We start from the raw sequence: 55,667 nt of genomic DNA on the forward strand, positions 1-55,667 counted from the left end.
CCGTGGCCCGCTGCCCGCGCTGCGCCAACCCGCTGCCCGGCATGGCCGCCGGCCAGCTGTGCGGCGCCTGCCGCGCCGAGCCGCCGGCTTTCGATGTCACGCTGGTCGCCGCCGACTACGCCATGCCGCTGGACCAGCTGGTATTGCAGCTGAAATTCGGCCACCGTCTCGCGCTGGCAACACTGTTTGCCCGCCTGTTGCGCGACGCCGTACTGCAGCAGCCCGGCTTCACGCTGCCCGCCCTGCTCTGTCCGGTGCCGCTCGGTCGCCGCCGGCTGGCCGAACGCGGCTACAATCAAGCCATGGAGATCGCGCGGCCACTGGCGCGCAGCCTGGGCGTGGCGCTGCATCCGCGCCTGGTGTGCCGCGTGCACGAGACCGCGGCCCAGAGCAGCGTCGCGCCGGACCAGCGGCGACAGAACATCGCCGGCGCCTTCGCCATCCCGGACCCCGCGCTGGTGCAGGGCCGCCACATCGGCGTCGTCGACGACGTCATGACCAGCGGCCGCACGCTGGACGAACTGGCGGCAACGCTGAAGCGCCATGGCGCCGCGCGCGTGAGCAACCTGGTGTTTGCCCGCACGCCGCCGCATTGAATTTGATAGAGGAGAACCACTTTGTTTCACGTCGTACTAGTCCAACCCGAAATTCCCCCGAACACCGGCAACGTGATCCGGCTGTGCGCCAACACCGGCGCGCAACTGCATCTGATCGAGCCGCTGGGCTTCCCGCTGGAAGATTCCAAGCTCAAGCGCGCCGGCCTGGACTATCACGAATACGCGCAGATGAAAGTGCACAAGGACTGGCAAGCCTTCCTGGCCGAGGTGCAGCCGGACCCGGCCCGCATGTATGCGATGACCACGCACGGCTCATCGCCGTTCGCCGACGCCGCCTTCAAGCCGGGCGATGTGTTCGTGTTCGGCTCGGAAACGCGCGGCCTCGATCCGGCCTTCCGCGAAACCTTCCCGCCGGCCCAGCGCATCCGCCTGCCGATGCGCCCAGACAACCGCAGCCTGAACCTGTCGAACACGGTCGCCGTGGTGGTGTTCGAAGCCTGGCGCCAGAACGGCTACGCCGGCGGGGCATAAGACCATGACCCCGCTTTCCGCCCTGCTGTGCCTGATGCTCTTGCTGGGCAACGCACAGGCGGCGGAACCGGTGAAGCTGTACACGGAAGACTATCCGCCGTTCAGCTGGGTGGATAAAGGCAGCGGCAAGGTGGTCGGACTGTCGGCGGAAATCGTCGCCGACCTGATGCAGCGCGCCGGCGTGCCGACCACGCAACCCATCGTCGCGCCGTGGGCGCGGGCGATGGTGCTGACCATGACCACGCCCAATTCCTGCCTGTACACCACGGCCCGCGTGCCGGAGCGCGAGGACAGTTACCAATGGATAGGCCCGATAGGCCACAACGAATGGGTGCTGTTCGCGCTGCGCGAAGACCACATCCGGCTCGACAGTCTGGACGAAGCCGTCAACTACCAGATCGGCACCTTCATCGGCGACGCCTCCATCACCTTCCTGCGCGAGCACAAGCTGCGCGTGGAGACCGTGCCCAACGACCGCCTGAATCCGCCCAAGCTGCAAAAGCGCCGCATCAAGCTGTGGTCGGTGGGACGGCTGCCGGGCATGTTCCTGCAACGGGAGCTGGGCATAGACGACTTCGAACCGGTGCTGGCCTTCGCCCGCGCCGACATGTACCTGGCCTGTCACAAGAACATGGCCAAGGCCGAGGTGGCGCGGCTGAACGACATCCTGCAAGCCATGTACCGCGACGGCACCATCCGCCGCATCTACACGCAGTACGGCTACGAGAAGGAAGTGCCGCGCTGACGCAGTGTGACAATGCGTGTATTTTTCATTAACACAAGCTGCTATTCTGGCCGGTCCTCAACGATGCCATTGAATACACATGAAAATTTCGCGTCTGCTGCTTAGTCTGGTATTTGTCGTCGCCTTCAGTGGCTGCTCCACCCTCAACGTCACCTCCAAGCAATTCATCCCGAAAGATACCGGCAAGCTGGCGCTGCTGAAGACCTCCGCGCCGGCCTATCAGGTCGACAATATCGAATTCAAGCATCCAGATGGCGCCATCAGCCGCGGCGTGTACATCCACAAGCCGGATGCGCAGTTTACCGTGCTGTACTTCATGGGTTCCGGCATCCGGCTCGATGTGGCAGGTGGCTACTTCGCCCAGCCATTTACCGAGCTGAACGCCAACATCATCAGCTATGACTACCACGACTTCGGCCGCAGCGACGCGCCCGCAACGGCGTTCGGCCTGGCGGATATGGAGAAGGAGGCGCTGGCCTTGTACGATCATGCGCGCGCGACCACCAAGGGGCGGCTGGTGGTCCACGGCCATTCGTTCGGCAGTTTCATTGCCGCCAGACTGGCCAGCAAACGGCCACTGGACGCCTTGGTACTGGAAGGCACCGGCACGAGTGCGCGGGCCTACGTCGAGAATCAGGTGCCCTGGTTCGCCAAGCCCTTCGTGCAGATCAATATCGACCAGGAGCTGTCCGCCACCGACAACCGCGCCGCGCTGCGAGCGTTTCAGGGACCGCTGTTAATCATGAACGGCGCCAACGACGTGCAGACGCCGCTGGCGAACTCGCGTGAGCTGTACGACAGCCTGGACATCCCGCACAAACGATTTGAAGCGATCCGCGAAGCCGGGCATATGAATTCGATGACCAAGCCGGAAGCACTGGCCGCCTACCGTTCATTTACAGGGAGCCTGAATTGAGCACATATCGCTCGTTCATATTGGCGCTGCTGGCGGCAATGCTGCCACTCTCCGCATTCGCAGCAGAATGCGACAAAGCGGTGCTGACCGAAACCTACGCAAAAATGCACCGGGACGATCAGGCTTTGCGGGGCAGGTATATCGAGATACTGGAAAAGGAAAATAGAAACGAGCCCGTCGATCCGAAAGAAAAGGATCAGCTCGAAGTGACGATTTCAAATACCGACGAAAGCAACCAGCACACACTGGATCACTTGATCGCGCAATGCGGCTGGCCCGGAAGCCTCGACAAGAACCGTGCAGCCTTGTCAGCATTCCTGATTATTCAGCACGGGGAGCTGGACTATCAGCTCAAGCATCTGGACATGGTCAAGGCCGCCAACAAGCGGGGAGAAATCCCCAGCCGCACATTGGCGATGCTGATCGACCGCATCCTGGTCAGGCAAAACAAGCCGCAACTATACGGAACGGAATTCGAGTACGGCAGCAACAAGGTGGCCCCCATCGCCGATCCGAAAAATCTGAATCAGCGCCGGAAGAAAATGGGCTTGCCGCCCTTCCGCGCGCCATGATGTACGTTCACAATCAATATATTTTTCGCCAGGTCAGGAGTGCTCAGCAGTGCAGTTGAAATTGAAGATAACGCGTGGAGGTGAAGTCAAGTGGGCTGGCGGTCCATCGCAAGATGACCCGGTCTATTACGGCGGGCCGCCGCCGGAAACCGGCGTTTGGAAGCTGAGTACGGAAAAAATCGAAGACTATTTCGAAGCGGCCCTGCAAGACTTGCACTTCGGCGACTCGATTGATATTTTTGTCCTGGGGTTTGAAATCGCCGATCTGGAAGGATGGGGGAATTTATTCACATCGATGAGCCAGTACACGAGTTACCGCCCAAAGATGAAGATGGTCATTTCGGTAGGCCAGCTGAACTGGCCCGATGTGAAGGATCTCTCAGCGACCGAGCAGTTTCAACGGTTCTCGGTCATCCTGCTGGAGGCCATTGCGCGCGTCGCCACGATGAAGCGGAAACCCAAGAACTTCGACACGGCAGCGTTTTTAGCGGAGGTGACACGGCTGCTGGCGCTATGCCCGGCCTCCGAGATGGAGGAATCAGAAGACGCCTGACTGGATGGTGCGCCGAGCGGGCCGCCGTTCCGCGTGCAGCCACACCGACCACGCCACGCCGCCGATCAGCAGTACGATGGCCAGCACTTCCAGCGGGCGCGGCGCCCGATGCTGGTAGAGGTAGCCGTACAGCAGGCCGAACAGGATTTCAAACAGCAGCAGCTGGCCGGACAGCGTTACCGGCACGCGGCGGCAGGCCATGTTCCACAGCTGGTTGCCGATCACCGAGGCGCCGGCCGCCACCAGCGTAATCAGCAGCCAGAACCGCAACCAGTCGCGCGGCGGTGCGGCGGCCTGCTCCATGCCGCCAATGCTGCCGATGCCGAATACCACCAGCCCCATCACCAGCGCCACCAGGCCGCTGGCGATGCCGAACAAGCCCGACCAGTCGCCGCTGCTGAAGCGCGGATTGCGTTTGAGGAAGCGCGTGTTGTCGACGGCATACCAGGTCCAGCTGAGCAGCGCGCCCACGGCGCATAGCATGCCGGCCGCCACGCTGGTCCACGCGCCCTGCCCGGCTGCGCCACTGAATACCTCGACATTGATGCACACCATGCCCACCGCCACCAGCGCCAGCGGCCAGGCCAGCACGCGCAGCGACACCGAGCCGTGATCGCGCCGGCCCAGCAGCGAGATCGTCAGCGGCAGCATGCCGATAATCAGCGAGGCGGCCGACACGCCCGCCATCTGCACGCCGCACGACAGCAGCAGGTAGTAGACGACATTGCCGGCCAGCGCGTAGCGCAACAGCAGCAGATAGTCGGCGCGCGTCAGCTGGCGCAGCAGGCCGCCGAGGCGCGGCGCCAACAGCACCAGCGAAATCAGCGCATACGCCACATAGCGCCCGAACATCAGCTCAAACGGGGAGAATTCCGCCAGCCACTTCGGCATGACAAACACCATGCCCCACATCGATCCGGCCGCCAGACCGCACAACACGCCATACCACATACCGCCTCCTGTCCTTGAGGCATTGATTGTCGGCGCGGGCCGGGTCCAGGGATTGTGCGTGGCTGTCAGATTTTTGTCTGATTCTGCCGTTCGCGCTTGCGGTAGGCCAGCGGCGTGACATCCATGGCGCGGCGCATCGCGTGCGTCAGCGCGCTCTGGTCGGCGTATCCGGCCAGCGTGGCCAAGCGGGCGATGGGCAAATCGGTTTCCGCCAACTGGCGGCAGGCCCAGCGCAGGCGCATGCCGGTCAGCCAGGCCAGCGGCGTGGTCTGCATCTCGTCGCGGAACACGCGGTGCAGGCTGCTCACGCTCATGTACGCGGCCTTGGCCATGGTGTCGGTACTCCACGGCTGGCCGGGGCTGGCTTCGATGCGGCCCAGCGCGGCGGACAGGCGCGAAGCGGGACGGATTTCCTGCTGCGCCAGCGTTTCCAGCAGCAGCGGCAGCCAGTGGTCCAGCGTCTGCTGGCTGGCGCCGGACTGGGCGCGCAGCAGGCCGATGAATTCGATCAGCTTGGCGGCCGGTGCGCTGATCGGCGCATACGGCCGCTCGGCCAGCCGCGCTGCGGTGGCGTCCGGCACGGCGGCGAGGTCGAAGTCCAGTATCAGCGACTGGTTCGGCTCGGTGGCGGAAGCCTCATGCACCAGCCCCGGCTCGACAAACGCGGCGCGTTGCGGATGGACGATGGCGCCGGAACCCTTGATGTCCATGATGACCCGGCCCTTGAGCGGCAACACCAGCTGGGCGAAGCTGTGCACGCCGGCCAGAGGTTCGGCGACGTAGCTGCGGAGGTCGAGTTCGGTCGGCATGATGCCGCCAGTGTAGCAGCCTGCGCCGTCATCGGAAATACAGCATGCGGGTGAAGAAGGTGTAGCCCGATTCCAGCCACATCAGCCAGGCCAGCACCAGCAGGCACAGCGGCGGCGCCAGCACCACGTACATCAGCGCGGCCCGCTCCCAGCGCAGGTGCATGAAGATGGCGACGATCAGGCCCGCCTTGGCCATCATCAGCAGCAGGATCAGCGTCCAGCGCAGATAGCTCTCGACATGGAAGAAATCGACCAGGTAGGAAAACGTGCTGAGCACGAACAGCAGCAGCCACACCTTCAGGTACAGGCCGATGGGATGGGCGGCGGTTTCCATGGCCCCTCCTACCAAAGATAAAACAGCGCGAAGATGAATACCCACACCAGGTCGACAAAGTGCCAGTACAGGCCGGCGATCTCGACGATGTCGTAGTTGCCGCGCTGCTCGTAGTAGCCGTTCCGCACGCGGCGCGCGACGATGCTGAGGTAGATCACGCCGGCCGTCACGTGCAGGCCGTGGAAGCCGGTAATCATGAAGAAGCAGGCGCCGAACTGCGCCGCGCCGTCGGGGTTGATCCATGGCCGCACGCCCTCTGCGATCAGCTTGCTCCATTCGAAGGCTTGCATGCTGACGAAGGTGGCGCCCAGCGCGGCGGTCAGCAGCATCAGCGCGGCGCAGCGGGCACGTTCGCGCCGGTAGCCGTAGTTGACCGCTATCGCCATCGTGCCGCTGCTGGTGATGAGAATGAAGGTCATGATGGCGATCAGTATCAGCGGCAGCCTGGCGCCGCCTATGGTCAGCGCGAACACTTCGCTGGGATTGGGCCAGGCCGCCGTGGTCGAGATACGCACCGACATGTAGCCGGTCAGGAAGCTGCCGAAGATGAAGGTGTCGCTGAGCAGGAAGATCCACATCATCGCCTTGCCCCACGGGACGCGGAAGGCGGCGCGGTCGCCCGACCAGTCCGCCACCATGCCCTGCCAGCCGGCTGCTTCCGTTTGCTTGTTCATGGCCCGCCTCCGCAAATCTGGTTCACCAGTTCCGGCGTCACGCCGAACAGCAGCGCGAACATGGCCAGCCACAAGCCCAGCAGGAAATGCCAGTAGCGCGCACAGAGCTGCATCGTCACGCCGTCGCGGCTTGGCCGAGGATGCGCCCAGGCCGCCACCACCAGCCCGCCGATCACGTGCAGGCCATGCACGCTGGTAATCAGGTAAAAGAAGCTGTTGGCCGGGCCGGCGTCCAGCGTCAGGCCGGCGGTCTCCATCGCCCGCCAAGCCCATAGCTGCGAGGCCAGGAAGGCCATCGAGCAGAGGCATGCCACGCCGTACGCCAGCCTCAACGCAGCCGCCGCGCGCTCGTGAGCAGCGCGCCAGGCCAGATGCCAAGCCACGCTTGCGCCGGCCAACAATGCGGTGCTCAGCCACAGCTGCACAGGCACGAAAGGCAGCGGCCGCCAGTCGGGCATGGCCATCCGCATCACGTAGGCGCTGCTGAACAGGAAAAACAGCATGCCGACCACGCCCATGAACACCCACAGGCCGGTGCGCCGTCGCGGCACGTCGGCAGCACTGCCGACCAGGTAGAGGCTGGGATTCATGGCGCCTCCTGCACCGGCGCGCGCTGGCCGGCCGTTGCAACGTCCGGCGGCTGATCCTGCGCCGCATAGTCGCTGTCGCCGTCCTGCTGGCCGTACTCGTAGGCGCCACGACACACCACCGGCGTTTGCTCGCCCCAGTTGCCGTGCACGGGCGGCGTCTGTGGCGTATGCCACTCCAGGCTGGCGGCCCGCCACGGATTGCCGCCAGCCTCCCGACCCCGCACGGCGCTCCAGCACAGGTTCAGCAAAAACAGCAATTGCGATATGCCGACGAACAGCGCGACGATGGTGATGAACGCATTCAGCGCCTGCGCCGATTCGGGAATGAAGGCGTAGTGCTCGTAGGCATAGTAACGCCGTGGCATGCCCAGCAAGCCCAGGTAGTGCATGGGGAAGAAGATCAGGTAGGTGCCGACAAAGGTGATCCAGAAATGCACCCGTCCCAGCATCACGTCGTACATGCGCCCGCTGACCTTGGGGAACCAGTGATACAAGCCGCCAAACACCGCCAGCACCGGCGACACGCCCATCACCATATGAAAGTGCGCGACCACAAAGTAGGTGTTCGACAGCGGAATATCGACGCTCACATTCCCCAGGAACAACCCGGTCAGCCCGCCGATGACGAAGGTGCTGATGAAGCCGACGGCGAACAGCATCGGCACGGTCAGGTGTATATCGCCGCGCCACAGCGTCAATGTCCAGTTGTAAACCTTGAGCGCGGTCGGCACCGCGATAATCAGCGTGGTAGTCGCGAAGAAGAAGCCGAAATACGGATGCATGCCGCTCACATACATGTGGTGCGCCCACACGACGAAACTCAGCCCGCCGATCACCACGATGGCCCACACCATCATCTTGTAGCCAAAGATCTGCTTGCGCGCATGCACGCTGATCAGGTCGGAGATGATGCCGAACGCCGGCAAGGCGACGATGTACACCTCCGGGTGGCCGAAGAACCAGAACAGGTGCTGGAACAGCAGCGGACTGCCGCCCTGGTGCGGCAGGTGCTGCCCCATCGACACCACCGCCGGCACGAAGAAGCTGGTGCCCAGCGCTTTATCGAACAACATCATCACGCCGCTGACGAACAGCGCCGGAAACGCCAGCAACGCCAGGATGGTGGCGGTGAAGATGCCCCACACCGTCAGCGGCATCCGCATCAGCGTCATGCCGTTGGTGCGCGCCTGCAGCACCGTGGTCACGTAGTTCAGCCCGCCCATGGTGGCGGCGGCGATGAACACCAGCAGCGACACCAGCATCACGATAATGCCCCACTCCGTGCCCGGGGTGCCCGGCAGGATAGCCTGCGGCGGATACAGCGTCCAGCCGGCGCCGGTCGGCCCGCCCGGCACGAAGAAGCTGCCCGCCAGTATCAGCACCGCCAGCAGGTAGAACCAGTAGCTGAGCATATTCAGGAAGGGAAACACCATGTCGCGGGCGCCCACCATCAGCGGAATCAGGTAATTGCCGAAGCCGCCCAGGAACAGCGCCGTCAGCAGATACACCACCATAATCATGCCGTGCATGGTCATGAACTGGTAATAGCGGCTGGCATCGATGAACGCGAACTTGCCGGGAAAGCCTAGCTGCAAGCGCATCAGGTCCGACAGCACCAGCCCCACCAGCCCGATCGCCAGCGCCGTGATGGTGTACTGGATCGCGATGACCTTGTGATCCTGGCTCCACACGTAACGCGTCCAGAAACTCTGCGGATGCCCAGCGCCATAGCCCATGCCAGCCTCCTATCTGATGGTCTTGATGTAATCGACCAGCTGCGCCACCTCCGTCGGGCTCAACTGCTGCGCCGGCATGATGGGCTGGTAGCCCTTGACGATGCGCGCGGCGGGATTGGTGATCGACTCGCGCAGATAGGCTTCATCCACGCGCACGGTGGCGCCATCGCTCATGGTCTCGCTGCGGCCGAACAGCCCCTTCCAGCTCGGCCCCGCGCCCGGATTGCCGTCGACGCTGTGGCAGGCCGAACAACCGCGCGACTGCGCCAGCAGACGGCCCTGCTGGCCGGGCTGCTCGCCGCCCGCCGCAGCCGCGACCTGGGAGGCAAAGCTCGGCTGCGCCGCCAGCCATGTCCGGTACGCCGGCTCGTCATCGACCACCACATAGCTGCGCATATTGAAGTGGCCGATGCCGCACAACTGCGCGCACATCACCTCGAATCTGCCGGCACGCGTGGGCGTGAACCAGAACGAGGTCACCATGCCGGGAACCATGTTCATCCGCGTGCGGAACTCCGGCACGTAAAAATCATGCAGCACATCCTGTGCGCGCAGCAGCACCCGCACCGGTTTGCCTGCGGGGATATGCATCTCCTGCCCTGCGACCAGCAGGTCGTCCTGACCGTTGGGATCGGCAGGATTGATGCCGTACGGATTGGCATTGCTGATGAAACGCACATCGGTACTGCCCAGCTTACCGTCCTTGCCCGGCAGGCGGTAATGCCATTGCCACTGCTGGCCCAGCACTTCGAACACCATCGCTTCCGGCGGTGGATCGATCAGCCTGGCGTACACGGACAAGCCAGGCGCCAGCAGCGCGATGATGCCCACCGTGGTCGCGCCGACCAGCCACCACTCCAGCCTGGCGCTGCCATGCGTGGCCGCCGCCCGCACACCGTCCTGGTGCTTGAACGTCACCAGGGCATAGGCCATGAACAGGTTGATGACGACGAAGGCCACGCCGGTGATGGCGAAGGTCAGCAACAGCGCATCGTCCATCTGCTGCCAGTTGGACGCGATGGGCGTGATCCACCATGGACTCATGTAATGAAATTCCAGGGCGCCAACCACGATCAGTATCAATACGAGTGCTAACGCCATGGAGCCATCCAAAAGCTAACGCGGCCTGCCCGGCCTTTCCAGCTTGAGATAAATGAGGGCTGCGGTCATGCCGAAGATGACATGGGCGATTGCCGTCGGCCAGCCTCGCAGCGCTACGAACCATGTATAGACTCCGGCCATGCCGTAAAAGTTCAGTACATAGAGCAGCAGGCCAAACGCCGCGCCGGTGGTCAGCGCCATGGCGAGGCTGGAGTCGAGCCGGAACGGCGCCATGATGGCGGCCAGCATGATGCCGAAGGCCACGCCCAGCGCGTAATGCACCAGCAGCGCGGCGACGGTCACGCCCAGGCTGTAGCCGCTGGTTTGCAGCACGTCCCAGCTCATCACCAGTGCGGCGATCATGCGGGTGGTCAGCCAGGGATCGGTAGCGCTGGTCAGCGACGACCAGCTGAGTTCCAGCAGCATCAACACGCCGCCTGCGCCAAAGCCGGCGACCGCAGCAGCGGCCCAGTCCGGCAGCCGCGCTTGCCATCGATGCGATTGCAGATGCAGTTCCATGATGTCCTCCAACGGATGCCTGTGCGGCATTCAGTCTAGGAGGATTTTCAGGCCCTGTCAGCCCGCGCGCGATTGGAACGCATGGAAAACGACAGCAGCAAAGCCAGCGCGCCGGCCCCGGCCGCACTCACGCAGACTGTGCAGGCAACCACCAGCCCGGCCGGATTGCGCAGGCCGAGCAGGTCGGCGAGGAAGGCCAGCGACACCGTCGCGATCAGCTGAGCCGGATAGAGGAAACGCAGCTGGAGAAAGGCGCGCGCGTCGCCGCGCCGCCAGTAGCGCAGCGCCACCGCGAACGCGGGACCCCACAGCACGCCGAGGAAAACCAGCGCCGCGAACGCGGCAATCAGGAGGCGCATATCAAGGACGCTGTGCGCGCACCTTGGTCAGCAGCTTGGTGGTCGAGCGGTCGTGCTCGAAATCGATGGCGATGGCCTGGCCGCCGTAGGCCAGCACGGCCTTGCCTTCGGGGATGGCATCCATCTGGTAGTCGCCGCCCTTGGCGTAGATTTCCGGCCGCGCCTGCTGCACCACTTCCAGCGCCGTATCCTCGTCGAACTCCACCACCAGGCTGACCGATTCCAGCGCGGCCAGCACCGCCATGCGGTCGGCGCAGTTGTTGAGCGGACGGTCGTCGCCCTTGCCCAGGCGCTTGACGGAAGCGTCGGTATTGGCCGCCACCACCAGCGAAGCGCCCAGCGCGCGCGCCTGCGCCAGATAGGTCACATGGCCGCGGTGCAGGATGTCGAATACGCCGTTGGTCAGCACCACCGGCTTGGGCAGCGCGGCCACGCGGGCGGCCAGTTGTTCACGGGTGCAGAGCTTGGTTTCAAATTGAGGCATGAGCGTTTTCTGGTTACTGGTTATTTGGGTTCTTCGTCTTCCGGCTCTTCGTCGATCTGCATGCTGAGCGAATCGGCCGTGGACGGGCTGTTGTCGCCGGGTTCCTTGCGGTCGCCGCGCAGTTTGATCTGCAAGCGCAGGCCATTGGCCGAATCGGCGTTGCGGATCGCTTCTTCGTAGGCGATATAGCCCTTATTATAAAGTTCGTACAGCGCCTGGTCGAAAGTGCACATGCCGAGCTCGCGCGATTTGTGCATAATTTCCTTGATCGCCTGGAAGTTCCCCTTGAAGATCATCTCGGCGATGGTCGGCGTGTTGAGCAGGATTTCGATGGCCGCCTTGCGGCCCTTGCCGTCCTCGGTACGCACCAGCCGCTGCGAGACGATGGCGCGCAGGTTGGACGACAAATCCATCAGCAGCTGGTTGCGCCGCTCTTCCGGGAAGAAGTTGATGATGCGGTCCATGGTCTGGTTGGAGTTGTTCGCGTGCAGCGTGCCCAGGCACAGGTGGCCGGTCTCGGCAAACGCGATCGCGTGCTCCATCGTTTCGGTGTCGCGGATCTCGCCGATCAGGATCACGTCCGGCGCCTGGCGCAGCGTGTTCTTCAGCGCGTTGTGCCACGACAGCGTGTCGACGCCCACCTCGCGGTGCGTGATCAGGCAGCCCTTGTTCTTGTGCACATACTCGACCGGGTCTTCCACCGTGATGATGTGGCCGGCCGAATTGGCGTTGCGATAATCGATCATCGCCGCCAGCGTGGTCGACTTGCCGGAACCGGTGCCACCCACCACCAGCACCAATCCGCGCTTGGTCATGATGACTTCCTTCAGCACCTCGGGCAGGTCCAGCTTTTCGAAGTTCGGGATTTCCGAAGCGATGGTGCGTATCACCATCGCCACATTCTGTTGCTGCACGAAGACGTTGACGCGGAAGCGGCACACCTCCGGCAGCGAGATCGCAAAGTTGCATTCCAGCTCAGCCTCGAACTCGCGCTTCTGCTTGTCGTTCATGATCGACAGCGCCAGCGCGCGGGTCACGCTGCCGGTCAGCTTCTGCTGGCTCAACGGCTTCATCGCGCCCTGCGATTTCATACTCGGCGGGAAATCTGCAGAAATGAACAAATCCGAACCGCCCGTGTGGTGCATCACTTTGAGCAGTTTGTGCAGGTAGGCTTGCGCTTCTTCGGGACCGAATGTGGAGGACATGCTTGCCTTTCGATGGTTAGTACCAACATACGCTGCATTATATCGACACCATTCGCTACAATACGGGTTAATTATTGCATCCCAGCATTGCCTGTGTTCAAATACATTCATGACACTGACCGAACTGAAATATATCGTCGCCGTTGCAAGAGCGAAACACTTCGGACATGCGGCCGAAGCCTGTTACGTCGCGCAGCCTACGCTGTCGGTCGCCATCAAGAAACTCGAAGATGAACTGGGCGTGGTGCTGTTCGAACGGGGCGGCGCCGAAATCTCCGTCACCCCGCTGGGCGCGCAAATCGTCGCCCAGGCCGAGCGCGTGCTGGAACAGACCGCCGCCATCAAGGAACTCGCCAAGCAGAACAAGGACCCGCTGGCCGGCCCGCTGCGCCTGGGCGTGATCTACACCATCGGCCCTTACCTGCTGCCGCCGCTGGTCAAGGGCATGATAGACAAAGTCCCGCAGATGCCGCTGATCCTGCAGGAAAACTTCACCGTGCGCCTGATCGAAATGCTGCGCCAGGGCGAGCTCGACGCCGCCATCATGGCGCTGCCGCTGCCCGAGCACGGCATGGCCATGCAGGCGCTGTACGACGAGCCGTTCGTGGTGGCGATGCCGGCCCAGCATCCATGGGCCAAGCGCCGCAGCATCCCCGCCGACGATCTGAAAACCGAGAACATGCTGTTGCTTGGCAACGGCCACTGCTTCCGCGACCAGGTACTGGAAGTATGTCCCGAGATGGCCCGTTTCTCTGCGCCGGGCAATGGCATGCAGCGCACCTTCGAAGGGTCGTCGCTTGAAACCATCCGTCACATGGTGGCCAGCGGCATCGGCCTGACCGTGCTGCCGCGCGCCTCGGTGCCGGACATGGACACCAAGGAAGGCATGTTGCAATTCCGCCGCTTCGACGCGCCGGAGCCGTCGCGCCGCGTGGTCATCGTGTGGCGTAAAAGCTTCACCCGCAAGGCCGCCATCGACGCCGTGTGCGAAGTGGTCGCCGCCTGCAACCTGCCGGGCATCACCACCCTCTGCGCCACCGATTAAGCCGGCCGGCGCGCCAGTTGCCCCCGCCGCGCCCGGATTTGCGATAATCGCTATCTTTCCATTCAAGCGGCACTATCCATGAACAAGCTGGAGCTTTACTTTCGCCTGGTCAGGCTGGACAAACCTATCGGCACGCTGCTGCTGCTGTGGCCGACGCTGTGCGCGCTGTGGCTGGCATCCAACGGCAAGCCGGACCTGACGCTGGTAGTCATCTTCTCGCTCGGCACGCTGCTGATGCGCTCGGCCGGTTGCGCGATGAACGACTATGCCGACCAGGATATCGACAAGTTCGTCAAACGCACGGCCCAGCGTCCCATTACCAGCGGCCGCATCAGCGGCAAGGAAGCGCTGGCGATTGCCGGCGCGCTGGCGGTGCTGTCGTTCTGCCTGATCCTGCCGCTGAACGCGCTGACCAAGCAGCTGTCGGTGGCGGCCGTCATCATCGCCGGCACCTACCCTTACTTCAAGCGTTTCTTCGCGATACCGCAGGCTTACCTGGGCATCGCCTTCGGCTTCGGCATACCGATGGCGTTCGCGGCGATCCAGAACACGGTGCCGCTGGTGGCATGGGTGCTGTTGCTCGGTAACGTGTTCTGGGCCGTGGCCTACGACACCGAATACGCGATGGTCGACCGCGACGACGACCTGAAGATCGGCATCAAGACCTCGGCCATCACCTTCGGCCGCTACGACGTGGCGGCGGTGATGCTGTGCTACGCCGTGCACCTGGGCTTGCTGCTGGCCTGCGGCTGGCAGCTGGGCATGGGCCTGTGGTTTGCCGGCGGCGTGGCGGTGGCGGCGGGTATCGCCTGCTATCACTACACGCTGATACGCGGCCGCGAACGCGATCCCTGCTTCTACGCCTTCCGCCACAACAACTGGCTGGGTGCGGCCGTGTTCGCGGGCGTGGCGCTGGACTACGCGCTGCGCTGATCCGGCGCGATTGAGGCAGCGCAAGGCCGCAGCGCCGGCGCTGCCTACAATGGCTATCCCCCTTCCACTCCGATACGCAACGAGGTCATCATGGATCAGATTCAACAGAACGGAAAAGGCGTCGCCGACAGCCAAGCCGCCAGCGCCGTCGCGCGCGACAAGCTGATGGATGAATTGAAGCACGCCATCGGCGAAGCCGAGGACTGGCTGAAGGATGCCTCCCAAGCTCCCGCCCCCAGCTCCGACACCCGCGCCCGTTTCGACGACACGCTGCGCACCGCCAGGACCGACCTGCGCAAACTGGAAGACAGCATCATCGCCCGCAGCCGCAGCGCCGCCGAATCGGCCAACGTCTATGTGCATGACAATCCGTGGAGGTCGGTGGGCCTGGGCGCGGCGATCGGCGTGATCGTCGGCCTGCTGGTGACGCGGAAGTAGTCGGACTAAAATGAATCAGGGCTCTGAGGAGATGTCATGCGACCAGACATTGCTATCAGCAAAACGTTAATGCGACAGGCGCTACAGGCATCAGGACTAAAAAGTGAGCAACAAGCTATAGAGCTTGCCCTGCGCACCTTGATTCGCCTGCATGCACAAGAGCAAATCCGTCGCTGCCGCGGAAAAATGATTTGGGACGGTGATCTGAACGCGATGAGAACCGATCATGATCCTGGTTGATTCCAGTGTATGGATAAGTCACTTTCGCCCTGGTCCACGAACCCACAAAATTGCGCTATTGAACGATAGCTTGCAACGCGAACTCGTACTCATAGGCGATCTCGTCATGATCGAGGTGTTGCAAGGGTTTCGCTACGATAAAGATTTCGAACACGCAAAAAAACTACTTTCCTCTTTAAAGATGGCTCGTCTCGGTGGAAAGAAAATAGCTATTCAAGCCTCTAAAAATTACCGGGCTCTGCGACAGTTAGGGATCACTCCGCGTAAAACCATAGACACCATCATAGCAACATGGTGCATAGAAAACGGCAGTCACTTACTGCACGACGATCGAGACTTCACGCCATTTTCCCAACACCTTGGCTTACAGGTCTTAGACGCATGATGTGACTTATCTCAGACTTAGTTTGGCGGCCAATACATCAGGCTCCCGCGCTGTCATCCCGACGCCATGCAACTTGAGCAGCGACTTCGGCGCCGCCAGCAGCCAGGCTTGCGCCAGCCGTAGCGTCGCGCCTTCGCGGTGCGCTTGCGGCAGGCGCATCAGTACCCACGGATGGTCGCGGTAGTGGTCGGTGATGTAGTAGGTCTCCGGCTCCACCATCAGCAGACGCTCGCGCTCCTCCCAGGTGGTGCGTATCGCCACCGACTCGCCATCCTCCTTCAGCCGCGCCATCAGCTTGCCTTTGACCTTCAACGCCGGCGTGCCGTACGAGGTCGACTCTTCCACTTCGGGTAGCGCCAGGCCCAGCGCTTTGAAAGCTGCGTAATCCATGTCAGCCGAACGAGCTACACCAGCCGCCGGCCGCCACCAGCTTGCCGGGGAAGATGGCACAGCCGCCCATGTCGTTAGCGCCGTCCTCATAGATCTGGCACTTGCTGCAGCGGTCGCCGGCCTTGAAGTCGGGGAATTTGTGCGCGTCCACCTTGGCGGCGTCAATCACATAGTTGAACTCCTTGGCCAGCGCCTCGTCTTCCTTCAGCGCCACGCGGTCCTCGGCCCAGGCCATGCAGCCCAGCGTAGCAGCGGCCAGGCCGGCGCAGCCGTTCAAAATAAAAATGCGGCGATTCGTCATTTTCTTCCTTTCCGTCGCGGCCGCGCCACATGGCGACGGCCCGATCATGATACGCCGTTGCGGCCGAAAACATACTGCTATACTCAATGTTGCCAAGCACTCTACATTTAATAAAATTAATGAGGGGACGTCATGTACAAGGCCATATCCGCAGTTGTTCTTTGCTGTACGATCGCCGCCTGCGGCAAGTCCGAGGCGCCCGTCTCGGCCGAGCAGGCCAGCGCCGGCGCGGCGTTCCAGAAAAAACTGCAGGAGCAGCTGCTCGACGCCAAACCCGGCAGCGTGGTCGAGATCCCGGCCGGTACCTATCATCTCACTAGCGGCCTGACCCTGCGCGGCAACGGCGTCACGATACGCGGCGCCGGCATGGACAAGACCATCCTCTCGTTCAAAAACCAGGTCACTGGACCGGAAGGCATGCTGGTCTACGCCAGCAACTTCACCATCGAAGGCTTGACCATCGAAGACTCCAAGGGCGATGGCCTGAAGATCAACGACGGCGACAACATCACCATCCGCAAGGTCAAGGTGCAATGGACCGGCGGTTCCAAAGTCACCAACGGCGCCTACGGCATCTACCCGGTCAAGACGAAAAACGTGCTGATCGAGGACTGCGTGGCCATCGCCGCCTCCGACGCCGGCATCTATGTCGGCCAGTCCAACGGCGTGGTGGTGCGCCGCTCGCGCGCCGAGCAGAACGTGGCCGGCATCGAAATCGAGAACACCATCAACGCCGACGTCTACGACAACGTCGCCACCAATAACACCGGCGGCATCCTGGTGTTCAACATGCCCAACCTGTCGCAGCCCGGCCATAGCACGCGCGTGTACAAGAACAAGGTCGAGAAGAACAACCTGGGCAACTTCGCCGCGCGCGGCACGGCGGTGGCCAGCGTGCCGGCCGGTTCCGGCATCGTCATCAACTCCAACTCCAAGGTCGAGATCTTCGACAACGACGTCACCGACAACCAGACCGCCAACGTCATCATCTCCAGCTACCACTCGACCGGCTACTACACCGAGAAAGGCGTGGCCGCCGGCTACGACCCGTATCCAAAGGCGATCTACGTCTACGGCAACCGCTTCAAGGGCGGCGGCGATTCGCCCGACGGCCTCGATCTGAAGGCGCTGAAGATCGCCATGTACGGCATCGGCGGCCACCTGCCCGACGTGCTGTGGGACGGCTACGTCGACAACAAGCTGCTGGTCAAGGGCGTGATGCCGGCCGAGCAGCGCATCTGCATCCAGGACGGCGTCGAAGTGCTGAACGCCGACGGTCCGAACAAGTACAAGAACCCCAGCAAGGACTCGGCGCCGTTCCGTTGCGAGCTGGCCAAGCTGCCGCCGGTGACGATCGCCCAACTCTCCGCGCAGTCATGATGGTGAGATTGTCCGCAATCGCGTGCGCGCTGATGCTGGCCGCGTGCACGCATCAGCAGGAGCCGGTCAGCTTCATCACGGAAGGCAACCCGGCCAAGTTGAGCGACTGGCATTTGATGGCCGTCTCCGGCGGCCGCCTGAACCTGAACACCGGCGTGGTCCCCTACGATCTGAACACGCCGCTGTTCACCGACTACGCGCACAAGCTGCGCACCGTCTGGATGCCGAAGGGCCAGAGCGCCGTCTACAACGCCGACACCACCTTCGAGTTCCCGGTCGGGACCATCATCAGCAAGACCTTTTACTACCCCAAGGCCGACGGCCCCGCCAAGGCGGTGCTGGCGACCTACGACACCAGCAAGACCGGCAGCGACAAGCTCGATCTGGCCAATGTTCGCCTGATCGAAACCCGCCTGCTGGTGCGCCGCGCCGACGGCTGGATCGCCCTGCCCTATGTGTGGAATGCCGAGCAGACCGAAGCCGTGCTGTCGCGTACAGGCGACCAGGTGCCGCTGGAAGTCGTGCATGAAGACCGCAGCCGCAAGCCGCTGACCTATGTAGTGCCGAACGTGAACCAGTGCGCGTCCTGCCACGTGGCCGATGTGAAGTCGCGCCAGTTCCAGCCGATAGGTCCGAAGGCGCGGCATATGAACCGCAGCTACAGCTACGATGGCGTGACCAGCAACCAGCTCGACTACCTGGCCCGCATCGGCTACCTGAGCGGCGTGCCGGCCAATGCCGCGACAGCCGCGCCGCACAACGCCAACTGGCTGGACAAGGGTCAGACGCTGAACGCACGCGCACGCGCCTACCTCGACATCAACTGCGCCCACTGCCACAACGACAAGGGCGCGGCCAACACCACGGCGCTGCATCTGAACATGGGGGCGCCGGCCGATCTGCATCTGGGGCTGTGCAAGCCGCCGGTGGCGGCGGGTGCGGGCACGGGCGGCCATAACTACGGCATCGCGCCGGGCCAGCCGGAGGACTCGATCATGGTCTACCGCTTAAGTTCCGACCAGACCGGCATCATGATGCCGGAACTGGGACGGGGCTCGGTGCACAAGGAAGGCGTGGAGCTGATACGCGCATGGATCGCCTCGATGAAGCAAGGCTGCGGCGGCGGCTAGTCGTTCCCGCGAAAGCGGGAACCCATGCTGCGCCTGACAGGATGCGATGCATGGAGGGAATTCAGGCAATGCCTGGATTCCCGCGTGCGCGGGAATGACGTTGGCGTCAGGGTGCGCACTTGTCCTTGAAGAAGGCCCAGGTTTCATCGGCAAATTCCACATCGCCGTTCTGCTTGCCCAGCACCGCCTGCACCAGCCATGACAGGTTGTGCGCGATGCTCGGCTGTACGTGGCCGGCGTTCTCCATCTTCAGGAACTCGACCTGCGTGCCGTTCGGATCGCTGCCCCACACGTAGCGCACCAGCGCCGTCTTGTCGTCGGCATCGCGATGCGGAACTTTCGTGATCGTCGGCGTGGACGGCAGCTGCGCCAGCTCGCGCCAGTACTTCACTGAATCCTCCGCACTCAGGCCCGAGCCACGCCCCGTCAGCAGGAAGTGGCCGACTTCGCCGCCCGCATACGGAGCGATCTTGTCCTCCGTTCCATGCGCCACCAGCACTGGCAAGGCGCGCTTGGGCGCCGCGCACAGATTCTTGGTCGGCATCAGCATGCTCGACACGGCCACCGCCGCCAGGCGCGGCCCCATTTCAATCGCCGCGCGATACACCATGCCGCCGCCATTGGAAGCGCCGGACAGATACACACGAGAAGGATCGGCATTGTGCTGCGCGACCGCCTGGTCGATCATCGCTGCGATGAAGCCGACATCGTCGGTCTTGGGATTGGTGGGTGCATCGGCGCGGCAGTCGTTCCAGCCCTGCTTGTCGTCGCTACCTTTCGCGCCATCGGGCGCGATCACCAGCAAGCCTTCGCGGTCGGCCACGGCCAGCCAGGCGGCGGCCGGATCGTCGATCTTGCCCTTGCCGAAAGTGAGATTGGCCGACGCCGCGTGGCCGTGCAACAGGATCACCAGCGGCAGCTTGCCAGCCACCGGCGTCGCCGGCTGCGCCAGCAGATAGTGGCGCGCGCCTTCCGGGCGCTGCACCGTCTCGTCAACGATGGTTGCGGCGCCCGCCTGTAACGCGGTCATAGCTGCAATCAGTGGGAGGTAGCGTGTTACCGTCATCATGCAGCCCTTCGTTTTAGTTTGCGGAACCCAGCTCGTCGCCCATTTCCTTGCCGCGGTGCGCGGCAGCTTTCATTGCAGTGATGATAGCTGACTTGACACCGCTCTGCTCCATGCTGGTCAGCGCCGCGTAGGTGGTGCCGCCCTTGGACGTCACACGTTCGCGCAGCAGCGATACCGGCTCGCTCGACTGCACCGCCAGCTGCGACGCACCGGCAAACGTCGCCAGCGCCAGCTGCCTGCCCTGCTCCGCGTTCAGGCCCATGTCCAGCGCGGCCTGTTGCATCGCCTCGATGAAGTAGAACACATACGCCGGGCCGCTGCCCGACACTGCCGTCACCGCATCGATTTGCGACTCGTCGTCCAGCCACACGGTCGGGCCGACGGCGCGCAGGATATCGTCCGCAGCCTTCTTCTGCGCGGCGGACACGCCGGCCGTCGCCGCCATGCCGGTGATGCCCATGCCGATCAGCGCCGGCGTGTTCGGCATGCAGCGCACGATGGCGCCGTAGCCGCCCAGCCAGCGCGACAAATCCGCGCCACGGATGCCGGCCGCGATCGACACGATCAGCGGCTGCTTCGCGGGATCGATCAACGGCAGCAGCTGGGCCGCCACTTCGCGCATGCTTTGCGGTTTGACCGCCAGCACGATCACGTCCGCCGACGACACGGCGGCATCGGCGCCGTTGGCCGTGGTCACGCCGAACTGCTGGTGCAATCGCGTCAGCGCATCCGCGTTGGGATCGGCCACGTGGATATTGGCGCCGGCGGTGAGTTTGTTGGCCAGTCCCGCGATCAGGGCGGAGGCCATATTACCGCCGCCGATAAATGCTATCTTCATGTTCAAGCCTTGTTGTAGTTTCGTGAACCAAAAATGGCGCTGCCGACGCGCACGATGGTCGCGCCTTCGACAATGGCGGCGCGCATATCGGCCGACATGCCCATCGACAGCGTGTCCAGCGCCAGACCGTCGGCGCGCAGCTGTTCGTACAGCACACGCAGCTGGGCGAACGCCGCGCGCTGCTGTGCAAAGTCTTCGGCCGGCTCGGGGATCGCCATCAGGCCGCGTAAGGTCAGATTCGGCAGCGCCGCGACCTTGTGGGCCAGCGCTGCCAACTCATCCGGGGCCACGCCGCTCTTGCTGGCTTCCCCGCTGATATTCACCTGCAGGCAGATCTGCAACGGCGCCATGCCTTCAGGGCGCTGCTCGGACAGGCGCTGCGCGATCTTCTCGCGCTCTACCGTGTGCACCCAGTCGAAGTGCTCGGCGATAGGCCGGGTCTTGTTGCTCTGGATCGGGCCGATGAAATGCCACTCCAGCGCCGGCGCCCCGGCCGCCTGCAGTGCCTTGATCTTGTCCACGCCCTCTTGCAGATAGTTTTCGCCGAAGGCACGCTGGCCGGCCTGCACCGCTTCCAGCACCGCCTCCGGCCCGAAGGTCTTGGACACGGCCAGCAACTGCACCGATTGCGGCGCACGGCCAACATCTTGGGCTGTGGCAACAATAGTCGAGGTGATTGCTTGCAAGTTCTGGGGGATCAGGGACATAATCATCGAGTAAAAATCGTTAGAAACAACGGTTAGCGCCACAGCGGCACTTCACCAACGTCAGGCACAGGGATTATAAATGGACATCTCCGAACTTCTCGCATTCTCCGTCAAGAACAAGGCTTCGGACCTGCACCTGTCGGCCGGGCTGCCGCCGATGATACGGGTGCACGGCGACGTGCGCCGCATCAACCTGCCGCCGCTGGAGCACAAGGACGTGCACGGCATGATCTATGACATCATGAACGACGGCCAGCGCAAGGCCTACGAAGAGATGCTGGAATGCGACTTCTCGTTCGCGATCCCGGGCTTGGCGCGTTTCCGCGTCAACGCCTTCAACCAGGACCGCGGCGCCTCGGCTGTGTTGCGGACGATCCCATCGAAGATCCTCAGCCTGGAGGATTTAAACGCGCCCAAGATCTTCGCCGACTTCGCGCTCAAGCCGCGCGGGCTGGTGCTGGTGACGGGACCGACCGGCTCCGGCAAGTCGACCACGCTGGCGGCGATGGTCAACCACCTCAACGAAAACGAATACGGCCACATCCTGACGATCGAAGACCCGATCGAGTTCGTGCACGAATCGAAGAAGTGTCTGATCAACCAGCGCGAGGTGGGACCGCACACGCTGTCGTTCAACAACGCGCTGCGCTCGGCGCTGCGGGAAGATCCGGACTGCATCCTGGTCGGCGAGCTGCGCGACCTGGAAACCATCCGCCTGGCCTTGTCGGCGGCGGAGACGGGCCACCTGGTGTTCGGCACCTTGCACACCTCGTCGGCGGCCAAGACCATCGACCGTATCGTCGACGTGTTCCCGGCCGATGAGAAGGAGATGGTGCGGGCGATGCTGTCCGAATCGCTGCAGGCGGTGATTTCGCAGACGCTGTTGAAGACCAAGGATGGCAACGGCCGCGTGGCCGCGCACGAGATCATGGTGGCGACGCCGGCGATCCGCAACCTGATCCGCGAAGCCAAGATCGCGCAGATGTACTCGGCGATCCAGACCGGCAGCAACGTCGGCATGCAGACGCTGGACCAGAACCTGACGGACCTGGTGCGCCGCAACGTCATCAGCGCCGCCGCCGCCCGCAACGCCGCCAAGACGCCCGACAACTTCCCCGGCTAAACCCCGGGGGTCAAGTCTGACATTTGGACACGGCCTCTGCCGTATGCGCAGCTACGGCAGAGGCCGTGTCCAAATGTCAGACTTGACCCCCAACGAAAAGGACATACCATGGAACGCGATCAGGCCTCCAAATTCATGTTCGACCTGCTGCGTCTGATGACCAGCAAGAAGGGCTCGGATCTGTTCATCACCGCCGGCTTCCCGCCCGCCATCAAGATCGACGGCAAGATGACGCCGGTGTCGTCGCAGGTGCTCACCGCCGCCCACACCATGGACCTGGCGCGCTCCATCATGAACGACAAGCAGACCGCCTCCTTCGAACTGACCAAGGAAGCCAACTTCGCCATCAGCCCCGGCGACCTGGGCCGCTTCCGCGTGTCGGCGTTCGTGCAGATGAGCTCGGTCGGCATGGTGCTGCGGACCATCACCAGCGAAATCCCCAAACTCGAAGACCTCGGCCTGCCCGAAGTGCTCAAGGATGTCGTCATGTCCAAGCGCGGCCTGGTCATCATGGTCGGCGCCACCGGTTCCGGCAAGTCGACCACGCTGGCGGCCATGGTCGGCTACCGCAACGAAAACAGCTACGGCCACATCATCACCATCGAAGACCCGGTCGAATACGTCCACCCGCACAAGAACTGCATCATGACCCAGCGCGAAGTGGGCGTGGACACCGAGGACTGGGCCGTGGCGCTGAAGAACACGCTGCGCCAGGCGCCGGACGTGATCCAGATCGGCGAGATCCGCGACCGCGAAACCATGGACCATGCGATCGCCTTCGCCGAAACCGGCCACCTGTGCCTGGCCACCCTGCACGCCAACAGCGCCAACCAGGCGCTGGACCGCATCATCAACTTCTTCCCCGAGGAACGCCGCCAGCAATTGCTGATGGACCTGTCGCTGAACCTGAAGGGCATGATTTCTCAGCGCCTGATTCCACGCAAGGAATCCAAGGGCCGCGCCGTGGCGATCGAGATCATGCTCAATTCTCCGCTGATCTCGGACCTGATCTTCAAGGGCGAAGTCCACGAGATCAAGGAGCTGATGAAGAAGTCGCGCGAACTGGGCATGCAGACTTTCGACCAGTCGCTGTTCGACCTGCACGAAGCGGATATCATCAGCTACGAAGACGCGCTGCGCAACGCCGACTCCGTCAACGACCTGCGGCTCGCCATCAAGCTTGAAGGCAAGGCCGCCAAAAACCGGGATCTCTCCGCCGGAACCGAACATCTGGGACTCGTCTAACACCATGACCGCAATCTACGATATCAACGCCGACAGCCTGACCGGCGCCCCCGTCAACCTGGGCCAGTACAAGGGCCAGGTTCTGCTGATCGTCAACACCGCCAGCAAGTGCGGCTTCACGCCGCAGTACAAGGGTCTGGAGGCCGTGTACCAGCAGTTCAAGGAGAAGGGCGTGGTGGTGCTGGGCTTCCCCTGCAACCAGTTCGGCGCGCAGGAGCCGGGCCAGGCCGACGAGATCGGCGCCTTCTGCGAAAAAAACTACGGCGTCACCTTCCCGCTGTTCGCCAAGATCGACGTTAACGGCGATAACGCCCACCCGTTGTTTACTAAACTGAAAAAAGACGCGCCCGGCATACTCGGCACCGAAGGCATCAAATGGAACTTCACCAAGTTCCTGATCCGCAAGGACGGCACCGTCTACAACCGCTACGCCCCGGCCACCAAGCCGGAAGACCTGATCGCCGACATCGAGAAACTGCTGGCGGAATAAGCCCCGCCGGGCGCGTGTCCACGACAATCCGAAAAAAGAGTGAAAACGTTTTCCAAAAAACGTGCTTTAGGTTAACTTTTCGGTAATAATGATCTCTGGTCATTTCCAATTATCGAATCAGTCGCCTATGTCGTTGTTTGGAAAACTGTTATCGCACTGGATGCGGATGGGGATGTACTCCCGCTTGTTCGTGCCCATCTTCGCCGTCATCGCCATCGTCGTGGGCGTGCGATACACCCTATTGTTCGATTCGGAAACCGAATACGCCAACGCCCGCTACCAGAAGGACGCGGGCGAATTGGGCGTCTATCTGCACAAGGCCCTGACGCCAGCGCTGAGCACGCCCGACCGCGCCGCGCTCGACAACACGCTGGCCAGCGCCCTGCTGCTGGAGGCCGACCTGGTCTCGGCGCGGCTGGACTATGCCGGCGGCCACCTGGAGGCTTTGCGCAGCGCGCAGCCGGCGCCGGACTATCCGGACTGGTTCCGCCAGCTGAACGGCCTGCAACCGATCAACCGCACCATCTACATCGGCAGCGCCGTGCTGGTGCTGGGCTTTGAACCGACGCTGCCGCTGGCCCAGGTGTGGCGCACGCTGCGCCAGCAGGCGGTGATCTCCATCATCAACATCGCCATCATCTACACGCTGCTGGGCATCATCATCTACGCCAACAAGCGCATGCTGCGGCGCGTGGCCGACACCACCACCCGCTTCCAGAACGGCGATCATGGCGTACGCCTGCCAGTCGCCGGTACGCTGGAAGCGCGCATGCTGGCCGTCACCTTCAACAACATGGCGCAGCGCGTGCAGGCGCTGGTGCACAAGCTGCAGCAAAGCCAGGCAAGGCTCAGCGAACAGCTGGAACATACACTGCAGGCGCAGTCGCTGCTACAGGTGGAAAAGGAACGCATCGAAGTCACGCTGGCCTCGATCGGCGACGCCGTCATCACCACTGACCTGAGCGGAAAAATCGCCACCATCAACGACGTCGCCCAGCAGCTCACCGGCTGGACCGAAGCGCGCGCACTCGGCATGGAGCTGCACCAGGTGTTCGTGTTGGCGAATAACTTCGGCCAGCATGCGCTGCTCAAGTCGATGGCGGCGGTCTATGCCGGCGGTGAGGTGGTCAAGGTCGGCAACCAGAGCCTGCGCAACCGCATCGGCCAGATCGTCACCGTCGAATACACGGCCAACGCGATCCGCTCGGCGCAGCACGAGGTGCAAGGCTCGGTGCTGGTGTTCCGCGACGTGACCGAGCGCCGCCAGCTGATGCAGCAGATCTCCTGGCAGAGCAACCACGATGTGCTGACCGGACTGCCCAACCGCGCCGCGCTGGCCGCCCGCTTCGAACAGGAAGTCGTCCGCGCGCGCGAGGAGGATTACCTGCTGGCCGTCTGCCTGTTCGACCTCGATCACTTCCAGCACGTGAACCAGACGCTGGGCCAGGACATCGGCGACGAGGTCCTCAAGCAGGCCGCCAGCCGCCTGCACGATTTCGCCGGCCAGCGCCATTACGTGGCTCGCCTGGGCGGCGACGAGTTCGTGCTGCTGCTGCCGGAGATGAACGGCCGCGCTGGCGTCGAGCAGGCGCTGGACCGCCTGATGGCGGCGCTGTCGCGCGATTACGTGTGCGACGGCGAGGCGGTGAGCATGTCGGCCAGCGTCGGGGTGGCGGTCTACACCGGCAGCGAGATCAGCGCCGACAGCCTGCTGCGCCACGCCGACCAGGCGCTGTACCAGGCCAAGATCACGGGCCGCAACCGCTATCACTTCTTCGACGCCGACCTGGACGAACAGGTGCGCACCCACCACAACCGCCGCACCGAAGTGCGCGCCGCCGTGCGCGCCGGCGAACTGCGGCTGTACTACCAGCCCAAGCTGGACATGCGCAAAGGCCGCATCGTCGGCATGGAGGCGCTGCTGCGCTGGCAGCATCCGCTGCGCGGCGTGGTCGGACCGACCGAGTTCCTGCCCATCGTCGAACACAGCGACGTGATCGTCGATATCGGCGAATGGGTGCTGCGCGAAGCGCTGCGGCAGTTGCAGGTGTGGCGCGCGTTCGACGCCCGCTGGGTCATCAGCGTCAACATCGCCGCCCGCCATTTCCAGCGCGCCGACTTCGTCGCCCGCCTGACCGCCATCCTGGCCGAATTCCCGGACGTGCCGCCGCATATGCTGGAGCTGGAGATACTGGAATCGTCGGCGCTGAGCGACATCGCCCATGTGCGCAGCATCATGCTCGATTGCCAGGCGCTGGGCATCAGCTTCGCGCTGGACGATTTCGGTACGGGGTATTCGTCGATGTCCTACCTGAAGCGGCTGCCGGCGGACATGCTGAAGATCGACCAGAGCTTCGTGCGCAATATGCTGGTGGACCGCGACGACCTGCACCTGGTCAGCGCCGTCATCGGCCTGGCCAAGTCCTTCGGTTTGGGCGTGATCGCCGAGGGCGTGGAAACCATCGAACACGGCGCCATGCTGATGCGGCTGGGCTGCGACCTGGTGCAAGGCTACGGCATCGCCCGGCCGATGCCGGCCGACGACGTGCTGGCCTGGGTCGCCAGTTTCGACACCGCGCCGGTGTGGCAGGCCGCCGCGCAGCTGCCGCCCATCCTCAGCCTGCACGCAGAACCGGCCGGCGGCACGGCGCAGATGCCCTTATTTGTTCAGGGCTGAGTCGATCAATTCGATCCAGTGCATCACCGGCGTCTCCGTGCCCGATTGCAGGTGCGCGGTGCAACCGACGTTGGCCGAGACGATGGTGGTGGCGCCGGTGTCGGCCAGGTTGGCCAGCTTACGGTCGCGCAGTTGCAGCGACAATTCCGCTTGCAGCAGCGAGTAGGTGCCCGCCGAGCCGCAGCACAAATGGCTGTCCGCGCACAGCACCACGTCCACGCCGACAGCGCGCAGCACGCCCTCCACCTTGCCGCGTATCTGCTGGCCGTGCTGCAGCGTGCATGGCGGATGGTAGGCCACGCGCTCCCGGTTGACGGCGCGGCGCCGCAGCGCTTCCTCGAATTCCGGCATCACCTCGCTCAAGTCGCGTGTCAGCGCCGAGATGCGCTGTGCCTTGTCGGCGTAGGCTGCATCGTGCGCCAGCAAATGCCCATACTCCTTGACCGTGACGCCGCAGCCCGACGCCGTCATCACGATGGCCTCCACCGCGCCGTCCTGCACGTAGGGCCACCAGGCGTCGACGTTGCGGCGCATGTCGTCCAGCGCCGCTTCCTGGTCGTTCAGGTGGTGGCGCAGAGCGCCGCAGCAGCCGGCCTTGGGCGCGACCAGCAACTGCACGTCCAGCGCATCCAGCACGCGGGCCGTGGCGGCGTTGATGTTGGGCGCCATCGCCGGCTGCGCGCAGCCTTCCAGCACCAGCATCTTGCGGGCGTGTTCGCGGGCCGGCCATGCGCCCGCGCCGCGCATCGCCGGAATCTTGTCCTGCATGGCGGGCGACAGCAGCGGACGGAATATCTGCCCGGCGCGCAAGGCCGTCGTGAACAACGCCTTGCGCGGCAAGGCTTCCTTCAACACCAGCCGTTTCATGCGCTCGATGAACGGGCGCTGCACGCGCTCTTCCACCACCTTGCGGCCGATGTCGATCAGGCGGCCGTAGCGCACGCCGGACGGACAGGTGGTTTCGCAATTGCGGCAGGTCAGGCAGCGGTCCAGGTGGGTCTGTGTCTTGACCGTCACCGGCGCGCCTTCCAGCACCTGCTTGATGAGGTAGATGCGGCCGCGCGGGCCATCGAGTTCGTCGCCCAGCAGCTGGTAGGTGGGACAGGTGGCGGTGCAGAAGCCGCAGTGGACGCAGGCGCGCAGGATGGCGTCGGCCTCCGCGCCTTCGGGAGTGTTCTTGATGAAGTCGGCGAGATTGGTTTGCATACGCGCTATCCGTACATGCGGCCGGGATTGAAGATCCCCGCCGGGTCGAAGGCCTGCTTCAGCCTCTGGTTGATCCGGGCCACGGCAGGCGCCAGCGGATGAAACACGCCGACATCCTTGTCCGCGCCACGGAACAGCGTCGCGTGGCCGTCGGCCGCCGCCACAGTGCGGCGTATGGCGGCTGCCTGTTCGGCATCAACGGTATCCGCCTTGAGCCAGCGTTGCGCCCCGCCCCATTCGATCAGCTGCTCGCCGCGCAGGATGATGGCGCTGGCCGCCGGCGGCACCGACAGCCGCCACAAGCTGCCGCCGTCGAAATAGCCGTGCGTCTGGTCGCGCAGCGAGGCCCAGAACGCCGCAGCATCGGCCAGCGGCGCGCCGCCCAGCTTGCGCTGCGCCGCGACCACCGCCGCCTCCGCGCCGGACAGCCGCAGCGACAGCACGCCCTGATGCCAGCAGCTGGCCGATATCGGCAGCGGCTGGCCGGCCCATTCGTTCAGGCGGCGCAGCGCATCGATCTCGCTCATCTCGAAGCGCAGGCTGGCCTCGCACACCGGCACCGGCAGCACCTTGAGCGACACTTCCAGCATCAGCCCCAGCGTGCCCAGCGAACCGGCCAGCAGGCGCGAGACGTCGTAGCCGGCCACGTTCTTCATCACCTGGCCGCCGAAGCGCAACGCCTCGCCGTGGCCGTCCATCAGCACCGCGCCGAGCACGAAATCACGCACCGCGCCCGCACTGGCGCGGCGCGGGCCGGACAAGGCGCTGGCGACCACGCCGCCGATGGTGGATGCGGCGCCGTGGCGCGGCGGCTCGAAGGCCAGCATCTGATGGTGCTGCGCCAGCAGCGCCTCGATCTCGGCCAGCGGCGTGCCGCAGCGCGCGGTGACTACCAGCTCGGTCGGCTCGTAGGCGACGATGCCGGCGTAGGCGCTCGTATCGAATACTTCGCCGTTCAAGGCCTGGCCGTACCAGTCCTTGGTGCCGCCGCCGCGCAGGCGCAACGGCGTGCCTGCGGCGGTGGCGGCGCGGATGCGGGCGCCGAACTGCGCGGCGATGTCGGAATGGGAACCGGTGCTCATGTCACTCCGTTAAAAACGCGGCAAATGGGAAAACGGCAGCATGCCGCCGCTGACGCGCATCTTGCCGAATTCGGCGCAGCGGTTCAGCGTTGGTATGGCCTTGTCGGGATTGAGCAAGCCCGCCGGGTCGAAGGCGCGCTTGACCGAGAAGAATGCCTCCAGCTCGGCCGGCGCGAACTGCACGCACATCGAATTGATCTTCTCGATGCCCACCCCATGCTCGCCGGTGATGGTGCCGCCCACTTCTACGCACAAGGCCAGGATCTCGGCGCCGAAGGCTTCGGCGCGTTCGAATTCATCGGGGATGTTGGCGTTGAACAGGATCAGCGGGTGCAGGTTGCCGTCCCCCGCATGGAACACGTTGGCGCAGCGCAGGCCGTACCTGGTTTCCATCTGCGCTATCCCTTCCAGCACCTGTCCCAGGCGCTTGCGCGGGATGGTGCCGTCCATGCAGTAGTAGTCCGGCGAGATGCGGCCCGCCGCCGGGAAGGCGTTCTTGCGGCCGGACCAGAACTTGAGCCGTTCCGCCTCCGTCTGCGACACCGCGATGGCGCTGGCGCCGGCCGTGTTCAGCACCGCCGTCATGCGGGCGATTTCCTCTTCCACCTCTTCGATGGTGCCGTCGGCCTCGCACAGCAGGATGGCGGCGGCTTCGGTGTCGTAGCCGGCCTGCACGAACGGTTCGACCATGCGCGACGAGGTCCGGTCCATCATCTCCAGCCCGGCCGGGATGATGCCGGCCGCGATCAGCGCCGCCACCGCGTGGCAGCCCGCCACCACCTCGTCGAACGAGGCCATGATGACGCGCGCGGTGGCCGGCTTGGGCACCAGCTTGACCGTGACCTCGGTGACGATGCCCAGCATGCCCTCGGAGCCGATGAACACCGACAGCAGGTCCAGCCCCGGCGCGTCGAGCGCTTCGCCGCCTAGTTCCACCACGTCGCCGTCTATCGTCACCATGCGCACGCGCAGCACGTTGTGCACGGTCAGGCCGTATTTGAGACAGTGCACGCCGCCGGAATTCTCCGCCACGTTGCCGCCGATGGTACAGGCGATCTGCGACGATGGATCCGGCGCGTAGTACAAGCCATGCTGCGCCGCCGCTTCCGAGATGGCCAGGTTACGCACGCCCGGCTGCACCACGGCGCTGCGCGAATAGGCGTCCATGCGTACGATGCGGTTCAGGCGCGCGGTCGACAGCACCACGCCGTCTGCGATGGGCATGGCGCCGCCGGACAGGCCGGTGCCGGCGCCGCGCGGCACGATGGGCACATTGAGTTCGCGGCAGACCTGCAGCACGGCGACGATCTGCGCCTCGCTGTCCGGCAGCACGACGATCATCGGCAGCTGGCGGTAGGCGGCCAGGCCGTCGCATTCGTAGGGGCGGGTGTCTTCCGGCGCGGACAGGATGGCGCGCTCCGGCAGCACCTGCTGCAACGCCGCGGCAACCTGCGCGCGGCGGGCGGCGATATCGGCCAGTACGGCCCGTTCGGGAGTGGCAGTGTTCATGGAGCGGGCACCTGGAAGCACTTGGTCAGGCATCGATTGTAAGCACAAACGCCCCGCAGGACGAAATACCCGACTAAACTGTTGTATTCTTCCGAGCGCGACTCATCTACTTTAGGAATCAATATGGGCAACCGACTCTCCAAAATCGCCACCCGCACCGGCGACGGCGGCACCACCGGCCTCGGTGACGGCAGCCGCACCGACAAGGACAGCGTGCGTATCGACTCGATCGGCGAAGTCGATGAACTGAACTCGCACATCGGCCTGCTGCTGTGCGAAGACATGCCGGCCGATCTGCGCGAGGAACTGGTCACCATCCAGCACGATCTGTTCGACCTGGGCGGCGAATTGTGCATCCCCGGCTACCAGATGATCACCGAGACGCACGTCGAGCGCCTGGACGCGCTGCTGGCCAAGTACAACGCCACGCTGCCGGCGCTGACGGAATTCATCCTGCCGGCGGGCTCGCGGGCGGCCTCACAGGCGCACGTGTGCCGCACCGTGTGCCGCCGCGCCGAGCGCGCCATCGTCACGCTGGGCAAGGCCGAGACCATCCACGAGCATCCACGCCAGTACGTGAACCGTTTGTCGGACTTGATGTTTGTGCTGTCGCGCGTGTTGAACCGCTATGCAGGCGGCAGCGACGTGCTGTGGCAGCACGAGCGCAAACGCGGCTAAGGCTGCGCTAACGGTCTGACTGGAACAGCAGCGCCATCCCCTTGGCCATGCTGAGGCGCGAGGCGCTGGCCGGATAGGCGCCGGCCACCAGCGCCAGCTGGTCGCCGTCGGACAGCTTGCGGTAGAAGCTGACCATGTCGGCGGCCGGCCAGCCGGCGCGGTGCGCCAGCACCATGCCCAATTGGTCGGCCTCGGATTCCTGCAGGCTCGATAGCTTGGACAGCCTTATCTGCACCGACACGTCGCTCTCCAGCCGCTCCAGCACCACCTCCACCGGCACCGCCGGATAGCGGTTCAGAAATAGCGCTTCCGACAAGGTTTCGCGATGATGCTCGGCCACCGCGTGGGCGACTTCGTGCGCCAGCAGCGTCGCCAGCTCGCCATCGTTCAACGCCAGCTGGCGCACGAAGGCGCTGCCCACCAGGATCTTCCCGCCCGCCATGCAGATGGCGTCGACTTCGGTATCGCTGGTGGTGTGGAACTCCCATTGCCAGGCTGCCGCTTCCGGCTTCAGCGCCACGGCGGCGCGTATCAGGCCGGCGCCTATGGCTTGCAGGCGCGCCAGCAAGGCGCGGTCGTCGTCCAGGCGTCCGGCGGCGGCCAGTTCGACCATGCGGTCGATATAGCGGTCTTCCACGGTGCTGGCCACTTCCTCGGCGCTGAAGCCCATCTCCTGCGCCCTGCCCGACTCGGGCACCTGCGCGCCCGCCGTTCCGCAGGCGAACAGCAAACCGGCAAACAGGGAGGCGGCGGCGTTCATGGCGATATAAACCGAATAAACTGTTTATACCAATATAGGACGCGCCTTTGCGATAGGCAAGAAAAAAGCCGCCCGGAGGCGGCTTTGGGCGTAACAGCAACGGTATTTAGCCGTTGTTGACCACCAGGCGCGGCTCGGCGGCTGCGTGGCGCGCCTTGATCGAGGCGGTGATGCCGGCGGCGTCCAGGCCCACGCCGGCCAGCAGCTTGGCCGGGTCGCCGTGGTCGATGAACTTGTCCGGCAGGCCGAGCATCTGCAAGGGCTTGACGATGCCTTCGGCGGCCAGCGCTTCAGCCACGGCGGCGCCTGCGCCACCCATGATGCAGCCCTCTTCCACGGTCACCAGGTAGTCGTGTTCGGCCGCCAACTGCTTGACCAGTTCCACGTCCAGCGGCTTGACGAAGCGCATATTGGCCACGGTGGCGTCCAGCGTCTCGCCTGCGGCGACGGCCGGCGCAACCATCGAGCCGAAGGCCAAAATGGCAATCTTCTGGCCCTTGCGCTTGATTTCGCCCTTGCCGATTTCAATGGTCGTCAGCTCCGGCTGGATCGCCGCGCCGGCGCCCGCACCGCGTGGGTAGCGGATCGCCGCCGGTCCCTTGTAGTGGTAGCCGGTGCTCAGCATCTGGCGGCACTCGTTTTCGTCCGAAGCAGCCATCACCACCATGTTCGGGATGCAGCGCAGGTAGGCCAGGTCGTAGTTGCCGGCGTGGGTGGCGCCGTCCGCGCCCACCAGGCCTGCGCGGTCCAGCGCGAAGGTCACGTCCAGGTTTTGCAACGCCACGTCGTGAATCAGCTGATCGTAGCCGCGTTGCAGGAAGGTGGAGTAGATCGCCACCACCGGCTTCAGGCCTTCGCAAGCCAGGCCGGCGCCGAAGGTGACGGCGTGCTGCTCGGCGATGCCGACGTCGAAGTAGCGGTCAGGGTATTCCTGCTCGAAGCGCACCATGCCCGAACCTTCGCGCATGGCCGGCGTGATGCCGACCAGCTTCTTGTCGGCGGCCGCCATATCGCACAGCCAGTTGCCGAAGACGTCGGTGTAGCTCATCTTGCCCGGCGCGGCGGCCGGCTTGATGCCTTCGGCCGGATTGAATTTCGGCGTGCCGTGGTACAGCACCGGTTCCGCCTCGGCCAGCTTGTAGCCCTGGCCCTTCTTGGTGACGACGTGCAGGAACTGCGGGCCTTTGAGCTGCTTGATGTTCTGCAGCGTAGGCACCAGCGATTCGAGGTCGTGGCCGTCGATCGGGCCGATGTAGTTGAAGCCGAATTCCTCGAACATCGTGGCGGGCACCACCATGCCCTTGGCGTGTTCTTCCAGGCGCTTGGCCAGTTCCAGCACTGGGCCGGGCAGCACCGACTTGCCGACGTTCTTGGCGGCGGCGTAGAACTGCCCCGACATCAAACGCGCCAGGTAGCGGTTCAGCGCGCCCACCGGCGGCGAGATCGACATGTCGTTGTCGTTCAGGATCACCAGCAGGTTCAGGTCTTCCTGGACGCCGGCGTTGTTCAGCGCTTCGAAGGCCATGCCGGCCGTCATCGAGCCGTCGCCGATCACGGCGATCGCGTGGCGGTGCTCGCCCTTGATCTTGGCCGCCTGCGCCATGCCCAGCGCCGCCGAGATCGAGGTCGACGAGTGCGCGGTGCCGAAGGTGTCGTATTCACTTTCGTCGCGTTTCGGGAAGCCGGAGATGCCGTTGAGCTGGCGCAGCGTGTGCATGCGCTCGCGGCGGCCGGTCAGAATCTTGTGCGAGTAGGTCTGGTGGCCCACGTCCCACACGATGCGGTCGTGCGGCGTGTTGAACACGTAGTGCAGCGCCACGGTCAGCTCGACCGTGCCCAGGTTGGACGACAGGTGGCCGCCGGTCTTCGAAACCGAATCCAGCAGGTAGCTGCGCAATTCATGCGCGAGCGGGGTCAGCTGGGTGCGCGCCAGTTTGCGCACATCCGCTGGTGAGTCTATGTTTTCGAGCAATTTCATTTATGCCTTCCGCTGCACGATCAAATCCGCGAGTTCGCGTAACCGCAGAGCTTTTTCTCCAAACGGCGCGAGCGCTGCGTGCGCGTCGAGCCGCAATTTTTGCGCCAGCGCGCGCGACGGTTCCAGACCCAGGATCGAGACATAGGTCGGCTTGTTGTCGGCGGCGTCCTTGCCGGCGGTCTTGCCCAGCGTGGCCGAATCGGCCGTGGCGTCGAGCACGTCGTCCACCACCTGGAAAGCCAGGCCGATGGCGCGTGCATAGTCGTTCAGCGCCTGCAGTTCGGCCGGTTCCAGATCCTTGCCGGCCAGCGCGCCCAGTACCACTGCGGCGCGCAGCAGCGCGCCGGTTTTCAGCTGGTGCATCTGCTCCAGCTGTTCCAGCGTCAGGCTCAGGCCGACGCTGTCGAGATCGATTGCCTGACCGCCGCACATGCCGGCCGAGCCGGAGGCGTGGGCCAGCAGGCGCAGCATCGCCACCTGGCGCGCGGCGGGGATGCTATCCGCCTCGGACAACACCAGGAAGGCCTGCGATTGCAGCGCGTCGCCGACCAGCAGCGCGGTCGCTTCGTCGTAGGCCACGTGCACCGTCGGCTTGCCTCGGCGCAGTTCATCGTCGTCCATGCACGGCATGTCGTCGTGCACCAGCGAATAGGCGTGGATCATTTCCACTGCGGCGGCGGCGCGGCTCAGGATGGCCGCGTCGGCGCCGAACAGCGCGCCGGCCGCGTACACCAGCAGCGGACGCACGCGCTTGCCGCCGCCCAGCAGCGCGTAACGCATCGCTTCGTGCAGCTTGGCCGGGACCACGGTGGGGGCAGGCAGGAAACCGGATAAATCGTTTTCCGATGCCGCCTGCACGGTTTTCATCCAGTCGTCGAAGGCGCCGTTCATTGTTCGGCCTCGGCGGCTTCCGCGAAGGGCTTGAGCATGTCGCCCTCCAGCACCTTGACCTGGGATTCCACTTTTTCCAGCTGGGCGGCGCAGAATTTCACCAGCTCCGAGCCGCGCGCATAGGCGGCCACCGAAGCTTCCAGCGGCAGTTGGCCTGCCTCCATTTGGGCAACCAGCTGCGCCAGTTCCGCCATCGCCTCTTCAAACGAGACGGGGGCGGCGGCGGTCGCGTCGGCAGTTAATTTCTTAGACATAGTCGGTCAAATTTTTCCAAGCAATACAGGCGTGCGAAATGCCAAAAACACAATACGACATGCGAGGACGCAGTGTAACCCTATATTTTAGAGCAAACCACCTGATCCGGTGAGACTAAAGAGAATACGGCGGGGGCTAAAACGGATGAGTGGCATATTTCTAACGTTGCGGATGTTACAATTATTTCTTTTGCAATTAGGAAAACCCATGCCTGCCTTGCTCCGATTTTCAATATTTCCCACACTGTTGTTCGGCTTGTCGCAACTGGCGCACGCGGCGACCTTCCCTACGGAGGTGATTTTCGAAGCGGAACCCGGCACCGCGCCAACGCTATGGGTGAGCACTAACAATCCGGCGCTCGAACCATCCACGCAATACCTGGTGGTCACTGGCAAACCAGATCAAAAAGAGGCCAGTGCCAGCTCCGCCGACGAGCTGACCTACACCATCGACGTGAAGAGCGCCGGAACCCATAAAATCTGGTTGCGCGTATTGGCCGCCGCAGACTGGAGCAATTCCTTTCATCTGGCGATCGATGACGGCAGCAACTACACGCGATACTGGGTCAATACATTCTCACCGGACTGGCAATGGTTTTCCATTGCCGCAAAAGACCTGACAGCCGGGCAGCATAAGCTGAAGATCAAGTATGCGAAATCAGGAATGGGCCTGGACCGGCTGCTGGTGACCAAGCGCATGGATTTCGTGCCCCGGGGCCTGGGTGAAAATCCCACGGTGTACAACTCCATTCCCGCCAATCCTTACCCGGCACCCACGATACTGCCGCCGGCCGAACATCCGCGCCTGTTTGTACGCAGCACCGACCTGCCCCTGCTGCGCGAGCTCGAAACGGAATCGAACACCGCACCGGGAGTGGAGTACACACAACTGAAGGCAGCCTGGCGCCGTCTGCGGGACAATGCCGCGGCAAATCCCAACGGCGTGCTGCCGACGCAACCGACGCCGCCCACCGATCCAAACAAAGTCCAGAAAGCACTGGACAGTTATTGCGTCGGCACGGCCCGCCCCGCCATTCAGGCCAAGGCATTGAGCTATCTGGTCGACAGCAACACGACCAGCGGCCAGCAGGCGATCAATATGATGAATGCTTACTGGGAGGTCTGCAAATCACCGGATAGCCGCACCATCGGCGAGGGCATTACGCTCATGGCCATGGTCTACGACTGGGCCTATCCGCTGCTCAGCACGGAACAAAAGACCGCATTCATCGAACGCTTCATGGCGCTGGCCCCGCAAATGGAATTCGGCTTCGCGGACGCAAGCAAGCAGGGAGCAGTGGTCGGTCACGGCAGCGAAGCCCAGCTGATGCGCGATCAACTGAGCGCCGGCGTGGCGTTCTACGACGAAGCCCCGCAAATCTATCAGATTACCGCCGGCCGCTTCTTCCAGGACTTTGTCGCGCCGCGCAATTTCACGTACGCAGCAGGCGCGCATCATCAAGGCGACTCGTACGGCGCTTACCGCTACTCATGGGACATGTTTGCATCGTGGATCTTCCGCCGCATGGGCGCTGGCGATGTCTTCGACGCCAGCCAGCAATCGGTCCCGTATCAATGGCTGTACATCCGCCGCCCTGACGGACAGCTGATGCGCGACGGCGACAGCTATCAATCCGTTTATACGAAATTCCTCACGTATTGGACCGAGCCCAACGCCTACATGCTGCCTGGATCCTATTACAACGATCCATATATCAAGCATGAATTTGCGCAGCAGCTGTCCGCCCTGGGTTCGGCGGACAGCCTGAAATCCAACGATATCTGGCAAGTCCTGTTCAGCAATCCCCGGCAAAACGCCACGCCGCCAAAAGCCCTGCCGTTGAGCAGATATTTTGCCGATCCTGCAGGGTTGATGGTCGCCAGAACCGGATGGACCGACAGCGTTGTCGCCCAGCAGAACTCCCCGGTGGCAATCGCCACCATGAAAGTGGGCAGCGTCCGCTTCGCCAACCACCAGCACCTCGACTCCGGCCACTTCCAGCTGTACTACAAAGGGCCGCTGGCCATCGATTCCGGCCTCTATGAGGGAAAAACCAGCGATGGGAAAACGGATTTGAATTACGGCAGCCCCCACGACTGGAACTACCACAAACGCACCATCGCGCATAACGCCATGCTGGTTTTCGATCGCGCGGAAACCTTCGCCACCGCCGATTCGAATGACGGCGGCCAGCGCTTCGTCGTACCGGAGCCGGCGACGCTGACGGCCTTGCTCGCCCCTCAAAATGGCTACATCAACGGAAGCAGCCAGGACAGCCACATCGGTCCCGACAGCGACACGCCGGACTATAGCTATTTGAAGGGCGACATCGCCAAGGCCTATACGTCCAAGGTCGTCAATTACACGCGCTCGTTCGTGTTCCTCAACCTGAAAGACAAGCAGCATCCGGCGGCATTGATCGTGCTCGACAAGATCAAGTCCTACAGCTCCGGTATGAAGAAGACATGGCTGCTGCACAGCGAGCAGGAGCCTACTATCGTCGGCGACACCGTGACCATTCTGCGCAATACCAAAGGCTATAACGGCAAGCTGATTAACCGCACCATCTTGCCTGTCGGCGCGTCGATCAGCAAAGTCGGCGGCAAGGGCAATGAATTCAGTGCATACAGCCGCAGCACGGGGACCAACATCAACTACCCCATCTCCGTGTCCGATGCGACAGCCAGCAACGAGCCAGGCGCATGGCGCGTGGAGGTATCGCCAGCCACCGATGCCGAAGCGGACGTCTTCCTCAACACGATGCAAGTAATGGACGCGGACAGCGCGCAGCCTGCGCTGGCCACGGCTGCCATCGCCTCGGATGAGCTGAACGGTGTGCAGATCGGCAACCGGGCGGTACTGTTCGCCAAGACGCAGGACTACATCGCCAGCAAGGCAGGCTTTATCCTGCCGACCTCCCAGAGCGCGGTGCGGGTGCTGGTGAGCGACCTGGCGGCCGGATACTGGTCTATCAACAAGGACAATGTTCCGGGCGGCGTCCAATATGAGGTGAAAAGCGGCCAAGGGGTGCTGTACTTCGATGCCGGCACCGGAGGAAAGTACACGCTGAGCCGGGCGGACACCCGGACCTTGCCGGCGCCTCCGCCGTTACAGAGTTTGCCGCTGCCAAACTAACCGGCCGCGCGCCGGGAATCCGCAGTTCGGGCGGCCCAAGGGCCGCCTTTTCATTTAAACAATCAAACTTACGCTTCCCGGCGAGGTCAGCAGAGGTCAAAACGCGGTATAATCTCCGGTTCTGTCCGAAATACCATTTTCAACGAATTGAATTCAGGTCTTTACGGATTCTGTCTCTCTTTGGTTTGATGTACATATTAAGGGGGGTTGGGATGTCCGATCTGGGTACCCACGCCAAGCTGGCGCGTTCAAACGCGCAACTTCCGGTTGACGTCTATTTTGACGAAACGCTACTGCAGCGAGAAATGCAGCAATTATTCCATGCCGGCCCGCGCTACATCGGGCACGAGCTGATGGTGCCGAATAGCGGCGATTTCGCGACCCTCGTCTCCGAAGATGAAGGGCGTATGCTGGTGCGCAACGCAAACGGGCTGGAAGTGCTGTCCAACGTCTGCCGCCACCGCCAGGCGCTGATGTTCAACGGCCGCGGCAACGCCAACAACATCGTCTGCCCGCTGCACCGCTGGACCTACGACCTCAAGGGCGAGCTGATCGGTGCGCCGCACTTCCCGGAAACGCCCTGCCTGAACCTGCCCAAGACCAAGCTGCAAAGCTGGAACGGCCTGCTGTTCGAGCAGAACGGCTACGACGTCATGGACAAGCTCAAAGACCTGTCGGTGACCAAGGACCTGGATTTCTCCGGCTATATGTTCGACCACGTCGAAGTCCACGAGTGCAACTACAACTGGAAGACCTTCATCGAGGTCTACCTGGAAGACTATCACGTCGAGCCTTTCCATCCGGGCCTGGGCGGCTTTGTCAGCTGCGACGACCTGCGCTGGGAATTCGGCCGCGACTACAGCGTGCAGACCGTGGGCGTCAACAAGGGCTTGCAGAAGTCCGGCTCCGAGATCTACAAGCGCTGGCAGGAGCAGGTGCTCAAGTTCCGCGGCGGCGAACCGCCTCCGTACGGCGCGATCTGGCTGACGCTGTATCCGAACATCATGGTCGAATGGTATCCGCACGTGCTGATCGTCTCGACCCTGTGGCCGGACGGCCCGCAGCGCACCAAGAACGTGGTGGAGTTCTACTACCCCGAAGAGATCGTGCTGTTCGAGCGCGAGTTCATCGAGGCGGAACGCGCGGCCTACATGGAAACCTGCGTCGAGGATGACGAGATCGCCCAGCGCATGGACGCCGGCCGCAAGGCGCTGATGAAGCGCGGCACCAGCGACGCCGGCCCCTACCAGTCGCCGATGGAAGACGGCATGCAGCACTTCCACGAGTGGTACCGGGCCAATATCAAGCTTTAGGAAACCGATGCAGTCACTTTGGATGTTGTTTGCCAGTTTCATGTTCGCCGCCATGGGGGTGTGCGTGAAGCTGGCCTCGGAGGAATTCTCCACATCCGAAATCGTGATGTACCGTGGCGTGGTCGGCGTGGCCGTGCTGTTTTCCATCATCAAACTTCAAGGCGGCAAATTCACCACCACCATGCCGGGCGCCCATCTGTGGCGCGGGCTGGTCGGCGTGGTGTCGCTGTGGCTGTGGTTCTACGCCATCGCCAAGCTGCCGCTGGCCACTGCCATGACCCTCAACTACATGGCGCCGATATGGATCGCCGTCTGGCTGTTCGCGATGGGCTGGTGGCATGCCAAGAATCAGGTCAAGTGGCCGCTGCTGGCGGCGGTCGGCATGAGCTTTGTCGGCGTCACGCTGCTGCTGCAGCCGGCCTTCCATGCGAATCAACTGACGCCGGCGCTGATCGCGCTCAGCTCCAGCGTGCTGTCGGCCATGGCCTATATGCAGGTGCGCAAGCTGGGCCTGGCGGGCGAGCCGGAGAACCGCGTGGTGTTCTACTTCTCCGTGATGAACCTGGTGGCCGGGATCGCCGGCAATTTCGTGTTTGCCGGCGACCAGGGCGCGGTATGGCATCCTATCCACACCATGCATGGCGGCCTGCTGTTGCTGGGCATAGGCATCTGCGCCACCAGCGCGCAGATCGCCATGACGCGCGCCTACCGCCTGGGCCAGACGCTGGTGGTGGCCAACCTCCAATACACCGGCATCGTGTTTTCCAGCGTGTGGGGCGTGCTGGTGTTCGGCGACGCGTTCGGCTGGCTCAGTTGGGTGGGCATCGGTCTGATACTGGTGTCCGGCGTGGCCGCAACGTTTTACAATACGCGTAACACCGAGCGCGGTAAGGCGATAGCCAGTACCGATCCGATAGCCAGCGAAGTCTAAGGAACCCCGGAATATGCACACCACTCTGATCGGCGCAGCCGAACTGTCCCAGCACCTGACCGACGACAATTGGGTGATACTCGATTGCCGCCATGACCTGATGAATCCGAACGCGGGCCGCGACGGCTTTGCCATCGGCCATATCCAGAACGCGCAGTTTGCCAATGTCGACAACGACCTGTCGGGCGCCAAGCTGGGTGCGGACGGCAAGTTCCGTGGCCGCCATCCGCTGCCGGAGCGCGCGGCGCTGATCGACACGCTGCGCGGCTGGGGCATCAACGACGATACGCAAGTGGTGGCCTATGACGCGCACGGCGGCATGTTCGCGGCGCGCTTGTGGTGGTTGTTGCGCTGGGTGGGTCATCCAGCGGTGGCGGTGCTGGACGGCGGCCTGGCCGCGTGGCAGTCGCAAGGCTTGCCGATGGTGACGGCCGAGGCGCCACGCGCACGCGGCGCCGTCAGCGAGCGGGCTTCGCTGACGACGACGGTGTCGGCGGAGGATGTGGTGGCCAACCTGGCCACGCAGGCCCGCACCGTGGTCGATGCGCGCGCGGCCGACCGTTATCGCGGCGAGAACGAGACCATCGATCCGGTGGGCGGCCATATTCCCGGCGCCAAGAACCGCTTCTTCAAGGACAACCTGAGCGCCGACGGCCGCTTCAAGGCAGCCGCGCAATTGAAGGAAGAATTCGCGCCGCTGTTCGCCAGCGCGCCGCAAGCGATCATGCAATGCGGCTCGGGCGTGACGGCCTGCCACAACCTGCTGGCACTGGAAGTAGCCGGCCTGACCGGCGCCGCGCTGTATCCCGGCTCCTGGAGCGAATGGTGTGCAGACCCGGCCCGGCCGGTGGCGACAGGCGCTTAACCTTTGCGCCTCTGGCGCGCCCAACGCGTAACCATGATTTCACCTTGATGGACACGATAGTCAATCGTATGGCCAGTCTTCGGGATAGGGAATCGGCGCGTGTCGCGCCTATCGGTGGGCGTGCCAATTCCCGGCTGAGCTGCGATCACATCCAAGGCATTTTGCAATCGCTGTAAGACAAGCTCGCTTGCTAGAGCATCTTGCGCGTGAATGTGAGCAATGGTCTGATCGAGCGATCTGCGTGCCGTCGATGACCAGCGTATTGCCAGCTTAGCCGGTTTTACGCTTGGGTTTGACATGGGCTTCCAGGATACGTCGCGCCTGCGCCATTACCTCTTCGTTCGAGATGGTCCGGCCCGCCGCGATATCCGCATCCGCATCCAGATCAGCCTGTACGCTCTCCTCTACATCGTCGAATCCATACTGCCAAACTTCTGGCCAGAGATGCTCTGGCGTCACCTCAGCCAAGGCAGCCAGGCGCTCCAGGCGAGCGCGGTCGGCGGCGGAGAGGGCCGCTAATGCTTCAGCTTGCTTTTTTTGTCTGGAGTTCATCCCGCCATGATACTCCCGGCGCCGCCTGGCGCAAGCGCGCGGGATTGAGCGGTCACAAGGCTCAGTGGCCGCGCGTGAGGAACAGCACGATGATGACGCCGAGGGCGATCAGCAGCACTTGCGGGATGGTTTCGCGCAGCGTGGCGCGGCGCTGCATCTGCGGCATCAGGTCGCTGACGGCGATGTAGATGAAGCCCGACGACGCAAACACCAGCACATACGGTATCAGGCTGCTGGCGCGGTCCAGCGTGTAGTAGCCCAGCAAACCGCCGGCGATCGCCAGCAGGCTGCACAGCAAATTGTAGATGTAGGCCCGCGTACGCGAGAAACCAGCGTTGAGCAGCACGATAAAGTCGCCGATCTCCTGCGGTATCTCGTGCGCGATGATGGCCAGCCCCGTCACCAGCCCCAGCTCGGGGTTGGCCAGGAAGGCCGCCGCGATCAGGATGCCGTCGGTGAAGTTGTGCATGCCGTCGCCGACCAGGATCATCCAGCCGGCCTTGCCTGCCTCGCGCTTGTCGTGGCCGTGATGGTGGTGGTGGCCGTCGCCCTCGTGGTGGTGCGAGTGGCGCAGGATGGCGGTCTTCTCCAGCAGGAAGAAGGCCAGCAGGCCGGCCAGCAGGGTCGCGAACAGGCTGCGCGCGCTGGCGCCCGATTCGAACGCTTCCGGCAAGGCGTGCAGCAATGAGGTCGACAGCATGATGCCCACCGACAGGCTGACCATGCGCTCCACCACCTTGGACAGCAGCGTAAACGAGAACACCGCGGCAGCGGTGATGCTGACGACGCCGGCAACCGTGGTGGCCAGTAGGATGGAGATGAGTACGGGATCGATGTTATAGCCTCTTGTAGCAGGGACCGTGCCGCTGCGCGCAGGCCGGGGGCGTTATTTTACCGCCCGGCCCGGTTTTATGCTCATCTTTGGCTAAAAGGCCGGAAAAACAGCCCTTAGATGACGCCGTTCTGCTTGAACCAGGCCAGCAGACGGCCCCAGCCATCCTTGGCGTCGGCTTCGACGTAGCTGGCGCGGTAGTCCGCATTAAAGGCGTGGCCGGAGTTCGGATAGACGACGAAAGTGGACTTGTTCGGCCCCTTGGCCAGCGCCGCCTTCATCGCGGCGATCGACTCCTGGCTGATGCCGGTGTCCTTCAAGCCGTACAGGCCCAGCACCGGCACGCTCAGAGATCCAGCGATATCAACTGGGTGCCTGGGAGTCACCGGAGTGCTGTCGCCCATCAGGCGGCCGTACCAGGCCACGCCGGCCTTGATGCTCGGGTTGTGCGCGGCGTACATCCAGGTGATGCGGCCGCCCCAGCAGAAGCCGGTGATGCCGATCTTGTCGCCATTGCCGCCGTTGGCCTTGGCCCAGGCCACGGTCGCGTCCAGGTCGGCCATCACTTGCGCGTCCGGCGTTTTGGAGATGATGTCGCGCTGCAGCTCGGCGATCGAGGCGGCTTTTTGCGGATCGCCCTGGCGCACGAACAAGTCCGGCGCCAGCGCCAGGTAGCCCTGCTTGGCCAGGCGGCGGGCGACGTCGGCGATGTGCTCGTGCACGCCGAAGATTTCCGATACCACCAGGATCACCGGCAGATTGGTCTTGCCTTCCGGCTGGGCGCGGTACACGGGTACTTGCACGCCGTCCACCGTGAGGGTGATGGTGCCGGCGGTCAGGCCGGCGGTGTCGGTCTTGATGACGTTCTGCGCCACCACCGGCAGCGCGGCGGCGGCGAAGCCGGTGCCCAGCGCCACCTTCAGGAAGTCGCGGCGGTCGACGCCGTCCGACAGACTGGTTTTGGTCAACAAACTCTCTGCATCCTGCGTCAAATCATCCATGCGGTTCCTCCGTGATTACTTCGCGGAAGCACATACTCAATGTGCTTCATCCCAGTTCTTACCCACGCCGACTTCGGCAGTCAGCGGAACCTTCAGCTCCGCCACGCCGGCCATCAGCTTCGGCAGCATCTCCTTGACCAGCGCCAGTTCGGCGTCCGGCACTTCCAGCACCAGTTCATCATGCACCTGCATGATCATATTGGTCTGCAGCTTATCCTTTTCCAGCCAATCCTGCACCGCCACCATGGCGAGCTTGATCAGGTCGGCCGCCGTGCCCTGCATCGGCGCGTTGATCGCCGCGCGCTCCGCACCCTGGCGGCGCGGGCCGTTCGGCGAATTGATCTCCGGCAGCCACAGGCGGCGGCCGAACACCGTCTCCACATAGCCGCGCGCCTTGGCCTGCAGGCGCGTGTCGTCCATGTACTGCTTGACGCCCGAGAAGCGCGCGAAGTAGCGGTCGATATAGCTTTGCGCCGCGCCGCGCTCGATACCCAGGTTGCCGGCCAGGCCGAAGGCGCTCATGCCGTAGATCAGGCCGAAGTTGATGACCTTGGCATAGCGGCGCTGCTCGCTGGAGACGTCGTCCTTCTCCACGCCGAAGATCTCGGCCGCGGTGGCGCGGTGAATGTCGACACCGTCGGCAAACGCGCGCAGCATGTTCTCGTCTTCCGAGATGTGCGCCATGATGCGCAGTTCGATCTGCGAATAGTCGGCCGACACGATGTGGCTGCCCGCCGGCGCGATGAAGGCTTCGCGGATGCGGCGGCCTTCCTTGGTGCGGATCGGGATGTTCTGCAAGTTCGGATCGTTGGAAGCCAGACGGCCCGTCACCGCCACCGCCTGCGCGTAGTTGGTGTGCACGCGACCGGTTTCCTGGTTGATCCCTTTCGGCAGCTTGTCGGTATAGGTCGACTTCAGCTTGGACAGGCTGCGGTATTCCAGCAGCACTTTCGGCAGCGGATAATCCTCGGCCAGTTTTTGCAGCACTTCCTCGTCGGTGGACGGGGCACCGCTCGGGGTCTTCTTCACCACCGGCAGTTTCAGCTTCTCGAAGAAGATCTCGCCGATCTGCTTCGGTGAGCCGAGGTTGAACGGCTGCTCGGCCAGCTCATGCGCCTTCGCTTCCAGCTCGACAATGCGCGCGCCCAGCTCGGCCGACTGGATGTTGAGTAGCTCGGCGTCGATGTGCACGCCGTTGCGCTCGATCTTTTGCAGCACCACGGCGGTCGGCAGTTCGATGTTGCGGTAGATGAAGTTCAGTTTGGCGTCGTTCTCCACCTCGCCGATCATCGCCTGGTGCAGGCGCAACGTGATGTCGGCGTCTTCCGCCGCGTACTCGGTGGCGCGGCCGATCTCCACCTTGTCGAAGGTAATCATGCTGGCGCCCTTGCCGCACACGTCCACGAACGGAATCGTCGTGTGGTTCAGGTGGCGCAGCGCCAGGCTGTCCATGTCGTGCGTGCGGTGCGATTCGAATACATACGATTCGAGCAGCGTGTCGTGCTGGATGCCTTTCAGCTGCACGCCGTGGTTGGCGAAGATGTGGCTGTCGTACTTGAGGTTCTGGCCGACCTTGAGCTTGGTCGCGTCTTCCAGCCATGGCTTCAGCTTGGCCAGCACGTGCTCGCGCGACAGCTGCTCCGGCACGCCCTGGTAGCTGTGCGCCACCGGAATGTAGCAGGCCACGCCCGGCTCCACCGACAGCGAAATGCCGACCATCTGCGCCGTCATCGGCTCCAGCGACGTGGTTTCGGTGTCGACGGCGGTCAGCTTGGCGGCGTCGATCAGGGCGATCCACTTGTCCAGCTGTTCCTCGGTCAGCACGGTTTCGTAGCTGGTGTTGAGTTTGGGCGCTTCGCCGAACATGTCCAGGTTGGCGGAGACGGCGCCGCCGGCCGCAGGTTCAGCAGCCGCAGCGGCAGCCTTGCCGACCGGCGCCTGCGGCGTGGCCGTGCCCAGCTCGCGCAGCAGCGTCTTGAAGCCGTACTTGCTGAAGAAGGCCAGCAGGGTTTCCTTGTCCTCGCCGCGCGCCACCAGCGATTCGGCGATCGTCGTCATGTGCTCCGACAGGTCGCAGTCCAGCTTCACGGTGATCAGCTCGCGGCCTTTCGGCAGCCATTCCAGCGCGTTGCGCAGGTTCTCGCCGACCGCGCCGCCGATCTGCGCGGCGTTGGCGATCACGCCGTCCAGCGAGTCGTAGGCGGTCAGCCATTTGAGCGCGGTCTTCGGGCCGCACTTGGACACGCCCGGCACGTTGTCGACGGTATCGCCGATCAGGGTCAGGTAGTCGATGATGCGGTTCGGCGGCACGCCGAACTTGGCCAGCACGCCGGCCTCGTCCATCTTCTCGTTGGTCATGGTGTTGATCAGCATGACCTTGTCGTTGACCAGCTGCGCCAGATCCTTGTCGCCGGTGGAGACCACCACGTTCATACCGGCCTGCGCCGCCTGCAGCGATAGCGTGCCGATGACGTCGTCCGCCTCCACGCCCTCGACCATCAGGATGGGCCAGCCCATGGCCTTGACCGCCTCGTGGATGGGTTCGATCTGCAGGCGCAGGTCGTCCGGCATCGAGGCGCGCGTGGCCTTGTACTCGGGATACATGTCGTCGCGGAAGGTCTTGCCCTTGGCGTCGAACACGCAGGCGATGTAGGCGGCCGGGAAGTCGGCGCGCAGACGGCGCAACATATTGACCATGCCGTGCATGGCGCCGGTCGGATGGCCGTCCGCGCTGCGCAGGTCGGGCAGCGCGTGGAAGGCGCGATAGAGGTAACTGGAACCGTCAACTAACAGCAGGGTATTTTGCATAGACACTAGATATGGGTGAGGGCGCCGCGCAACAATGGCGGCAAGGCCACGAATGGCGCATTATCGCAGGTTTTGGCGGCGCTTCAGCTGCCCGCCACAGTCTTTTCAAAATAACAATGCCCCAGCGCCACTGTGGGGAAATCGGCTTTTAAAAACAGCGAACCGTGTCTGTTTGTTACAATGGATCATACATAAAAATTTGACGGTTTTTCACACCCGTTTTTCACCCTAAGGCGATCCATCATGATACGCACGACCACCCTCTTGCCTGCCCTCCTTCTGACGCTGTTCGCCCACGCGGCGTTTGCCCAGTCGACCCCGAGCCAGGCGCCGCCAAAATTGGAAAAGATAGAGGAAATGGCCGACGATCCGATCACCGTGACGGCCAAGCCGGCACAGGAGCGCCAGATCACGGAAAAACGTGACAACAGCGGCCAGGTCGTGGAAGCCACCGTCAAGAGCGGTCCCAGCACTTACAAAGTGAAACCCAACCATCCCGTCGGCAGCGCCCTGCCCGGCGACGCCATGGGCAGCGCCAACCGCGGCCCGCAATGGACGGTGATGGAGTTCGACATCGGCAAGAAGAAGAAAAAAACCACGGAAGAAGATGGCTCGTCGGATACCGCCGCGCCGCCTGCCGTGAAATAAAGCGCACGCCCGCCCAGCGGGCGTCCCCCGGCGCCCGCACGACTGCGGCGCCGCTCACCGAACCTCATCAAGTTTTCACATGGCAGTTTTTACCCCGGTCAGCCTGGATGACCTTACCCCGTGGATCAAGCAGTTTCCCCTCGGCCAGCCATTGGCGCTCAAAGGCATCGCCAGCGGCATTGAAAACAGCAACTTTTTCCTGACGACGGAGCGCGGCGAGTTCGTGCTGACCATCTTCGAGAACCTGTCCTTCGAACAGTTGCCGTTCTACCTCAAGCTGATGCACCATCTGGCCGACCGCGGCGTGCTGGTGCCGGCGCCTATTGCCAACGACCGGGGCGAGCTGATCGTCGCCCTGCACGGCAAGCCGGCGTCCATCGTCACCAAGCTGGATGGCAAGTCGCAGATGGATCCGCAGCCGGCGCATTGCGCCGCCGTCGGGACCATGCTGGCGCGCATGCACCTGGCCGCCGTCGACTATCCACTGCAACAGCCCAATCTGCGCGGGCTGGACTGGTGGAACGAGACCACGCCGCAAGTGCTGCCCTTCCTGGACGACAGCTGCGCCCACCTGCTGCGCGCCGAGATGCACTTCCAGGACGCGTTTGCCGGCTGCGACACTTACCGCCAGCTGCAGCAAGGCCCCGTGCACGCCGACCTGTTCCGCAACAACGTGATGTTCGACGGCGAGCGCCTGACCGGCTTCTTCGACTTTTACTTCGCCGGCTGCGACACCTGGCTGTTCGATGTCGCCGTCACCGTCAACGACTGGTGCATAGCCCTGGACACCGGCGTGCTGGACACCGCCCGCGTGCGCGCCATGCTGGACGCCTACCACGCCGTGCGCCCATTCACCGACGCCGAGCAGACCGCCTGGCAGCCGATGCTGCGCGCCGCGGCGCTGCGCTTCTGGCTGTCGCGCCTGTACGACTTCCACCTGCCGCGTGAAGCGGAGATGCTGACGCCGCACGATCCGGGCCACTTCGAGCGCATCCTGCGCGAACGCATCGCCACGCCGGCGCCGGGGCTGCGCGGATGAGCAAACTACCCGCACGCACCGGCTGGCATTGGGTCAAGCAGGCCTTGCAGCTGTTCCGCAAGCAGCCGGGCGCGCTGATGGCGCTGTTCTTCTGCTGCATGTTCCTGTCGCTGTTCTCGCTGGTGGTGCCGCTGCTCGGTTCTGTTGCGCCGACGCTGCTGGCGCCGATGTTCAGCATCGCGCTGCTGCAAGCGTGCGCCGACATCGACCACGACCAGCGCGCCCTGCCCAAGCTGGTGTTCAGCGGCTTCCGCAAGCCGGCGCGCGGGCCGCTGCTGGGCTTGGGCCTGCTGTATCTGCTGGTGATGCTGTTCGCGCTGGCGGTGCTGAGCTGGCTGGATGACGGCGTGCTGATCAAGATGGCCACGCGCCAGATCCCGATGGACAAGGACTTGCTGGAAGATTCGCGCAGCGCGCTGTTCGTTTCGTCCGGCATCTACATGCTGGGCTGGATGCTGACCAGCCTGGCCGCACCGCTGATCTACTGGCAGAAGATGACGCTGGCCAAGGCGCTGTTCTTCAGCGTGGTGACGGTCGCGCGCGACTTCAAGGCCTTCCTGTCGGCGGCCGTGGTGTTGTTCCTGATGTTCCAGATCGGCAGCGCGATTCCGGTGCTGCTGTTCGATTCGGCGCAGCTGGAAGTGACGGCTATCTTCACGCTGTTCCTGATCATGGTGGTCCTGATGCACTGCACGCTGTACGCCTGCTACCGCCAGATCTTCGGCACGCCGGAGGCCAGCGCGCCGCCGGCGACTCCGCCGACGGCATAAGCGCGTCGTTCCCGCGCAGGCGGGAACCCATAGGCCGCGTGCGACGCACGTTCAGCATGGGTTCCCGCCTGCGCGGGAACGACTTGCGGTTCGGCTCAGCGGCCCAGCCGCTCCAGCTTGGCGATGCTCAGGTCCAGCACCTTCATGCCGTGGCTGCCGAAGTTGATTTGCGCGCGGGCGTTGTTGCCGCTGCCCTCGATATTGACGATCACACCCTCGCCGAACTTGCCGTGCGCGACGGACTCGCCGATGCGCCAGCCGGAGCCGGGCGACTTCTGCGCGATCTTCTGCGCGATGGCGTTGTCCGAGCCGACCAGCGGCGTCTCGTCCCAGGCCGACTTCTTGTTGGCGAACCAGTGCGACTGCACCTTGGGCGACAGCCATTTCAGCGATTCCTCCGGCAACTCATCGAAGAAGCGCGACTTCATGTTGTAGCGGGTCTGGCCGTGCAGCATGCGCGTCTGCGCAAAGCACATGTACAGGCGCTGACGCGCGCGCGTGATCGCCACGTACATCAGGCGGCGTTCCTCTTCCACGCCGTCGTGCTCGCGCGAGCTGCTCTCGTGCGGGAACAAGCCCTCTTCCAGGCCGGTGATGAAGACGTTGTTGAACTCCAGCCCCTTGGCCGAGTGCACTGTCATCATCTGCACGGCTTCCTGGCCGGCGGTGGCCTGGTTGTCGCCCGCCTCCAGCGACGCGTGCGACAGGAAGGCCGACAGCGGCGACATCACGGTCGGCAGCGCGGCATCGGCGTCGAGGATCTCGAAGCCGTCTTCGTTGACGATGGGCGCGCCCACCTGGGCCTGGGCCTGCGGTCCCAGATGCGCCGGGGCGCTCTGGCCGTAGCCCTCTTCGGACACGAACTGGGTTGCCGCGCTGACCATCTGCTCCAAGTTCTCGATGCGGTCGGCGCCTTCTTTTTCAGTCTGGTAGTGGGTCAGCAGGCCGGAAGCTTCCAGCACCACGCGCACCAGTTCCGGCAAGGCCATCTGCTGCGTTTCAAAGCGCGCGCCCTCGACCAGCTTGACGAAGCCGCCCAGCGACGAGCCGGCCTTGCCCGCCACATACGGCACGGCGGCGTACAGCGAAATGCGGTGCTGCTCGGCCGCCGCCTGCAAGGCCTCGATCGAGCGCAGGCCGATGCCGCGCGTCGGGAAATTCACCACGCGCAGGAAGGCTGAATCGTTGTGCGGATTGTCCATCAGCTGCAGATAGGCGATCGCGTGCTTGACCTCGGCGCGCTGGAAGTAGCGCAGGCCGCCGTACACGTGGTACGGAATGCCGGCCGAGAACAGCGCATGCTCGATCACCCGCGACTGCGCGTTGGAGCGGTACAGCACGGCGATCTCGCTGCGGGCGGCGCCGTCGGAGATCAGGCTCTTGGTTTCCTCGATGATCCACTGCGCCTCGGCCAGGTCGGAGCTGGCTTCGTACACGCGCACCTGTTCGCCGTGGCCGGCGTCGGTGCGCAGGTTCTTGCCCAGGCGCTTGCTGTTGTTGGCGATCAGCACGTTGGCGGCGTCCAGGATGTGGCCGTGCGAGCGGTAGTTCTGCTCCAGCTTGATCAGGTTCTGCACCTTGAACTCGCGCTCGAAGGCGCTCATATTGCCGACGTTGGCGCCGCGGAAGGCGTAGATGCTCTGGTCGTCGTCGCCGACGGCGAACAGCGCGCTGCCGCCGTCGCGCTCGCCGTGGCCGGCCAGCAGCTTGAGCCACTTGTATTGCAGGTCATTGGTATCCTGGAACTCGTCGACCAGGATGTGCTTGAAGCGCTGTTGATAGTGTTCGCGCAGCGGCTGGTTGCGGCTGAGCAGCTCATAGGTGCGCAGCAGCAGCTCGGCGAAATCGACCACGCCTTCGCGCTGGCACTGGTCGTCGTAGAGTTGGTAGAGCTCGCACTTCTTGCGCTCGTCGGCGTTGTACGGTTCGATCTTGTCGGCGCGCAGGCCCTGGTCCTTGGCGCCGTTGATGAAGTACATCACCTCTTTCGGCGGGAACTTCTCGTCGTCGACGTTGTGGGCCTTGATCAGGCGCTTGATGGCCGACAGCTGGTCCTGGGTATCGAGGATCTGGAAGGTCTGCGGCAGCGCGGCATCGCGGTGATGGGTGCGCAGCAGGCGGTTGCACAGGCCGTGGAAGGTGCCGATCCACATGCCGCGCGTATTAATCGGCAACATCGCCGACAAACGCGTCATCATTTCCTTGGCCGCCTTGTTGGTGAAGGTGACCGCCAGCAGGCCCGACGGCGACACCTGGCCGGTTTGAATCAGCCAGGCGATGCGGGTCGTCAGTACGCGGGTTTTGCCGGAGCCGGCGCCCGCGAGGATGAGGGCGCTTTGTGCCGGCAGGGTCACGGCGGCGAGTTGTTCGTCGTTGAGGTTATGAAGAAGATTGTGCATCCCGTGATTATACCGGTACTGGCTGCATACACAGTACTCCGGGGTCAAGTCTGACATTTGGACACGAGCTCTGCCGTAATGCAGGTTACGGCAGAGCTCGTGTCCAAATGTCAGACTTGACCCCGGAGTTTATTTATGCGGATGGCGCGGGCACGGCTTTGCCGGTCTTGACGGCGTCCTTGATCAGCTCCTTCATGGCGCGCTCGGCTTCGCGGCTGGCCTTGGCCTGCTCGCGGCCCAGCTCACCCATCGCCTGGCCCAGCTCGGCCATCGGCTTGCCGGCTTCCGACATCTGCTTGCTCAGCGCCTGCATGGGCTGATGCATGGCCTGGATTTTCGCCTGCTGCGGCGCCAGTTCGCGCTGGAATTGCGCCATCTGCTTCTGCAGCGGTTCCATTTCCGCCTGCAGGGCGGCCTGGCGCTCGTGGAAGCGGCGCACTCTTTCCGGCGAAGGATCGTCGCCCATGTCGCGCGCCGCCTGCTCGATGCGCCGTCCCACGGCTTCCTGCTGCCGCGCGATCCGGTCCATCTGGCGCTGCTGGCGGTCCATGTCCAGCTGGATCTTGTCGCCCACGTCATGGCCCAGCTTGTCCATCTGCCGGCCCAGCTCGTCCATGACCTTGCCTTGGGCATCCATTTTCTTGCCCTGCGCATCCATTTTTTCACCGATGCGGTTGACGGGCGCCCAGGCTTCGTCGGCCTTGGCGATCGCCGCAGGATCCTGGATCAGGTAAGTCTTGTCGCCCTCGCGGAACCAGATGAAATCGCCTTTGACGGTGCGGCGCGCGGTCTCGATTTTGTTCAGGTCCGTGCGGGAGGCGGACACGGTGATGCTTTCCTTGTTGGCATGCACCAGCGCGTAGCCGGAACGCTGGCCATCGCGGCCGGAGAAGGTGGCGTGGTCAAAGCGGTAGCTTTGCGCTCCAGCCGGAGGCGCGGGCGGCGCGGGCGGCGCAGCAGGTGCAGCCGGCATCGCTGGCATGGCCGGGACTGCCGGCGCTGCGGCGACTGCGGGCACGGCCGGCAAGGCTGGCATTGCGGGAGCCGCGGCCAGGACGCGCGGAGGCTTGGGCGGCTTGGGCGGTTTGACTGGTGCGACAGGCGCCGCCAGTTCGGCGACTACGGCCGGCTCGGCGAGCGCCGCTGGAGCAGCAGCTTGTGGCGGTGCAGGCGGTTGCACCGGATCGGCCTGGGCGGCGTCGGCCGCCTGGCTGACTTGCTCCATCTGCGCGGCAACTACAGGCGGCGCGGCGTGGGCATAGAACACGGCGCCGGCCGCAAACAAACCCATCAGGGGCAAGGCCATCTTCCAGCTGACTGGTTCGACATCGGGACGCAGCAGGCGTTTAATACGAGACATGAGATTTCCTCCGTGAGCCGCGTGGGCTAGTTGTGTGGTGTCGAACTGGAACCGATCCAGTTCCGACAGGGCCTTCGCCAGCCTCTGGGGCTGGCCGAGCATGTCCACTGCGAGGTCGTCGGCGATTTGTTCCCGCTCGATCCGTATCCTGCGCGACAGCGCCCAAACACTAGGGTGATAGAACAGCACGATCTCGATCGCGCTTTGAATCAGGTTGACCAGGTAGTCGTGCCGCTTGATATGCGCCAGCTCGTGCGCCAGCAAGGCTTCCAGCAGGTCCGGCGGCATGCCGCTGACCAGCGCGGTCGGCACCAGCACGATGGGGCGCCAGCATCCGGCCGTGATCGGACTGTCCAGCAGATCGGCCACGCCCAGCCGCACATGGCGTTCGATGTCGAAGCGGCGGGCCAGTTCGGACAGACGCCGCTGCCAGTAATGATTGACGGTGTACTCGCCGGCGCGGGTGCGCGCGGCCACCCATTGCAGACCCAGCGCCAGCCGCAGCGACATCAGCACCGCGCCGGCCAGCCACAGGCCCACCACCCACGGCAACTGGCGCCGCAGCACTGCTTCAAAGGAGGAGAAAGCGCCGTCGCCCAGCAAGCCCGGCGCGGCGGCAGCGGCGGCCTGGCCGGCGGCGTCCGCGAGGCCGGCGCCCTGCCCGGCCAGCGCGCGCAGCAGCGTGGCGGCGCCGGCGCTCTGCTCGGCATCGGCCAGCTGGACCAGGATGCCGGCCAGCGGCAGCGCGGCGCACAGCAACATGCCGGCGCAGGCCACGGCGTAGCGGGTCTGCGGACGGGCGCCGCGCAGCGCATACATCGCCAGCGCGACGGCCCAGCCGATCAGCAGGCCCTGCCAGATAAAGTGCAACAGCGCCCAGCCGATGGCGGGCACCAGGGCGGCCAGAACGCTGCTCATGAGCGTCCTGCCTGCCGTGAAATCTTATGACTGCGTATCGCTTCCATGCCGCACTCCCGAGTTGATGGATGTAGAATAAATTATCTAGATTGCGTTGTCTAGAACTTTTTTTCTACATTCATCGCACCGGGAATCAATGTGCACGCTTGGCGCTGATGGTGACGACTGGCATCTTGACGCCGTCCACCACGACGACCTTGATCTTGCCTGCGTCGATGGCTTGGGTGGCACGCACTTCGGCGCTGGCGTAGCCGGTGGCGCACAGGATGACGGCGCTGGCGACGAAGATGATTTCCATGTTTTTCAGTACGTTCATGATGTTTCTCCTTCAGTGGTGGGCCTTACTTCCATGACTCCACTGTAGACAAACACATCGATGAACGCCTGCGGATTGCGACAGAATGCAGCTTGACCGGAGCCAGCTGCATTCCGCCGCGATGGGCGTCAGTAAATGACGACGGAACGGATCGATTCGCCGCTCTTCATCAGATCGAAGCCTTCGTTGATGCGTTCCAGCGGCAGGCGATGGGTGATCAGGTCGTCGATATTGAGCTTGCCTTCCATGTACCAGTCGACGATCTTCGGCACGTCGGTGCGGCCGCGCGCGCCGCCGAAAGCCGAACCCTTCCACACCCGCCCCGTCACCAGCTGGAACGGACGGGTGGAAATCTCCTGCCCCGCCGCCGCCACGCCGATGATGATGGACTGGCCCCAACCCTTGTGGCAGCACTCCAGCGACTGGCGCATGGTGGTGGTGTTGCCGATGCACTCGAACGAGTAGTCGGCGCCGCCGTCGGTCAGCTGGATGATGGCGTCGACCACGTTCTCCACTTCGGTCGGATTGATGAAGTGGGTCATGCCGAACTTGCGCGCCATGTCCTGGCGGGCCGGGTTGATGTCGACGCCGATGATCTTGTCCGCGCCGACCATCTTGGCCGCCTGGATCACGTTCAGGCCGATGCCGCCCAGGCCGAACACCACCACGTTCGCGCCCGCCTCGACCTTGGCCGTGAACAGCACGGCGCCGACGCCGGTGGTGACGCCGCAACCGATGTAGCACACCTTGTCGAACGGCGCGTCTTCGCGGATCTTGGCCAGCGCGATTTCCGGCACCACGATGTAGTTGGAGAAGGTCGACGTGCCCATGTAGTGGTAGATCGGCTTGCCGTCGATGGAGAAGCGGCTGGTGGCGTCCGGCATCAGGCCGCGCCCCTGGGTAGCCCGGATCGACTGGCACAGGTTGGTCTTCTGCGACAGGCAGAATTTGCACTGGCGGCATTCCGGCGTGTACAGCGGAATGACGTGGTCGTCCTTTTTCAGCGACTTGACGCCGGGGCCGACATCGACCACCACGCCCGCGCCCTCATGGCCGAGAATGGCCGGGAAGATGCCTTCCGGATCGGCGCCGGACAGCGTGTAGTAATCGGTGTGGCAGATGCCGGTGGCCTTGATCTCGACCAGCACCTCGCCCTCGCGCGGGCCGCCCAGTTCCACTTCCTCGATCGTCAGCGGTTTGCCCGCCTGCCATGCAATAGCTGCTTTGGTTTTCATTGTTCGTCCTGTGGCTATGTTGTTCGGGGGACCGGAACGGAGGGCCGTTCCGGTGGTCCGCCATGATAACAAGCCGGGGACGATCTGTGGTGCGCGCTACTACTGAGGTTCGACCGGCATCGCCTGAGCCAGGCACAGCAGGTCCGACACCGTGCGCCA

Annotated in this window: 58 protein-coding genes (1 of these 58 running past the window's edge); 25 read left to right on the plus strand and 33 right to left on the minus strand. The window is 63.8% G+C overall.

Annotation, left to right across the window (positions count from 1 at the left end):
- The 6 genes from GEV02_RS22880 to GEV02_RS22905 all read left to right on the plus strand — a co-directional run.
- Positions 1-596, plus strand: a 596-nt coding sequence (locus GEV02_RS22880; protein ID WP_152840276.1) for a ComF family protein, incomplete at its 5' end; no start/stop codon positions are given.
- A 21-nt stretch (positions 597-617) separates the two neighbouring features.
- Positions 618-1,088 (plus strand): tRNA (uridine(34)/cytosine(34)/5-carboxymethylaminomethyluridine(34)-2'-O)-methyltransferase TrmL, encoded by a 471-nt coding sequence (gene trmL, locus GEV02_RS22885; protein WP_008445302.1) that lies wholly within the window; start codon positions 618-620, stop codon positions 1,086-1,088.
- Positions 1,089-1,092: 4 nt separating this feature from the next.
- Complete coding sequence (locus GEV02_RS22890) at positions 1,093-1,833, plus strand: substrate-binding periplasmic protein (protein WP_152840277.1); 741 nt, start codon at positions 1,093-1,095, stop codon at positions 1,831-1,833.
- A gap of 79 nt (positions 1,834-1,912) precedes the next feature.
- Complete coding sequence (locus GEV02_RS22895; RefSeq protein WP_152840278.1) at positions 1,913-2,749, plus strand: alpha/beta fold hydrolase; 837 nt, start codon at positions 1,913-1,915, stop codon at positions 2,747-2,749.
- Positions 2,746-3,321: a DUF6624 domain-containing protein gene (locus GEV02_RS22900; protein ID WP_152840279.1), complete on the plus strand. Its 576-nt coding sequence runs from the start codon at positions 2,746-2,748 to the stop codon at positions 3,319-3,321. The genes GEV02_RS22895 and GEV02_RS22900 overlap by 4 nt, the downstream gene beginning before the upstream one ends.
- Before the next feature lie 49 nt (positions 3,322-3,370).
- Complete coding sequence (locus tag GEV02_RS22905) at positions 3,371-3,874, plus strand: hypothetical protein (protein ID WP_152840280.1); 504 nt, start codon at positions 3,371-3,373, stop codon at positions 3,872-3,874.
- On the opposite strand, the gene GEV02_RS22910 is transcribed toward GEV02_RS22905, so the two are convergent.
- From GEV02_RS22910 to GEV02_RS22960, 11 genes are all read right to left on the minus strand, one after another.
- A complete protein-coding gene (locus GEV02_RS22910; protein WP_152840281.1) occupies positions 3,860-4,825 on the minus strand; it encodes a DMT family transporter in 966 nt (321 codons plus the stop codon). The two genes, GEV02_RS22905 and GEV02_RS22910, sit on opposite strands and share 15 nt — an antisense overlap.
- A 65-nt stretch (positions 4,826-4,890) precedes the next feature.
- A complete protein-coding gene (locus GEV02_RS22915) occupies positions 4,891-5,634 on the minus strand; it encodes an AraC family transcriptional regulator (protein WP_152840282.1) in 744 nt (247 codons plus the stop codon).
- A gap of 28 nt (positions 5,635-5,662) precedes the next feature.
- The gene (locus GEV02_RS22920; protein ID WP_152840283.1) at positions 5,663-5,968 is read right to left on the minus strand and encodes a cytochrome C oxidase subunit IV family protein; all 306 of its coding nucleotides are present in this window, start codon (positions 5,966-5,968) and stop codon (positions 5,663-5,665) included.
- Positions 5,969-5,976: 8 nt separating this feature from the next.
- Positions 5,977-6,642 carry a heme-copper oxidase subunit III family protein gene (locus GEV02_RS22925; protein ID WP_152840284.1) on the minus strand — a complete coding sequence of 222 codons (666 nt, stop codon included), beginning with the start codon at positions 6,640-6,642 and terminating at the stop codon, positions 5,977-5,979.
- Complete coding sequence (locus GEV02_RS22930) at positions 6,639-7,232, minus strand: cytochrome c oxidase subunit 3 family protein (RefSeq protein ID WP_152840285.1); 594 nt, start codon at positions 7,230-7,232, stop codon at positions 6,639-6,641. The genes GEV02_RS22925 and GEV02_RS22930 overlap by 4 nt, the downstream gene beginning before the upstream one ends.
- Complete coding sequence (gene ctaD, locus GEV02_RS22935; protein WP_152840286.1) at positions 7,229-8,968, minus strand: cytochrome c oxidase subunit I; 1,740 nt, start codon at positions 8,966-8,968, stop codon at positions 7,229-7,231. Before ctaD ends, GEV02_RS22930 begins: the two co-directional genes overlap by 4 nt.
- A 9-nt stretch (positions 8,969-8,977) precedes the next feature.
- Positions 8,978-10,069 carry a cytochrome c oxidase subunit II gene (locus tag GEV02_RS22940; protein WP_152840287.1) on the minus strand — a complete coding sequence of 364 codons (1,092 nt, stop codon included), beginning with the start codon at positions 10,067-10,069 and terminating at the stop codon, positions 8,978-8,980.
- A 15-nt stretch (positions 10,070-10,084) separates the two neighbouring features.
- Positions 10,085-10,588 (minus strand): hypothetical protein, encoded by a 504-nt coding sequence (locus GEV02_RS22945; RefSeq protein WP_152840288.1) that lies wholly within the window; start codon positions 10,586-10,588, stop codon positions 10,085-10,087.
- Positions 10,589-10,635: 47 nt separating this feature from the next.
- Positions 10,636-10,947: a hypothetical protein gene (locus GEV02_RS22950; RefSeq protein WP_152840289.1), complete on the minus strand. Its 312-nt coding sequence runs from the start codon at positions 10,945-10,947 to the stop codon at positions 10,636-10,638.
- Position 10,948: 1 nt separating this feature from the next.
- A complete protein-coding gene (gene rfaE2, locus GEV02_RS22955) occupies positions 10,949-11,431 on the minus strand; it encodes a D-glycero-beta-D-manno-heptose 1-phosphate adenylyltransferase (RefSeq protein ID WP_008445281.1) in 483 nt (160 codons plus the stop codon).
- A gap of 20 nt (positions 11,432-11,451) precedes the next feature.
- Entirely contained in the window at positions 11,452-12,636 is a 1,185-nt protein-coding gene (locus GEV02_RS22960; RefSeq protein ID WP_152840290.1) for a PilT/PilU family type 4a pilus ATPase, read from the minus strand.
- Between the two features lie 109 nt (positions 12,637-12,745).
- Here GEV02_RS22960 and GEV02_RS22965 point away from each other — a divergent pair, with 109 nt between their 5' ends.
- From GEV02_RS22965 to vapC, 5 genes are all read left to right on the plus strand, one after another.
- Positions 12,746-13,681: a hydrogen peroxide-inducible genes activator gene (locus GEV02_RS22965; RefSeq protein ID WP_152840291.1), complete on the plus strand. Its 936-nt coding sequence runs from the start codon at positions 12,746-12,748 to the stop codon at positions 13,679-13,681.
- Positions 13,682-13,759: 78 nt separating this feature from the next.
- Entirely contained in the window at positions 13,760-14,614 is an 855-nt protein-coding gene (gene ubiA, locus GEV02_RS22970) for a 4-hydroxybenzoate octaprenyltransferase (protein ID WP_152840292.1), read from the plus strand.
- 90 nt (positions 14,615-14,704) lie between these two features.
- Positions 14,705-15,052 (plus strand): DUF883 family protein, encoded by a 348-nt coding sequence (locus GEV02_RS22975; protein ID WP_152840293.1) that lies wholly within the window; start codon positions 14,705-14,707, stop codon positions 15,050-15,052.
- 36 nt (positions 15,053-15,088) lie between these two features.
- Entirely contained in the window at positions 15,089-15,292 is a 204-nt protein-coding gene (locus GEV02_RS22980) for a type II toxin-antitoxin system VapB family antitoxin (protein WP_152840294.1), read from the plus strand.
- Positions 15,279-15,677, plus strand: a complete 399-nt coding sequence (vapC, locus tag GEV02_RS22985; RefSeq protein ID WP_152840295.1) for a type II toxin-antitoxin system VapC family toxin — start codon at positions 15,279-15,281, stop codon at positions 15,675-15,677. The genes GEV02_RS22980 and vapC overlap by 14 nt, the downstream gene beginning before the upstream one ends.
- A gap of 6 nt (positions 15,678-15,683) precedes the next feature.
- Here the strand turns inward: vapC and GEV02_RS22990 are convergent, their stop codons facing one another.
- Both GEV02_RS22990 and GEV02_RS22995 read right to left on the minus strand, forming a co-directional pair.
- Positions 15,684-16,067, minus strand: coding sequence for an MmcQ/YjbR family DNA-binding protein (locus GEV02_RS22990; protein WP_174999308.1), 384 nt, complete (start codon positions 16,065-16,067; stop codon positions 15,684-15,686).
- A 1-nt stretch (position 16,068) separates the two neighbouring features.
- Positions 16,069-16,368 (minus strand): high-potential iron-sulfur protein, encoded by a 300-nt coding sequence (locus GEV02_RS22995; protein ID WP_152840297.1) that lies wholly within the window; start codon positions 16,366-16,368, stop codon positions 16,069-16,071.
- 132 nt (positions 16,369-16,500) lie between these two features.
- Here GEV02_RS22995 and GEV02_RS23000 point away from each other — a divergent pair, with 132 nt between their 5' ends.
- Together GEV02_RS23000 and GEV02_RS23005 are read left to right on the plus strand one after the other, a co-directional pair.
- The gene (locus GEV02_RS23000) at positions 16,501-17,748 is read left to right on the plus strand and encodes a parallel beta-helix domain-containing protein (RefSeq protein WP_152840298.1); all 1,248 of its coding nucleotides are present in this window, start codon (positions 16,501-16,503) and stop codon (positions 17,746-17,748) included.
- Positions 17,748-18,878: an SO2930 family diheme c-type cytochrome gene (locus GEV02_RS23005; RefSeq protein ID WP_235922905.1), complete on the plus strand. Its 1,131-nt coding sequence runs from the start codon at positions 17,748-17,750 to the stop codon at positions 18,876-18,878. The genes GEV02_RS23000 and GEV02_RS23005 overlap by 1 nt, the downstream gene beginning before the upstream one ends.
- Positions 18,879-18,984: 106 nt before the next feature.
- On the opposite strand, the gene GEV02_RS23010 is transcribed toward GEV02_RS23005, so the two are convergent.
- The 3 genes from GEV02_RS23010 to GEV02_RS23020 are packed head-to-tail and all read right to left on the minus strand — an operon-like array spanning position 18,985 to position 21,492.
- A complete protein-coding gene (locus tag GEV02_RS23010) occupies positions 18,985-19,908 on the minus strand; it encodes an alpha/beta hydrolase family esterase (protein WP_235922897.1) in 924 nt (307 codons plus the stop codon).
- A 52-nt stretch (positions 19,909-19,960) separates the two neighbouring features.
- Positions 19,961-20,785: a pyrroline-5-carboxylate reductase gene (gene proC / locus GEV02_RS23015; RefSeq protein ID WP_152840301.1), complete on the minus strand. Its 825-nt coding sequence runs from the start codon at positions 20,783-20,785 to the stop codon at positions 19,961-19,963.
- A 2-nt stretch (positions 20,786-20,787) separates the two neighbouring features.
- Positions 20,788-21,492, minus strand: coding sequence for a YggS family pyridoxal phosphate-dependent enzyme (locus GEV02_RS23020; protein ID WP_152805239.1), 705 nt, complete (start codon positions 21,490-21,492; stop codon positions 20,788-20,790).
- Between the two features lie 79 nt (positions 21,493-21,571).
- Between GEV02_RS23020 and GEV02_RS23025 the strand changes: the two genes are divergently transcribed.
- From GEV02_RS23025 to GEV02_RS23040, 4 genes are all read left to right on the plus strand, one after another.
- The gene (locus tag GEV02_RS23025; protein WP_152805241.1) at positions 21,572-22,615 is read left to right on the plus strand and encodes a type IV pilus twitching motility protein PilT; all 1,044 of its coding nucleotides are present in this window, start codon (positions 21,572-21,574) and stop codon (positions 22,613-22,615) included.
- A 108-nt stretch (positions 22,616-22,723) separates the two neighbouring features.
- On the plus strand, positions 22,724-23,860 hold the full coding sequence (locus GEV02_RS23030) for a PilT/PilU family type 4a pilus ATPase (protein ID WP_152840302.1): 1,137 nt from the start codon (positions 22,724-22,726) through the stop codon (positions 23,858-23,860).
- Between the two features lie 4 nt (positions 23,861-23,864).
- Positions 23,865-24,350 (plus strand): glutathione peroxidase, encoded by a 486-nt coding sequence (locus tag GEV02_RS23035; RefSeq protein WP_152840303.1) that lies wholly within the window; start codon positions 23,865-23,867, stop codon positions 24,348-24,350.
- A gap of 172 nt (positions 24,351-24,522) precedes the next feature.
- Positions 24,523-27,027, plus strand: a complete 2,505-nt coding sequence (locus GEV02_RS23040; RefSeq protein ID WP_235922898.1) for a putative bifunctional diguanylate cyclase/phosphodiesterase — start codon at positions 24,523-24,525, stop codon at positions 27,025-27,027.
- Here the strand turns inward: GEV02_RS23040 and glcF are convergent.
- From glcF to GEV02_RS23055, 3 genes are read right to left on the minus strand one after another with little or no spacing between them, the layout of a single operon-like run.
- Complete coding sequence (gene glcF, locus GEV02_RS23045) at positions 27,010-28,233, minus strand: glycolate oxidase subunit GlcF (protein ID WP_152840305.1); 1,224 nt, start codon at positions 28,231-28,233, stop codon at positions 27,010-27,012. The two genes, GEV02_RS23040 and glcF, sit on opposite strands and share 18 nt — an antisense overlap.
- Before the next feature lie 5 nt (positions 28,234-28,238).
- On the minus strand, positions 28,239-29,315 hold the full coding sequence (gene glcE / locus GEV02_RS23050) for a glycolate oxidase subunit GlcE (RefSeq protein WP_152840306.1): 1,077 nt from the start codon (positions 29,313-29,315) through the stop codon (positions 28,239-28,241).
- A gap of 9 nt (positions 29,316-29,324) precedes the next feature.
- The gene (locus GEV02_RS23055; protein WP_152840307.1) at positions 29,325-30,824 is read right to left on the minus strand and encodes an FAD-linked oxidase C-terminal domain-containing protein; all 1,500 of its coding nucleotides are present in this window, start codon (positions 30,822-30,824) and stop codon (positions 29,325-29,327) included.
- A gap of 123 nt (positions 30,825-30,947) precedes the next feature.
- On the opposite strand from GEV02_RS23055, the gene GEV02_RS23060 reads away from it, so the two are divergent.
- A complete protein-coding gene (locus GEV02_RS23060; protein ID WP_152840308.1) occupies positions 30,948-31,502 on the plus strand; it encodes a cob(I)yrinic acid a,c-diamide adenosyltransferase in 555 nt (184 codons plus the stop codon).
- Between the two features lie 7 nt (positions 31,503-31,509).
- Here the strand turns inward: GEV02_RS23060 and GEV02_RS23065 are convergent, their stop codons facing one another.
- From GEV02_RS23065 to GEV02_RS23080, 4 genes are all read right to left on the minus strand, one after another.
- Positions 31,510-32,262, minus strand: coding sequence for a M48 family metalloprotease (locus tag GEV02_RS23065; RefSeq protein WP_152840309.1), 753 nt, complete (start codon positions 32,260-32,262; stop codon positions 31,510-31,512).
- Between the two features lie 106 nt (positions 32,263-32,368).
- The gene (gene dxs / locus GEV02_RS23070) at positions 32,369-34,240 is read right to left on the minus strand and encodes a 1-deoxy-D-xylulose-5-phosphate synthase (protein ID WP_152840310.1); all 1,872 of its coding nucleotides are present in this window, start codon (positions 34,238-34,240) and stop codon (positions 32,369-32,371) included.
- Positions 34,241-35,131 carry a polyprenyl synthetase family protein gene (locus GEV02_RS23075; RefSeq protein WP_152840311.1) on the minus strand — a complete coding sequence of 297 codons (891 nt, stop codon included), beginning with the start codon at positions 35,129-35,131 and terminating at the stop codon, positions 34,241-34,243.
- A complete protein-coding gene (locus GEV02_RS23080; RefSeq protein WP_152805265.1) occupies positions 35,128-35,385 on the minus strand; it encodes an exodeoxyribonuclease VII small subunit in 258 nt (85 codons plus the stop codon). The genes GEV02_RS23075 and GEV02_RS23080 overlap by 4 nt, the downstream gene beginning before the upstream one ends.
- A 208-nt stretch (positions 35,386-35,593) precedes the next feature.
- On the opposite strand from GEV02_RS23080, the gene hepB reads away from it, so the two are divergent.
- The 4 genes from hepB to GEV02_RS23100 all read left to right on the plus strand — a co-directional run bounded on the left by hepB (position 35,594) and on the right by GEV02_RS23100 (position 41,630).
- Positions 35,594-38,521: a heparin/heparin-sulfate lyase HepB gene (gene hepB, locus GEV02_RS23085; protein WP_174999310.1), complete on the plus strand. Its 2,928-nt coding sequence runs from the start codon at positions 35,594-35,596 to the stop codon at positions 38,519-38,521.
- 212 nt (positions 38,522-38,733) lie between these two features.
- A complete protein-coding gene (locus GEV02_RS23090) occupies positions 38,734-39,834 on the plus strand; it encodes an aromatic ring-hydroxylating oxygenase subunit alpha (protein WP_152840313.1) in 1,101 nt (366 codons plus the stop codon).
- A 7-nt stretch (positions 39,835-39,841) separates the two neighbouring features.
- Complete coding sequence (locus tag GEV02_RS23095; protein WP_152840314.1) at positions 39,842-40,765, plus strand: DMT family transporter; 924 nt, start codon at positions 39,842-39,844, stop codon at positions 40,763-40,765.
- Between the two features lie 13 nt (positions 40,766-40,778).
- A complete protein-coding gene (locus GEV02_RS23100; RefSeq protein ID WP_152840315.1) occupies positions 40,779-41,630 on the plus strand; it encodes a sulfurtransferase in 852 nt (283 codons plus the stop codon).
- Here GEV02_RS23100 and GEV02_RS33855 read toward each other — a convergent pair.
- The 5 genes from GEV02_RS33855 to polA all read right to left on the minus strand — a co-directional run bounded on the left by GEV02_RS33855 (position 41,627) and on the right by polA (position 46,823).
- Entirely contained in the window at positions 41,627-41,929 is a 303-nt protein-coding gene (locus tag GEV02_RS33855; RefSeq protein WP_152840316.1) for a type II toxin-antitoxin system RelE/ParE family toxin, read from the minus strand. The genes GEV02_RS23100 and GEV02_RS33855 overlap by 4 nt on opposite strands.
- Positions 41,901-42,182, minus strand: a complete 282-nt coding sequence (locus GEV02_RS23110) for a hypothetical protein (protein ID WP_152840317.1) — start codon at positions 42,180-42,182, stop codon at positions 41,901-41,903. The genes GEV02_RS33855 and GEV02_RS23110 overlap by 29 nt, the downstream gene beginning before the upstream one ends.
- A 61-nt stretch (positions 42,183-42,243) precedes the next feature.
- Positions 42,244-42,945 (minus strand): ZIP family metal transporter, encoded by a 702-nt coding sequence (locus GEV02_RS23115; RefSeq protein ID WP_008445231.1) that lies wholly within the window; start codon positions 42,943-42,945, stop codon positions 42,244-42,246.
- A 185-nt stretch (positions 42,946-43,130) separates the two neighbouring features.
- Positions 43,131-44,015, minus strand: coding sequence for a dienelactone hydrolase family protein (locus GEV02_RS23120; protein WP_152840318.1), 885 nt, complete (start codon positions 44,013-44,015; stop codon positions 43,131-43,133).
- Positions 44,016-44,051: 36 nt separating this feature from the next.
- Positions 44,052-46,823, minus strand: coding sequence for a DNA polymerase I (gene polA, locus GEV02_RS23125; RefSeq protein WP_152840319.1), 2,772 nt, complete (start codon positions 46,821-46,823; stop codon positions 44,052-44,054).
- Positions 46,824-47,066: 243 nt separating this feature from the next.
- Between polA and GEV02_RS23130 the strand changes: the two genes are divergently transcribed.
- The 3 genes from GEV02_RS23130 to GEV02_RS23140 all read left to right on the plus strand — a co-directional run bounded on the left by GEV02_RS23130 (position 47,067) and on the right by GEV02_RS23140 (position 49,280).
- Positions 47,067-47,471 (plus strand): hypothetical protein, encoded by a 405-nt coding sequence (locus tag GEV02_RS23130; RefSeq protein ID WP_152840320.1) that lies wholly within the window; start codon positions 47,067-47,069, stop codon positions 47,469-47,471.
- A 79-nt stretch (positions 47,472-47,550) separates the two neighbouring features.
- Positions 47,551-48,510: a homoserine kinase gene (locus GEV02_RS23135; protein ID WP_152840321.1), complete on the plus strand. Its 960-nt coding sequence runs from the start codon at positions 47,551-47,553 to the stop codon at positions 48,508-48,510.
- On the plus strand, positions 48,507-49,280 hold the full coding sequence (locus tag GEV02_RS23140) for a BPSS1780 family membrane protein (protein ID WP_152840322.1): 774 nt from the start codon (positions 48,507-48,509) through the stop codon (positions 49,278-49,280). Before GEV02_RS23135 ends, GEV02_RS23140 begins: the two co-directional genes overlap by 4 nt.
- 95 nt (positions 49,281-49,375) lie before the next feature.
- Here GEV02_RS23140 and GEV02_RS23145 read toward each other — a convergent pair whose 3' ends face one another.
- The 5 genes from GEV02_RS23145 to GEV02_RS23165 form a co-directional block, all read right to left on the minus strand.
- Positions 49,376-51,679, minus strand: a complete 2,304-nt coding sequence (locus GEV02_RS23145; protein ID WP_152840323.1) for a UvrD-helicase domain-containing protein — start codon at positions 51,677-51,679, stop codon at positions 49,376-49,378.
- 133 nt (positions 51,680-51,812) lie between these two features.
- Positions 51,813-53,957 carry a M56 family metallopeptidase gene (locus tag GEV02_RS23150; RefSeq protein ID WP_152840324.1) on the minus strand — a complete coding sequence of 715 codons (2,145 nt, stop codon included), beginning with the start codon at positions 53,955-53,957 and terminating at the stop codon, positions 51,813-51,815.
- Positions 53,958-54,090: 133 nt separating this feature from the next.
- Positions 54,091-54,273, minus strand: a complete 183-nt coding sequence (locus GEV02_RS23155; protein ID WP_152840325.1) for a hypothetical protein — start codon at positions 54,271-54,273, stop codon at positions 54,091-54,093.
- 128 nt (positions 54,274-54,401) lie between these two features.
- Positions 54,402-55,508: an S-(hydroxymethyl)glutathione dehydrogenase/class III alcohol dehydrogenase gene (locus GEV02_RS23160; protein WP_152840326.1), complete on the minus strand. Its 1,107-nt coding sequence runs from the start codon at positions 55,506-55,508 to the stop codon at positions 54,402-54,404.
- Between the two features lie 99 nt (positions 55,509-55,607).
- Positions 55,608-55,667: the end of a DNA-binding transcriptional response regulator gene (locus tag GEV02_RS23165; RefSeq protein WP_152840327.1), read on the minus strand. Its footprint extends 396 nt past the window's final position; only the last 60 of its 456 coding nucleotides appear in the window; its start codon lies beyond the right edge, outside the window; the stop codon is at positions 55,608-55,610.

Source organism: Rugamonas aquatica, assembly GCF_009380215.1.
Taxonomy (GTDB): Bacteria; Pseudomonadota; Gammaproteobacteria; order Burkholderiales; family Burkholderiaceae_D; genus Rugamonas; species Rugamonas aquatica_B.

Coding starts and splice junctions, on each gene's coding strand:
- GEV02_RS22890 (WP_152840277.1), top strand. CDS start 1,093: ATGACCCCGCTTTCCGCCCTGCTGTGCCTGATGCTCTTGCTGGGCAAC.
- GEV02_RS22895 (WP_152840278.1), top strand. CDS start 1,913: ATGAAAATTTCGCGTCTGCTGCTTAGTCTGGTATTTGTCGTCGCCTTC.
- GEV02_RS22910 (WP_152840281.1), bottom strand. CDS start 4,825: ATGTGGTATGGCGTGTTGTGCGGTCTGGCGGCCGGATCGATGTGGGGC.
- GEV02_RS22915 (WP_152840282.1), bottom strand. CDS start 5,634: ATGCCGACCGAACTCGACCTCCGCAGCTACGTCGCCGAACCTCTGGCC.
- GEV02_RS22920 (WP_152840283.1), bottom strand. CDS start 5,968: ATGGAAACCGCCGCCCATCCCATCGGCCTGTACCTGAAGGTGTGGCTG.
- GEV02_RS22925 (WP_152840284.1), bottom strand. CDS start 6,642: ATGAACAAGCAAACGGAAGCAGCCGGCTGGCAGGGCATGGTGGCGGAC.
- GEV02_RS22930 (WP_152840285.1), bottom strand. CDS start 7,232: ATGAATCCCAGCCTCTACCTGGTCGGCAGTGCTGCCGACGTGCCGCGA.
- ctaD (WP_152840286.1), bottom strand. CDS start 8,968: ATGGGCTATGGCGCTGGGCATCCGCAGAGTTTCTGGACGCGTTACGTG.
- GEV02_RS22940 (WP_152840287.1), bottom strand. CDS start 10,069: ATGGCGTTAGCACTCGTATTGATACTGATCGTGGTTGGCGCCCTGGAA.
- GEV02_RS22945 (WP_152840288.1), bottom strand. CDS start 10,588: ATGGAACTGCATCTGCAATCGCATCGATGGCAAGCGCGGCTGCCGGAC.
- GEV02_RS22950 (WP_152840289.1), bottom strand. CDS start 10,947: ATGCGCCTCCTGATTGCCGCGTTCGCGGCGCTGGTTTTCCTCGGCGTG.
- rfaE2 (WP_008445281.1), bottom strand. CDS start 11,431: ATGCCTCAATTTGAAACCAAGCTCTGCACCCGTGAACAACTGGCCGCC.
- GEV02_RS22960 (WP_152840290.1), bottom strand. CDS start 12,636: ATGTCCTCCACATTCGGTCCCGAAGAAGCGCAAGCCTACCTGCACAAA.
- GEV02_RS22965 (WP_152840291.1), top strand. CDS start 12,746: ATGACACTGACCGAACTGAAATATATCGTCGCCGTTGCAAGAGCGAAA.
- ubiA (WP_152840292.1), top strand. CDS start 13,760: ATGAACAAGCTGGAGCTTTACTTTCGCCTGGTCAGGCTGGACAAACCT.
- GEV02_RS22975 (WP_152840293.1), top strand. CDS start 14,705: ATGGATCAGATTCAACAGAACGGAAAAGGCGTCGCCGACAGCCAAGCC.
- GEV02_RS22980 (WP_152840294.1), top strand. CDS start 15,089: ATGCGACCAGACATTGCTATCAGCAAAACGTTAATGCGACAGGCGCTA.
- vapC (WP_152840295.1), top strand. CDS start 15,279: ATGATCCTGGTTGATTCCAGTGTATGGATAAGTCACTTTCGCCCTGGT.
- GEV02_RS22990 (WP_174999308.1), bottom strand. CDS start 16,067: ATGGATTACGCAGCTTTCAAAGCGCTGGGCCTGGCGCTACCCGAAGTG.
- GEV02_RS22995 (WP_152840297.1), bottom strand. CDS start 16,368: ATGACGAATCGCCGCATTTTTATTTTGAACGGCTGCGCCGGCCTGGCC.
- GEV02_RS23000 (WP_152840298.1), top strand. CDS start 16,501: ATGTACAAGGCCATATCCGCAGTTGTTCTTTGCTGTACGATCGCCGCC.
- GEV02_RS23005 (WP_235922905.1), top strand. CDS start 17,748: ATGGTGAGATTGTCCGCAATCGCGTGCGCGCTGATGCTGGCCGCGTGC.
- GEV02_RS23010 (WP_235922897.1), bottom strand. CDS start 19,908: ATGACCGCGTTACAGGCGGGCGCCGCAACCATCGTTGACGAGACGGTG.
- proC (WP_152840301.1), bottom strand. CDS start 20,785: ATGAAGATAGCATTTATCGGCGGCGGTAATATGGCCTCCGCCCTGATC.
- GEV02_RS23020 (WP_152805239.1), bottom strand. CDS start 21,492: ATGTCCCTGATCCCCCAGAACTTGCAAGCAATCACCTCGACTATTGTT.
- GEV02_RS23025 (WP_152805241.1), top strand. CDS start 21,572: ATGGACATCTCCGAACTTCTCGCATTCTCCGTCAAGAACAAGGCTTCG.
- GEV02_RS23030 (WP_152840302.1), top strand. CDS start 22,724: ATGGAACGCGATCAGGCCTCCAAATTCATGTTCGACCTGCTGCGTCTG.
- GEV02_RS23035 (WP_152840303.1), top strand. CDS start 23,865: ATGACCGCAATCTACGATATCAACGCCGACAGCCTGACCGGCGCCCCC.
- GEV02_RS23040 (WP_235922898.1), top strand. CDS start 24,523: ATGTACTCCCGCTTGTTCGTGCCCATCTTCGCCGTCATCGCCATCGTC.
- glcF (WP_152840305.1), bottom strand. CDS start 28,233: ATGCAAACCAATCTCGCCGACTTCATCAAGAACACTCCCGAAGGCGCG.
- glcE (WP_152840306.1), bottom strand. CDS start 29,315: ATGAGCACCGGTTCCCATTCCGACATCGCCGCGCAGTTCGGCGCCCGC.
- GEV02_RS23055 (WP_152840307.1), bottom strand. CDS start 30,824: ATGAACACTGCCACTCCCGAACGGGCCGTACTGGCCGATATCGCCGCC.
- GEV02_RS23060 (WP_152840308.1), top strand. CDS start 30,948: ATGGGCAACCGACTCTCCAAAATCGCCACCCGCACCGGCGACGGCGGC.
- GEV02_RS23065 (WP_152840309.1), bottom strand. CDS start 32,262: ATGAACGCCGCCGCCTCCCTGTTTGCCGGTTTGCTGTTCGCCTGCGGA.
- dxs (WP_152840310.1), bottom strand. CDS start 34,240: ATGAAATTGCTCGAAAACATAGACTCACCAGCGGATGTGCGCAAACTG.
- GEV02_RS23075 (WP_152840311.1), bottom strand. CDS start 35,131: ATGAACGGCGCCTTCGACGACTGGATGAAAACCGTGCAGGCGGCATCG.
- GEV02_RS23080 (WP_152805265.1), bottom strand. CDS start 35,385: ATGTCTAAGAAATTAACTGCCGACGCGACCGCCGCCGCCCCCGTCTCG.
- hepB (WP_174999310.1), top strand. CDS start 35,594: ATGCCTGCCTTGCTCCGATTTTCAATATTTCCCACACTGTTGTTCGGC.
- GEV02_RS23090 (WP_152840313.1), top strand. CDS start 38,734: ATGTCCGATCTGGGTACCCACGCCAAGCTGGCGCGTTCAAACGCGCAA.
- GEV02_RS23095 (WP_152840314.1), top strand. CDS start 39,842: ATGCAGTCACTTTGGATGTTGTTTGCCAGTTTCATGTTCGCCGCCATG.
- GEV02_RS23100 (WP_152840315.1), top strand. CDS start 40,779: ATGCACACCACTCTGATCGGCGCAGCCGAACTGTCCCAGCACCTGACC.
- GEV02_RS33855 (WP_152840316.1), bottom strand. CDS start 41,929: ATGTCAAACCCAAGCGTAAAACCGGCTAAGCTGGCAATACGCTGGTCA.
- GEV02_RS23110 (WP_152840317.1), bottom strand. CDS start 42,182: ATGAACTCCAGACAAAAAAAGCAAGCTGAAGCATTAGCGGCCCTCTCC.
- GEV02_RS23120 (WP_152840318.1), bottom strand. CDS start 44,015: ATGGATGATTTGACGCAGGATGCAGAGAGTTTGTTGACCAAAACCAGT.
- polA (WP_152840319.1), bottom strand. CDS start 46,823: ATGCAAAATACCCTGCTGTTAGTTGACGGTTCCAGTTACCTCTATCGC.
- GEV02_RS23130 (WP_152840320.1), top strand. CDS start 47,067: ATGATACGCACGACCACCCTCTTGCCTGCCCTCCTTCTGACGCTGTTC.
- GEV02_RS23135 (WP_152840321.1), top strand. CDS start 47,551: ATGGCAGTTTTTACCCCGGTCAGCCTGGATGACCTTACCCCGTGGATC.
- GEV02_RS23140 (WP_152840322.1), top strand. CDS start 48,507: ATGAGCAAACTACCCGCACGCACCGGCTGGCATTGGGTCAAGCAGGCC.
- GEV02_RS23145 (WP_152840323.1), bottom strand. CDS start 51,679: ATGCACAATCTTCTTCATAACCTCAACGACGAACAACTCGCCGCCGTG.
- GEV02_RS23150 (WP_152840324.1), bottom strand. CDS start 53,957: ATGAGCAGCGTTCTGGCCGCCCTGGTGCCCGCCATCGGCTGGGCGCTG.
- GEV02_RS23155 (WP_152840325.1), bottom strand. CDS start 54,273: ATGAACGTACTGAAAAACATGGAAATCATCTTCGTCGCCAGCGCCGTC.
- GEV02_RS23160 (WP_152840326.1), bottom strand. CDS start 55,508: ATGAAAACCAAAGCAGCTATTGCATGGCAGGCGGGCAAACCGCTGACG.